At 69.3% G+C, this 57128-nt stretch carries 51 protein-coding genes and 1 pseudogene (1 of these 52 running past the window's edge); 29 read left to right on the top strand and 23 right to left on the bottom strand.

Translation table 11 applies throughout. The annotated features are described in order from the left end of the window. Positions 1-66: 66 nt before the first annotated feature. Complete coding sequence (locus EHO50_RS06105; protein ID WP_128428726.1) at positions 67-1098, bottom strand: glycoside hydrolase family 6 protein; 1032 nt, start codon at positions 1096-1098, stop codon at positions 67-69. 186 nt (positions 1099-1284) lie between these two features. Here EHO50_RS06105 and EHO50_RS06110 point away from each other — a divergent pair, with 186 nt between their 5' ends. Next, a complete protein-coding gene (locus EHO50_RS06110; RefSeq protein WP_128428727.1) occupies positions 1285-2034 on the top strand; it encodes a GAF and ANTAR domain-containing protein in 750 nt (249 codons plus the stop codon). 277 nt (positions 2035-2311) lie between these two features. Here the strand turns inward: EHO50_RS06110 and EHO50_RS06115 are convergent, their stop codons facing one another. From EHO50_RS06115 to EHO50_RS06140, 5 genes and pseudogenes are all read right to left on the bottom strand, one after another. After that, entirely contained in the window at positions 2312-2977 is a 666-nt protein-coding gene (locus EHO50_RS06115) for a class F sortase (RefSeq protein WP_128428728.1), read from the bottom strand. A 160-nt stretch (positions 2978-3137) separates the two neighbouring features. Next, a pseudogene (locus EHO50_RS44815) lies at positions 3138-3662 on the bottom strand (hypothetical protein); the annotation flags it as partial. 129 nt (positions 3663-3791) lie between these two features. Then, the gene (locus tag EHO50_RS06125; RefSeq protein ID WP_128428729.1) at positions 3792-4571 is read right to left on the bottom strand and encodes an HAD-IIA family hydrolase; all 780 of its coding nucleotides are present in this window, start codon (positions 4569-4571) and stop codon (positions 3792-3794) included. Positions 4572-5056: 485 nt separating this feature from the next. Continuing rightward, a complete protein-coding gene (locus tag EHO50_RS06135; protein ID WP_128428730.1) occupies positions 5057-5923 on the bottom strand; it encodes a hypothetical protein in 867 nt (288 codons plus the stop codon). Between the two features lie 200 nt (positions 5924-6123). Further along, complete coding sequence (locus EHO50_RS06140) at positions 6124-7365, bottom strand: ROK family transcriptional regulator (protein ID WP_425472134.1); 1242 nt, start codon at positions 7363-7365, stop codon at positions 6124-6126. Positions 7366-7413: 48 nt separating this feature from the next. Here EHO50_RS06140 and EHO50_RS06145 point away from each other — a divergent pair, with 48 nt between their 5' ends. Next, positions 7414-8487, top strand: coding sequence for a Gfo/Idh/MocA family protein (locus tag EHO50_RS06145; RefSeq protein WP_128428731.1), 1074 nt, complete (start codon positions 7414-7416; stop codon positions 8485-8487). Further along, positions 8484-9011 (top strand): heme-degrading domain-containing protein, encoded by a 528-nt coding sequence (locus EHO50_RS06150; RefSeq protein WP_128428732.1) that lies wholly within the window; start codon positions 8484-8486, stop codon positions 9009-9011. The genes EHO50_RS06145 and EHO50_RS06150 overlap by 4 nt, the downstream gene beginning before the upstream one ends. A 112-nt stretch (positions 9012-9123) precedes the next feature. On the opposite strand, the gene EHO50_RS06155 is transcribed toward EHO50_RS06150, so the two are convergent. The 4 genes from EHO50_RS06155 to EHO50_RS06170 all read right to left on the bottom strand — a co-directional run bounded on the left by EHO50_RS06155 (position 9124) and on the right by EHO50_RS06170 (position 12171). After that, complete coding sequence (locus EHO50_RS06155; RefSeq protein ID WP_128428733.1) at positions 9124-9981, bottom strand: fumarylacetoacetate hydrolase family protein; 858 nt, start codon at positions 9979-9981, stop codon at positions 9124-9126. 168 nt (positions 9982-10149) lie between these two features. After that, complete coding sequence (locus tag EHO50_RS06160) at positions 10150-10863, bottom strand: YidC/Oxa1 family membrane protein insertase (protein ID WP_128428734.1); 714 nt, start codon at positions 10861-10863, stop codon at positions 10150-10152. A gap of 134 nt (positions 10864-10997) precedes the next feature. Continuing rightward, the gene (locus EHO50_RS06165; protein ID WP_128428735.1) at positions 10998-11309 is read right to left on the bottom strand and encodes a DUF6412 domain-containing protein; all 312 of its coding nucleotides are present in this window, start codon (positions 11307-11309) and stop codon (positions 10998-11000) included. Positions 11310-11388: 79 nt separating this feature from the next. Further along, a complete protein-coding gene (locus tag EHO50_RS06170; protein WP_128428736.1) occupies positions 11389-12171 on the bottom strand; it encodes a class E sortase in 783 nt (260 codons plus the stop codon). A gap of 278 nt (positions 12172-12449) precedes the next feature. On the opposite strand from EHO50_RS06170, the gene EHO50_RS06175 reads away from it, so the two are divergent. The 3 genes from EHO50_RS06175 (at position 12450) to EHO50_RS06185 (ending at position 15515) form a co-directional block, all read left to right on the top strand. Continuing rightward, complete coding sequence (locus tag EHO50_RS06175; RefSeq protein WP_128428737.1) at positions 12450-13922, top strand: glycoside hydrolase; 1473 nt, start codon at positions 12450-12452, stop codon at positions 13920-13922. 50 nt (positions 13923-13972) lie between these two features. Beyond that, positions 13973-14386, top strand: a complete 414-nt coding sequence (locus EHO50_RS06180) for a hypothetical protein (protein ID WP_128428738.1) — start codon at positions 13973-13975, stop codon at positions 14384-14386. Between the two features lie 106 nt (positions 14387-14492). Next, complete coding sequence (locus EHO50_RS06185) at positions 14493-15515, top strand: SEC-C domain-containing protein (RefSeq protein WP_128428739.1); 1023 nt, start codon at positions 14493-14495, stop codon at positions 15513-15515. 88 nt (positions 15516-15603) lie between these two features. Here EHO50_RS06185 and EHO50_RS06190 read toward each other — a convergent pair whose 3' ends face one another. Next, a complete protein-coding gene (locus tag EHO50_RS06190; RefSeq protein ID WP_246101033.1) occupies positions 15604-17049 on the bottom strand; it encodes an HNH endonuclease signature motif containing protein in 1446 nt (481 codons plus the stop codon). A gap of 647 nt (positions 17050-17696) precedes the next feature. Between EHO50_RS06190 and EHO50_RS06195 the strand changes: the two genes are divergently transcribed. From EHO50_RS06195 to EHO50_RS06220, 6 genes are all read left to right on the top strand, one after another. Beyond that, positions 17697-18101 carry a very short patch repair endonuclease gene (locus tag EHO50_RS06195; protein ID WP_128428740.1) on the top strand — a complete coding sequence of 135 codons (405 nt, stop codon included), beginning with the start codon at positions 17697-17699 and terminating at the stop codon, positions 18099-18101. Between the two features lie 97 nt (positions 18102-18198). Then, entirely contained in the window at positions 18199-19731 is a 1533-nt protein-coding gene (locus tag EHO50_RS06200; RefSeq protein ID WP_128428741.1) for an ATP-binding protein, read from the top strand. Continuing rightward, positions 19724-20695: a PD-(D/E)XK motif protein gene (locus tag EHO50_RS06205; RefSeq protein WP_128428742.1), complete on the top strand. Its 972-nt coding sequence runs from the start codon at positions 19724-19726 to the stop codon at positions 20693-20695. The genes EHO50_RS06200 and EHO50_RS06205 overlap by 8 nt, the downstream gene beginning before the upstream one ends. Before the next feature lie 22 nt (positions 20696-20717). Next, a complete protein-coding gene (locus tag EHO50_RS06210) occupies positions 20718-23666 on the top strand; it encodes a Z1 domain-containing protein (protein WP_128428743.1) in 2949 nt (982 codons plus the stop codon). A gap of 111 nt (positions 23667-23777) precedes the next feature. Continuing rightward, positions 23778-24800, top strand: coding sequence for a DNA cytosine methyltransferase (locus EHO50_RS06215; protein ID WP_246101034.1), 1023 nt, complete (start codon positions 23778-23780; stop codon positions 24798-24800). 99 nt (positions 24801-24899) lie between these two features. Beyond that, complete coding sequence (locus EHO50_RS06220; RefSeq protein ID WP_128428745.1) at positions 24900-26141, top strand: DNA cytosine methyltransferase; 1242 nt, start codon at positions 24900-24902, stop codon at positions 26139-26141. Here EHO50_RS06220 and EHO50_RS06225 read toward each other — a convergent pair. The 5 genes from EHO50_RS06225 to EHO50_RS06245 all read right to left on the bottom strand — a co-directional run bounded on the left by EHO50_RS06225 (position 26130) and on the right by EHO50_RS06245 (position 32227). Further along, the gene (locus tag EHO50_RS06225) at positions 26130-27038 is read right to left on the bottom strand and encodes a DUF6339 family protein (RefSeq protein ID WP_246101035.1); all 909 of its coding nucleotides are present in this window, start codon (positions 27036-27038) and stop codon (positions 26130-26132) included. The two genes, EHO50_RS06220 and EHO50_RS06225, sit on opposite strands and share 12 nt — an antisense overlap. Before the next feature lie 17 nt (positions 27039-27055). Further along, positions 27056-28021 carry a hypothetical protein gene (locus EHO50_RS06230; protein WP_128428747.1) on the bottom strand — a complete coding sequence of 322 codons (966 nt, stop codon included), beginning with the start codon at positions 28019-28021 and terminating at the stop codon, positions 27056-27058. Then, on the bottom strand, positions 28018-30114 hold the full coding sequence (locus EHO50_RS06235; protein WP_281288156.1) for a helix-turn-helix transcriptional regulator: 2097 nt from the start codon (positions 30112-30114) through the stop codon (positions 28018-28020). The genes EHO50_RS06230 and EHO50_RS06235 overlap by 4 nt, the downstream gene beginning before the upstream one ends. A 281-nt stretch (positions 30115-30395) precedes the next feature. After that, on the bottom strand, positions 30396-30944 hold the full coding sequence (locus EHO50_RS06240) for an N-acetyltransferase (RefSeq protein WP_128428748.1): 549 nt from the start codon (positions 30942-30944) through the stop codon (positions 30396-30398). A 5-nt stretch (positions 30945-30949) separates the two neighbouring features. Further along, positions 30950-32227 carry an NsdA family TPR-like regulatory protein gene (locus EHO50_RS06245; RefSeq protein WP_484422063.1) on the bottom strand — a complete coding sequence of 426 codons (1278 nt, stop codon included), beginning with the start codon at positions 32225-32227 and terminating at the stop codon, positions 30950-30952. A gap of 843 nt (positions 32228-33070) precedes the next feature. Between EHO50_RS06245 and EHO50_RS06255 the strand changes: the two genes are divergently transcribed. After that, complete coding sequence (locus EHO50_RS06255) at positions 33071-33508, top strand: glycine-rich domain-containing protein (protein WP_128428750.1); 438 nt, start codon at positions 33071-33073, stop codon at positions 33506-33508. A gap of 98 nt (positions 33509-33606) precedes the next feature. Beyond that, complete coding sequence (locus tag EHO50_RS06260; RefSeq protein ID WP_128428751.1) at positions 33607-33978, top strand: hypothetical protein; 372 nt, start codon at positions 33607-33609, stop codon at positions 33976-33978. Between the two features lie 544 nt (positions 33979-34522). Here EHO50_RS06260 and EHO50_RS43910 read toward each other — a convergent pair. After that, positions 34523-34702, bottom strand: coding sequence for a hypothetical protein (locus tag EHO50_RS43910; RefSeq protein WP_164904718.1), 180 nt, complete (start codon positions 34700-34702; stop codon positions 34523-34525). Positions 34703-34743: 41 nt separating this feature from the next. Between EHO50_RS43910 and EHO50_RS06270 the strand changes: the two genes are divergently transcribed. From EHO50_RS06270 to EHO50_RS06285, 4 genes are all read left to right on the top strand, one after another. Next, positions 34744-34902 (top strand): hypothetical protein, encoded by a 159-nt coding sequence (locus EHO50_RS06270; protein ID WP_181449559.1) that lies wholly within the window; start codon positions 34744-34746, stop codon positions 34900-34902. Between the two features lie 88 nt (positions 34903-34990). After that, complete coding sequence (locus EHO50_RS06275) at positions 34991-35752, top strand: YqeB family protein (RefSeq protein WP_246101036.1); 762 nt, start codon at positions 34991-34993, stop codon at positions 35750-35752. 140 nt (positions 35753-35892) lie between these two features. Continuing rightward, positions 35893-37500, top strand: a complete 1608-nt coding sequence (locus tag EHO50_RS06280) for an ABC transporter substrate-binding protein (protein WP_128428753.1) — start codon at positions 35893-35895, stop codon at positions 37498-37500. Positions 37501-37510: 10 nt separating this feature from the next. Beyond that, positions 37511-39262, top strand: a complete 1752-nt coding sequence (locus EHO50_RS06285) for an ABC transporter permease subunit (protein WP_128428754.1) — start codon at positions 37511-37513, stop codon at positions 39260-39262. Between the two features lie 403 nt (positions 39263-39665). On the opposite strand, the gene EHO50_RS06295 is transcribed toward EHO50_RS06285, so the two are convergent. Beyond that, positions 39666-41147, bottom strand: coding sequence for a hypothetical protein (locus EHO50_RS06295; protein ID WP_128428756.1), 1482 nt, complete (start codon positions 41145-41147; stop codon positions 39666-39668). Positions 41148-41430: 283 nt separating this feature from the next. Further along, positions 41431-43200, bottom strand: a complete 1770-nt coding sequence (locus EHO50_RS06300) for a sigma-70 family RNA polymerase sigma factor (protein WP_128428757.1) — start codon at positions 43198-43200, stop codon at positions 41431-41433. A gap of 191 nt (positions 43201-43391) precedes the next feature. On the opposite strand from EHO50_RS06300, the gene EHO50_RS06305 reads away from it, so the two are divergent. After that, positions 43392-43805 carry an SsgA family sporulation/cell division regulator gene (locus EHO50_RS06305; RefSeq protein ID WP_128428758.1) on the top strand — a complete coding sequence of 138 codons (414 nt, stop codon included), beginning with the start codon at positions 43392-43394 and terminating at the stop codon, positions 43803-43805. 3 nt (positions 43806-43808) lie between these two features. Here EHO50_RS06305 and EHO50_RS06310 read toward each other — a convergent pair whose 3' ends face one another. Beyond that, the gene (locus EHO50_RS06310; RefSeq protein ID WP_128428759.1) at positions 43809-44270 is read right to left on the bottom strand and encodes an Lrp/AsnC family transcriptional regulator; all 462 of its coding nucleotides are present in this window, start codon (positions 44268-44270) and stop codon (positions 43809-43811) included. 108 nt (positions 44271-44378) lie between these two features. Between EHO50_RS06310 and EHO50_RS06315 the strand changes: the two genes are divergently transcribed. Further along, positions 44379-45260 (top strand): class I SAM-dependent methyltransferase, encoded by an 882-nt coding sequence (locus EHO50_RS06315; RefSeq protein WP_246101037.1) that lies wholly within the window; start codon positions 44379-44381, stop codon positions 45258-45260. Between the two features lie 92 nt (positions 45261-45352). Here EHO50_RS06315 and EHO50_RS06320 read toward each other — a convergent pair whose 3' ends face one another. After that, the gene (locus EHO50_RS06320; RefSeq protein WP_128428760.1) at positions 45353-46120 is read right to left on the bottom strand and encodes a PE-PPE domain-containing protein; all 768 of its coding nucleotides are present in this window, start codon (positions 46118-46120) and stop codon (positions 45353-45355) included. 131 nt (positions 46121-46251) lie between these two features. Beyond that, positions 46252-48657 (bottom strand): helix-turn-helix domain-containing protein, encoded by a 2406-nt coding sequence (locus EHO50_RS06325; protein WP_128428761.1) that lies wholly within the window; start codon positions 48655-48657, stop codon positions 46252-46254. A gap of 183 nt (positions 48658-48840) precedes the next feature. On the opposite strand from EHO50_RS06325, the gene EHO50_RS06330 reads away from it, so the two are divergent. The 9 genes from EHO50_RS06330 (at position 48841) to EHO50_RS06370 (ending at position 56532) form a co-directional block, all read left to right on the top strand. After that, positions 48841-50058, top strand: a complete 1218-nt coding sequence (locus tag EHO50_RS06330; RefSeq protein WP_128428762.1) for an AfsR/SARP family transcriptional regulator — start codon at positions 48841-48843, stop codon at positions 50056-50058. Then, positions 50055-50768 (top strand): DUF6585 family protein, encoded by a 714-nt coding sequence (locus tag EHO50_RS06335; RefSeq protein WP_128428763.1) that lies wholly within the window; start codon positions 50055-50057, stop codon positions 50766-50768. Before EHO50_RS06330 ends, EHO50_RS06335 begins: the two co-directional genes overlap by 4 nt. 185 nt (positions 50769-50953) lie before the next feature. After that, positions 50954-51181 (top strand): hypothetical protein, encoded by a 228-nt coding sequence (locus EHO50_RS06340; protein ID WP_128428764.1) that lies wholly within the window; start codon positions 50954-50956, stop codon positions 51179-51181. Between the two features lie 71 nt (positions 51182-51252). Further along, entirely contained in the window at positions 51253-52404 is a 1152-nt protein-coding gene (locus tag EHO50_RS06345; RefSeq protein WP_128428765.1) for a glycoside hydrolase family 183 protein, read from the top strand. 201 nt (positions 52405-52605) lie between these two features. Continuing rightward, a complete protein-coding gene (locus EHO50_RS06350; protein WP_128429010.1) occupies positions 52606-53451 on the top strand; it encodes an LLM class flavin-dependent oxidoreductase in 846 nt (281 codons plus the stop codon). 42 nt (positions 53452-53493) lie between these two features. Beyond that, complete coding sequence (locus EHO50_RS06355; protein WP_128428766.1) at positions 53494-53991, top strand: hypothetical protein; 498 nt, start codon at positions 53494-53496, stop codon at positions 53989-53991. Between the two features lie 80 nt (positions 53992-54071). Beyond that, positions 54072-54380 (top strand): hypothetical protein, encoded by a 309-nt coding sequence (locus EHO50_RS06360; RefSeq protein WP_128428767.1) that lies wholly within the window; start codon positions 54072-54074, stop codon positions 54378-54380. A gap of 123 nt (positions 54381-54503) precedes the next feature. Then, complete coding sequence (locus EHO50_RS06365) at positions 54504-54899, top strand: hypothetical protein (protein ID WP_128428768.1); 396 nt, start codon at positions 54504-54506, stop codon at positions 54897-54899. A 139-nt stretch (positions 54900-55038) separates the two neighbouring features. Further along, the gene (locus tag EHO50_RS06370; protein ID WP_128429011.1) at positions 55039-56532 is read left to right on the top strand and encodes an alginate lyase family protein; all 1494 of its coding nucleotides are present in this window, start codon (positions 55039-55041) and stop codon (positions 56530-56532) included. Between the two features lie 72 nt (positions 56533-56604). On the opposite strand, the gene EHO50_RS06375 is transcribed toward EHO50_RS06370, so the two are convergent. Beyond that, on the bottom strand, positions 56605-57128 hold the 3' end of the coding sequence (locus tag EHO50_RS06375) for a DUF445 domain-containing protein (RefSeq protein ID WP_128428769.1). Its footprint extends 844 nt past the window's final position; 524 of the gene's 1368 nt are visible here — the last part of the coding sequence; the start codon falls outside the window, past its right edge — the gene reads right to left on this strand; the stop codon is at positions 56605-56607.

The following is a 57128-nucleotide window of genomic DNA, read 5'->3' on the forward strand; positions in this document are numbered from 1 at the left end:
TCGGGGGGGGGGGGGGGGGGGGGGGGCCGGGGCCCCCCCCCCCCCCGGGGGGGGGGGGACCCGGCGCTACTTACTGGCCTTCGCCAAGCTCAGGGCATAGTTCGTCCACCACTCGCCCGCCTTCGGGCCGCCCTTGCACTCGCCGTCCGACTCGCCCGGGCGCTTGACCCACACATACGCGTCGACGAGCGGGTCCGCCGTCTTGGTCGTCGGGGTCTCGCCCAGCGCGCGGCCCGGCGGGTTGCACCAGCGCTCGTCGGGGTTGCCCTGGTTGTAGGGGCCGTTGCCGTTGCGGCTGGTGTCGATCACGAACGGCTTGTCGCCCACCTTGGTGGAGAGCTGCTTGCCGTACGCGGTCGAGTCCTTGGTCGTGTAGAAGTTGGAGACGTTGACCGCGAAGCCGTCGGCCTGGTCGATGCCGGCCCACTTCAGGGGCTCGAAGATCTGGTCGGGATGACCCCAGCCGGCGTTGCCCGCGTCCAGGTAGACCTTGGTGTTCTTCAGCGACTTCAGCTTGGTGATGGCGCCCTTGAGGAGGTCGTAGCGCTCCTCGTGGAACTCGTCCGGGGTGCAGCCGTCGACCAGGTGCAGCACCGCGTCCGGCTCCAGGATCACCGTCGTCGCCCGGTCCTCGATGCCCTTGGCCACGCCGTCGATCCAGTCCCGGTAGGCGTTGCCGTCGGCGGCGCCGCCCTGGGAGTACTGGCCGCAGTCGCGGTGCGGGATGTTGTAGAGGACCAGCAGGGCGGTACGGCCGGCCTTGTCGGCGGCCTCGGTGTAGCCGCGTGCCTCCTGCTCCGGGTTCTCCGGGCCGATCCACTCGCCCGTCGGCTGCTGCGCTATCTTGCGGATCTGCTCGGCGTCCTCCTTCTTGCCGGCCTTCTCCAAGGCCGCCACCTGCTCTGCCGCATTGCCGTCCGGGTTCACCCAGAACGGATCTGTTTCCTTGGGCTGTTGACTGATCGCGGCGCCGGCGTTGTCGTCCGGCTCCTCGCCGTCCCCGGAGGACGAACAGCCCGCGATCAGCAGTGCCGCCCCCAGCACCACCGCGGACGTCCGCGCGCGAGCGCCCCTCCAGGCCCCCCTCTTCAGGTACATCCAGCTCCCCCTCGGGTGCACTGTTCCAAGGCTCAATCCTGACATACGTGTCGTGGGGCATACGAGGTCGCCGAGCCTTGTCGGGGAGCTGTTACAGCCACTATGACGGCTCTGATGAGCGGGGTACGGGGAGCGCCCGCAGGGGGCGGCATCCACAGGGGAACAGGGGAAGGGGAGTGGGCGGTCATGCACCGGTCCACCCGGGAGATCCGGCTGGCACAGGCGTTGGTGGAGTCGGCGGACACCCTCACGGACGGCTTCGAGGCCGTGCACTACTTACAGGGCGTCGCCGACCACTGTGTGCGGTTACTGGCGGCGCGGGCCGCCGGGTTCATGCTGATCGACGAGGGCCAGGCGGTGTCGCTGGCGGCGAGCGGCACGCATCGGGACATCGCGACGGAACTGCTCCAGGCCCAGCGCGACGACGGGCCCTGCCTGGACAGCTACGGCTCCGGCCGGCCGGTGCCGCCGGTCTCCATCAGGGCGGCCCGGGAAGCCGCCCGCTGGCCGGAGTTCACCGAGCGGGCGCTCGTCCACGACATCGCCGCCACCTATGCGGTCCCCCTGCGTCGCGGGCAGCGGCTGCTCGGCGCCCTCAACGTATTCGCGCCCGGCCTGCCCGCCGAGGACGACGACGGTACGGCGCTGCGGCTGGCCCAGCTCATCGCCGACTGCGCGGCGCTCGGACTGCAGAACAACACCGCGTACGTCCAATGCCGCACCCTCGCCGATCAGTTGCAGCAGGCGCTGTCCAGCAGGGTGCGCATCGAGCAGGCCAAGGGCATGCTCGCCGAGCGCTGGAGCATCTCGGCCGACCATGCCTTCGTGGCGATGCGGCAGTACGCGCGCCGCCATCAGCTGCCCCTGGACCAGGTCGCGCGGGCGGTCGTCGACCGGGTCGCGGACGACGCCGCGCTGCGCCGGGAGGCGGAGTAGGCGGAGCGGACGGAGCAGGCGGACGACGAGGGACGCCCGTAGCGCCGCACGCGGCCCCCCGTCGACCTTCCCCTAGGCCGCGGCCCTCATCGGCTCTAAAGTCTTCAACGGACGACCCCAGCCCCCGGTCGGACCACCCCACTGTGGTCATGTGAAGGCCTCCCGCGCCGGTCGCCGGGTTACTCCCGCAGCCCGTGCGCGCGCGGTCGAGGACCGGCCCGGTCGGCGGCTTCGGGGGGAGCGGGCCGTCGACCGGGCCAGGTACGCCTCGGGCCCCTCACAGCCCCGTGCCCGTGAGGTACGCCGAGACGATCACGTTCGCCGTGTAGCTGCGGGTGGCCCGGTCGAAGGTGCCGCCGCAGGTGATCAGGCGCAGTTCGGCGCGCCCGGAGCGGTGGGCACCGTAGGCCTGCCGGGCGTCGAAGCGGTCGCGGGCGACGACCTGGACGTCGTCCACGGTGAACTCGGCGAGCTTGCCGTCGTCGCGGAGCACCCGCACCGTCGCGCCCGGCTTCAGCGCGCTGATCCGGTGGAAGACGGCGGGCCGGTTCTCGGTGTCGACATGCCCCACCATCAGCGCGGCCCCGGCGGCCCCCGGCTTCACCCCGGCCGCGTACCACCCGACGACACCGGCCTGGTCGTAGGGCGGCGGATCGATCGCACCCCGCGGATCGAGTCCCCGGGCGACCACCGGGGCCTGCACATCGAGGCCAGGGATGTCGAGGCGCTGCGGCAGTGCGTCCCCCAACGGCCGTACCGCGGGCGGCAGTTCCACCTCCGGCGGCCGTCCGACCGCCGCGACGTCGCCCGACACCGGCGCGGATATGCCCTGCTGGACGTCGCTGAGCTCCCGCCCCCACAGCCACAGCCCGAGCAGCAGCACGACCCAGGCCACGCCCATGAGGAGGCGGCCGCCGTAGGTGGGGCGTTCGTGCTCGGCCATGGTCAGCGGGGGTCGCGTCTGCGGCGGGCGCTGCGCCGCGCCACGGCGGTGGCGGCGACGCCCCCGCCGCCCCCCCCCCCCCCCCGGGGGGGGCGCCCGCTGTTGGGGGGGGGTGGGGGCGGGGGCGGGGGGGGGGGGGGGCGGGGGGGGGGGGGGGGCGGCGCCCCCCCACGGCGGTGGCGGCGACGCCCGCGAGGACCAGCCCGGTCACGGTGTGCGCCGTGCCGGGACCGGCCTCGCGGGCGTCCACTACGGCGGCGTGTGCGGTGCCGCCACCGCCGGCGGGGACGGGGGCCACGGGAGAGGCGGGGGCCGAGGGCTGCGCCCCGTGCCGTACGGACGGCTGCGCCCCCTGCCCTACGACGGTGACGGCGCCCGTGCGGGGCGCCTCCCCGCAGGCGACCTTCACGTCGTACGTGCCCGCCGTGAGCGTGGAACGGATGCGGCTCTCGCCGACGAGGGTGCCGTCCGCTCCTGCCGTGAGGCGTGCGCCGGCGACGAACGCCGCGGAGACGGCCGTGGCGGTCTTCTGCGGGCAGCCGCTCATCCGCAGGGCGATGTCACCGCCGGGGCGGGGCGACGACGGACTGATCGAGACACCCCCGTCCGCCGCGTATGCCGCCGGGATGGCGGCGACCGCCCCCAGGGCGGCGATGGCACAGAGAGTGACCCGCAGTGATCCCATCGTGAACCTCCAGTTACCTGGAGACTCCCCCCGCGGCACGGGCCCCGCATCCTCAACGGGGCCCGCACTGCTCCGTACGGGTCGTGTTCCGGGGCGGCCGCCACGCGGCGGAGCCGCTATCGGCCGCAGTCAGACGCGGTCGACGAGGTCCGCGATCGAGTCCACGATCTTGGACGGCCGGTACGGGAAGTTCTCGACCTGCTCGGGCCGGGTCAGCCCGGTGAGCACCAGGAACGTCTGCATCCCGGCCTCCATGCCGGCCAGCACGTCGGTGTCCATACGGTCGCCGATCATGGCGCTGGTCTCGGAGTGGGCGCCGATGGCGTTCAGCCCGGTCCGCATCATCAGCGGGTTCGGCTTGCCCGCGAAGTACGGCCGCTTGCCGGTCGCCTTGGTGATCAGCGCGGCCACCGCACCGGTCGCCGGGAGCGGGCCCTCGGCGGAGGGGCCGGTCTCGTCGGGGTTGGTGCAGATGAAACGGGCGCCGTCGTTGATGAGCCGCACGGCCTTGGTCATGGCCTCGAAGGAGTAGGTACGGGTCTCGCCGAGGACGACGTAGTCCGGCTCGTGGTCGGTGAGGATGTAGCCGATGTCGTGCAGCGCGGTCGTCAGGCCCGCCTCGCCGATGACGTACGCCGAGCCGCCGGGCCGCTGGTCGTCCAGGAACTGGGCGGTGGCGAGGGCCGAGGTCCAGATGGACTCGACCGGCACCTCCAGGCCCATGCGCCGCAGCCGGGCGTGCAGGTCACGCGGGGTGTAGATCGAGTTGTTGGTGAGGACGAGGAAGGGCTTGCCGGACTCGCGCAGCTTCTTGATGAAGGCGTCGGCGCCGGGGATCGGTACGCCCTCGTGGATGAGCACACCGTCCATGTCGGTGAGCCATGACTCGATGGGCTTTCGGTCTGCCATGTTGCTGTGCTCCTGGCCTGCGTACGGGATGAGCGGGGGCGCCGGAACCACGGCGTACCGACGCCCCCAGGGTAGTCAGGAGTGGCTGATCCTGACCCCGTCGATCACCGTGAACTGGCGAAGCAACATGGGAAGGGCGGGCGGCGTCCCGATGAACGGCGCCTCTCGCGCGGGGTGCCCGGCACGGTCTCGAAGCCGGCGTCGGGACACGGCACCCGAGCCACGGCGACCCGAGCGCCCTCCAGGCCGACCCACGCGTCGTCGGCGACCAGGACGCGCTCCTTGTCCCACACGGGTCTGACGCGTTCGAGGCCGGTCTCGGCAGCGAGAGCGTGCCGGGCCTGGCCGATCGGCAGGGCGCGGTGGCTGATGGCGGCCCCTGCCCTCTCCGACAGCTCCCGTGGCGTCGGAGGGGCTGTTCGAGCTGGGGCCCGGCGACGGCCGTGCTCCGCCCCTGCCGCCGTAGCTTCCTCTGAAGGGCCGGCTCAGCGGCGTCTCCGGGCGACCAGCAGCGCGGCGCCGGCCAGCAGCATGGCCGCGGTGGCGGTGAGGGTGGCGATGAGGGTGGCGCCGTGGGGTGTGGTGAGGCCGGTGCGGGCGAGTTCGTCGGCGAGGGTGAGCTGGTTGCGGGCGGTGTCGGTGCCGGGGGTTGCCGAGGGGTTCGGGGAGGTGGAGGCGGCGGGGTGGGCGGAGCCGTCCTTGCCTGCCGGGTCGGTGGGGTCGGCGGCATCGGTCGGGTCGGCTTCGATGGTGAAGCGGTAGTCGTTGGACTGGCCGACCCAGTCGCCGTCGCGGTCGTGGCGTTGCACGACAGCCGCGTTGGCGGTGACCTCGTTCGGGGCGGCGTCCGACGTGATGGCGAGCCGGACCTTCACGGTGACGGTCTTGCCGGGGCCGACGGTGAAGCCGGGGAAGCCGCCGAAGGCACCGACGAGTTCGTCCTCGTCGGTGGTCTCGAAGCGGACTGGGTGGGGGCGGGCACCGTCCGGATCGCCGGTCGGGCCGCCGTCCTGGCTGTCGTCCTGGCTCCCCTTCGGGATGCCGTAGAACTCCAGGCGGGGCTGGGACGGTTTCAGGGCACGCTTGCCGTCGACGAGGACGACGACGGGGTGGATGCCGGTGCAGGTCCGGACGGTCGTGTTGGTGAGGTCCAGGTACCAGACGCCGTAACCGCCGCCGGCCTCGTAGGAGGCGGGGCCGCCGTGGAGGCGGGTGGTGAGGGGGAAGGCCCCGTCGTCGGTGGCGCAACTGGGGAGAGCGGCGGGAGGTTCGGCGCGCACCGGGGGCGCCGCGGCGAGAAGGGCGGCTGCTGCGAGGCAGAGGGAAGCGGGTGTACGCAGTCGCATAATCACATGACCATGCCGGGTGGGAACGAGGTCCGGCGGGTGCCATTCCGTACGGCCGCGCAAGTCCCCTCGATCAGCGCACGCCGGCCCAACGCACGCCGATCCGCACCCGCCAATCAGCACCCGCCAGTCAGCACCCGCCAGTCAGCACCCGCCAGTCAGCACCCGCCAGTCAGCGCATGCCCATCAGCACACGCGCACCCGCCTCAGCCCCCGGCCCGCCCGAACAACGGCGCCAGCAGCAGCTGAGCCGCCCCCTCGGCGACCCCCCGCCCCCCGCTGGAGGCGACCCGCACCGGCACCGCGTCCCCACCCGCGCGCCGGGCACGTTCGTCGAGGACGGCGGCGACCCCGCGTACAAAGGTGTCGGGCGCGGCGGCGACCGTGCGGCCGCCCAGCAGGACGAGGTCGACATCGAGCAGGGCGACCAGATTGCCGGCCGCGGTGCCGAGCACGCGGGCCGCCTCCGCCGTCTCGCCCCGCGCCACGGCGGCCAGGCACAGCGCCTCGACGCAGCCACGGTTACCGCACTCGCAGGGCGGCCCGTCCAGCTGGACGACCTGGTGCCCGAACTCCCCGGCTCCCGTACGGGTGCCCCGGTGCACCGCTCCCCCGATGACGAGCCCGCCGCCGAGCCCCGCGCCGAAGTGCAGATAGGCGAAGGACGCGGAGGCCCCGGCCTCTCCGCCGACCGCGAGCCCGAGGGCGGCGGCGTTGGTGTCCTTGTCGACGACGACCGGGAGGGAGAGGCGCCGCGCGAGCACGTCCCGCAGCGGGAAGCCGTTCCACTCCGGGAACCCGGTGACCCGGTGCAGCACACCGCGCCGATGGTCGAGCGGCCCGGGCAGGGCAACCCCGACACCGAGCACGGCACCCGGCCGACGGCCACCCCCGGCCACCCCGGCCGCCGCCTCCCCCACGTCGCGCGCCTCCGCCGCCTCCCCCATCTCCCCAATCTCCCCCATCTCGCGCACCTCGCGCACCGCCCGCTCGACGACCGTCTCCGCACCGGCCCCCAGGTCCAGCGGGGTCCTGCGCTGCGCGACCACCGCTCCCGTCAGGTCGCAGAGCACGGCCGTCAGCTCGTCCCGGTCCAGATGCACGCCCACCGCATGCCCGGCCTCCGGCACCAGCCGCAGCACCGTACGCGGCTTGCCCCCGGTCGACGCCCGGTGCCCCGCCTCCGCCGCGAGCCCGTCCTCCCGCAGCCGGGCGGTGATCTTGCTGACCGCCTGCGGGGTGAGGCCGGTGCGCTCGGCGAGTTCGAGTCGGCTGATGCCCTCGGGGCCGGCCGTGCGCAGCAGGTCGAGCACGAGCGCGGTGTTGTGACTGCGCAGGGCGCCCAGCTGCATCGAGTTGCGGCTCCGCCGCGCGGCGCCGCCGACGGTGCTGCCGTCCGTGCCGCCGACCGTGCCACCCATCCCCTTCGTCCTGTTCACGCCGCCCATTGTCCCTGGCGCTTGCACTTTGGCAACAGCGTTGCGAAAGTGGGCTTCATGAGTGCTACTCCCCTCCGCGTCGGCCTGGTCGGCTACGGCCTCGCCGGCTCCGTCTTCCACGCCCCGCTGATCGCCACCACCGAGGGGCTCGCCCTGGACACGGTGGTCACGTCGAACCCCGAGCGGCAGAAGCAGGCCCGCACCGAGCACCCGGACGTACGGGTCGCCGCCACCCCCGACGAGCTGCTCGCCCGCGCCGCCGATCTCGACCTGGTCGTCATCGCGTCCCCGAACAAGACGCACGTCCCGCTCGCGACCGCCGCCCTGAAGGCGGGCCTCCCGGTCGTCGTGGACAAGCCGATCGCCGGCACGGCGGCCGAGGCACGCGAGCTGGCGGCGCTGGCCGAGGAGCGCGGCCTGCTCCTCTCGGTCTTCCAGAACCGCCGCTGGGACAACGACTTCCTGACCCTGCGCCGACTCCTGGCCGACGGCGAGCTGGGCGACGTATGGCGCTTCGAGTCCCGCTTCGAGCGCTGGCGGCCGCAACCCAAGGGCGGCTGGCGGGAGTCCGGCGACCCGGCAGAGATCGGAGGTCTGCTGTACGACCTCGGCAGCCATGTCGTCGACCAGGCACTGGTCCTCTTCGGCCCCGTCACGCAGGTGTACGCCGAGTCGGTCGTCCGCCGCCCCGGCGCCGAGGCGGACGACGACACGTTCATCGCCCTCACGCACGCCGGCGGCGTCCGCTCCCACCTGTATGCCTCCGCGACGACCGCCCAACTCGGCCCCCGCTTCCGGGTGCTGGGCTCGAAGGCGGGCTATGTGAAGTACGGCCTGGACCCGCAGGAGGCGGCACTGCGGGAGGGGCAGCGCCCGGGCACGGCTGCCGAGTGGGGTACGGAACCCGATTCGATGTGGGGCCGAGTGGGCTCCGGGGACTCCCCCCTGACGGGCGGCGGCCGCGTCGAACCCACCCTTCCCGGCGACTACCCCGCCTACTATGCGGCCGTGGCAAAGGCTCTGCTGGACGGCGGCCCCAACCCGGTGACGGCGCTGGAGGCGGCATCCGCCCTCGACGTACTGGAGGCGGCGCGTCGTTCGGCACACGACGGAGTGGTGGTGACGCTGTGACGCACAACCAGTCGCATCAGACACACAACCAGGAACTCACCCCGAGGTTCCACCCGGAACTCACCCCGCCCCTGGAGGAGCTGGAGGCCCAGGAGCGGCGCCTGGTCTTCCGCCAGTTCACCCACGACGACGCCTGGGCCCTCGGCTCCCTCCTGGTCGAGCTGGCCCGCGAGCGCCAGGCCCCGGTGGCCATCGACATCCACCGGGCCGGCCAGCAGCTCTTCCACGCGGCCCTCCCCGGCTCCACCCCCGACAACGACGCGTGGATCGCGCGCAAACGCCGGGTGGTGGAGCGCTACGGCGCCTCGTCGTACGTCGTCGGCGCCCGCTTCCGAGCCAAGGGCACGACGTTCGAGGACTCGTCCCGCCTGGACCCGGACACCTACGCGGCCCACGGGGGCTCGTTCCCGATCAACGTGGAGGGGGTCGGGGTCATCGGCTCGGTGACGGTGAGCGGACTGCCCCAGCTGGAGGACCACAGGTTCGTGGTGGAGGCGCTGGAGGAGTTCCTGGACAAGCAGTAGGCGAAACGCCCTGTCTTTAGGCTTTTAGGGGCGCGGGGAACTGCGCGAGCAACCACGAACCAACCCGCAGCTGACGAACAACCGCAGTTCCCCGGCTCTCCCAGCGGAGCGCCTACGCATCCTTGAACTCCTGCCGCTGCCGACCGAGCCCCTCGATCTCCAGCTCGACCACGTCCCCGGCCCGCAGGAACGGCTTCGGCTCGGGCTGCCCCAGCGCCACCCCCGCCGGCGTCCCGGTGTTGATGACGTCACCGGGGTACAGCGTCATGAACTGGCTGACGTACCGCACGACCTCCGCCACCGGGAAGATCTGCTCGGCGGTGGTCCCGTCCTGCTTCAGCTCGCCGTTGACCCACAGCTTCAGGGAGAGGTTCTGCGGGTCCGGCACCTCGTCCGAGGTCACCAGCCACGGCCCCAGCGGGTTGAACGTCTCGCAGTTCTTCCCCTTGTCCCAGGTCCCGCCCCGCTCGATCTGGAACTCCCGCTCGGACACGTCGTGCGCCACCGCATACCCGGCGACATGCGCGAGCGCCTCCTCGTCCGACTCCAGATACCGGGCCGTACGCCCGATGACGACCGCGAGCTCGACCTCCCAGTCGGTCTTCGTCGACCGCCTCGGCACGAGCACCGTGTCATGGGGGCCTACGACGGTGTCCGCGGCCTTGAAGAAGATGACCGGCTCGGCGGGCGGCTCGGCGCCGGTCTCGCGGGCGTGGTCGTGGTAGTTCAGTCCGATGCACACGATCTTGCCGATCCGTGCCAGCGGCGGCCCGACCCGCAGCCCGGTCGCGTCCAGCGCGGGCAGCTCACCGGCGTCCGCGGCGGCGCGGATCCGGCCGAGCGCGGCGTCGTCGGCGAGCAGCGGTCCGTCGATGTCCGGCACGACGCCCGACAGGTCCCGCAGGGTCCCGTCGGCGTCGAGCAGCGCGGGACGCTCCGCTCCAGCCGTACCGACTCGCAGCAGCTTCATGATCACAATCTCCCTCGATCGCGGGCGCCCACCGATGGGTGCAGCCATCGGAGGACTGGTCGATCCTCCAAGGTCGACGGCCATCTCGCAATACCTGGTTCACGTACTGGACCGGATCAACGAACCTGATCCGTGATCCGGATCAGCGAACCGGATCAGCGAACCGGATCAGCGATAGAGCGCTGCCCGCTCCACCGCGCTCCACGTCGTGCTGGTCACCACGTACAGCGCTGCCGCCAGCGGCACCACCGCCACGGTGAAGAGCGTGAAGAAGGACATGAACGGCATGACCTTGCTCATGGCCCCCATCCCAGGCAGCGGCTCACCGTCGGCCACCGGCACCGCCGGATTCGCGGCCATCATCCGCTTCGTACGGCGGTAGTTGAACGCGGCGACACAGGCGACGACCACGAACAGCCCGATGTACACGAGCCCCGCATCCCCGAACGCCCCGCCGTCGCCGAGCGCGTCCTTCCAGTGGTCACCGAGGGGTGCGGCGAACAGCTGGTGGGTGAGCAGCTCGTTGGCCTGGCCGCCGATCGTCGTGTTCGAGAAGAGGTGGTAGAGCAGGAAGAACGCGGGCAGCTGAAACAGGCTCGGCAGGCACCCGGACAGCGGTGACACCTTTTCCTCGGCATGCAGTGCGAGTACGGCCTGCTGCAGCTTCTCCGGGTTCTTCGCGTGCTTCTTCCGCAGCTCGGCGATCTTCGGCTGCAGTTCGGTGCGGGCCTTCTGCCCTCGCGCCGCCGCACGGGAGAGGGGGTGGACGAGGAGTCGTACGAACGCGGTGAACAGGACGATCGCGGCGGCGGCCGCGGACGCGCCGAAGAGCGGGTGGAGCAGGTCGGCGAGTTGCTGAACAAGGTCGGCGAAAACGGACATGGGTGAGCCCTCCGGGGGTCTCGTCGTGCCGGAGCGATTGCCAGGGCAATCAGGGAAATGCCGGAAATCGGCATAGCGGCATGACGACCCGCGCGGGGTCACACGTCTCGGACGGAGACGAAGGTGTGCGTGCCCTACGCGACGGTCGCCGGGAGGGCGTGCCCGGGTGCCCTGGGCCGTGGCCGGCCCGAGGCGTCGGGGTCGCGTTGCGGCAGGAAGGCCGTACGGCGGGCCCGGTCACGGATGGCGGTGCGCACCCGGGTGGGCGGCACGGCGGGCGCGGCACGCGAGGCGAGGAGGGAGCAGACGGCGAACGCGGAACCGGCGGCAGCGGTCGCGGCGAGCGCGACGGTCGCGGAGAGGCTGCCGGTATCGAGCAGCGCGATCTCGAGGAAGAGAAGCACCAGCACGGCGGCAGGACGCAGATGCGCCAACTTCCGCATCATCGGCGCCCCTCCCCTCGTACGGCTCGCTTCGTCGACCCTGATGTTACCGGTGTCGCCGGTATCGCCGGTGTCGGCGGTGTCACCGGGGCCGCATGGAGATGAGCTTGCCCCACACCACCAGCCGGTACTTCGACGTGTACTCCGGCGTGCAGGTGGTGAGGGTGAGGTAGTAGCCGGGGTCGTCGTAGCCGTAGCCGGGCCGGACGGTGGAGCGCGGGATCGGCCGGATCACGCTCCCGTCATGGGCGGCTGTCCGCTGCAGCGTCTGGTCGACGGCGTACGTGTACGTCGCGCTCCTCGTCTCGACCCGCATGGTGTCCCTGGGCGCGAGCCGGTTGATGTACCGGAAGGGCTCGCCGTGGGTGTTGCGGTGCCCGGCGAGGGCGAAGTTGCCTGCTTGGCCCGGCTGTTGGGTGCCGGGGTAGTGGCCGACGTAGCCCCTGTCGAGGACGCCGCTCTTGCCGACGCCTTCGGCGACGGGGACGCGGAGGTGGAGGCGGGGGATGGTGAGGATGGCGTAGGCCTGGGACCAGTCGGGCTCCGGAGCGGGGGCGGCGGACCCGCGTCGGCTGCCGGCGGACCGCTCGGGCGAGCCGGTGGACGCGGGCGCGGGCGGGGTCGTAGCCGCCGGGTCGGCCGTACGGGAGTCGCCGCCTCCCCCGTCCCAGGCCCGCTCAAGTGCCCTGACCTCGCGCTCGGCGCCTGCCCTGGCCTCCCGGTTGGTCCACCACACCTGATGCACGACCAGCAGCGCGAGCACCGCCCCGACGGTGACGAGAACCTCCCCACCACCCCACAACACCCGCCGCCGCAGGGCACGCCGCCGAAGTCCGCCGTGCTGCACGACGCGAACCCGCACCATCCGAGCGCCTCCTTCGCCGGGGCCGCCCGCACGATAGACGCCGCCCCGCGAGGTCTCCAGACCCACGCGCAGACCCATGCGCGACCCATGCGCGACCCATGCGCGTCCGGCCCCCCGAACACTTCCTCCACAGGTTTGAGAAAGGGCTGTCGGAACCCTCGACAACCTCATACGCCACACCAGATGCTTCCTGTCGGCATCAACGGATGACCGGATGAGCTGGACAGTCCACGACGCCGGTTCGGCGACGACCGGCCGTTGAGCGAAGCGGAGAAGTCATGATCCGACGCAGAACTCTGCTGGCGGCAACAGGCGGCGCCGTCCTCGGCAGCGCCTTGGCGACCGGCACCGCACACGCGGACGCGACGATCGCCGTCAACCCCGGCACGTCGTACGGCACCTGGGAGGGCTGGGGCACGTCCCTGGCCTGGTGGGCCAACGTCTTCGGCAACCGGAACGACTTCGCCGACCTCTTCTTCACCACCAACTCCGTGACCTACAACGGCACGACCCTGCCCGGCCTCGGCCTCAACATCGCCCGCTACAACCTCGGCGCGTGCAGCTGGAACACCGTGAACGGCGAGTCGATGGCCGCGTCGCCCAACATCCCCGCCTTCAAGCAGATCGAAGGCTTCTGGCAGGACTGGAACAACGAGGACCCCACCTCCACGGCCTGGGACTGGACGGCGGACGCCAACCAGCGCGCGATGCTGCAGAAGGCGACGCAGCGCGGCGCGACCACGGAACTCTTCGCCAACTCCCCCATGTGGTGGATGTGTTCCAACCACAACCCGTCCGGCGCGGCGGGCGGCGGCAACAACCTCCAGACCTGGAACTACCGCCAGCACGCCTCCCACCTGGCGGCCACAGCCCTGTACGCCAAGAACAACTGGGGCGTGAACTTCGCGACGGTCGACCCCTTCAACGAGCCGGCCTCCACCTGGTGGACCGCCACCGGCACCCAGGAGGGCTGCCACATGGACCCGGCAGTCCAGGCGGCCGTACTCCCGTACATGCGCAGCGAGTTGGACAAACGAGGCCTGACGGGCGTCCGCATCGCGGCATCGGACGAGACGAACTACGACACGGCCCGCTCGACGTGGGGGTCTTTCGGCGCGTCGACGAAGGCCCTGGTGTCGCAGGTCAACGTGCACGGTTACCAGGGCTCGGGCGGCCGCCGCGACCTGCTCTACACGGACGTGGTCACCACGTCCGGCAAGAAGCTCTGGAACTCGGAAACGGGCGACAGCGACGGCACGGGCTACAACATGGCCTTCAACCTCCTCTACGACTTCCGCTGGCTGCACCCGACGGCCTGGGTCTACTGGCAGGTGATGGACCCGTCCACCGGCTGGGCGATGATCGCGTACGACGCGAATACCCTGCAGCCGACGACAGTCCAGACGAAGCACTATGTGATGGCCCAGTTCAGCCGCCACATCCGCCCGGGGATGAGGATCCTCGACACGGGCGTGAGCTACGCGGTGGCGGCCTACGACGCGACAGCGCGCCGCCTGGTGATCGTCGCGCTGAACACGTCGACGTCGGCCCAGACCCTCACCTTCGACCTGTCCAGATTCACGACGGTCTCGGGCGGCTCAGGCGGCCTGGTCCCGCGCTGGAACACGGTGACGACGGGCGGGGACCAGTACCGGGCGTACTCGAACACGACCCTGAGCGGGAAGTCGGTGGCAGTCCCGTTCGCGGCGAAGTCGGTGCAGACGTTGCAGATCGACGGGGTGGTGATCTGACGCGACGGGTGTGACGCAACCGGGGGCGGACCGGGTACGTCCTGTACCGCGTGGCGGAACCAGTCGTAGAAGCGGCGGAACCAGTCGTAGAAGCGGAAGAGGAAGCTGAGCGCGGGCGCCGGCAGGGTCTGCTGGCGCCCGCGCTGGCGAACCTGGCCCTCGGCGTGCCCGCGATCATCCCGCTCTACCTGACGTACTGGCTGCTGACCGAGTACGTGCCGTTGAGCTGCGACGCCTTCGCGACCAGGCCGGACATGTCGAACTGCGACTACCACACGCTCGATCACGCTCCCGTGATGATGTTCTTGCTGGCAGTGACCGGGACCCTGCTGCTGATCCTGCTGCTGACGGTGGACGTCCTGGGCCCACGCCGCCGCGGCGACGCCCGCCCGGGCAGATGGCTGGCCATGGCGACGCTGATCCCGGTCCCGTTCATGGTCCTGCTGTGCCTGGCCAAGGCCTGAAAGCCGGCGCAGCTTGCCCCACCGCCCGCCTCGACCAGGCAATATCCACCCCCTCTTCTCCCCTCTGTCCTCTCCTCCGTCAGCCATGGGCAGTACGGTGTCCCCCATGCGCCCCGACACGCCTGCCGAAAACGTCGACCACACCGCCGAAGCGGCACGCCTGGAGCGAACCGCCGGCCTCTACCCCGAGGACGCCGAGGCCCTGCTCCTCCAGGCCGCGGCCCACCTGGAACTCTCCGGCGACCGCCCCGCCGCGACCGCGCTCTACGACCGCCTGCTGTCCTCCTCAGCCGGCCTGGAGAACCCCTATCTGGTACGAGCCCTCAAGGCCTCGAACCTCTGGGAGTACGGCCACGAGGCCGAGGCGAGGGCGATCATCGAAGGCGTCCGCGCGGCCTCCCCCCGGGACCCGGCGCCGTGGGTGATCGTCGCGGAGGCCCTGGAGTCGCACGACGAACTCGAGCAGGCCCAGGAGACGTTCTCGGAGGGCGCCCGCCTCCTCCTGACGGACGTCCCGGAGCCCCCGTACTCAACACACCCCCTGCTGTTCGGCCGCCACCGCGTACGCCGCATGCTGGGCGTACCCCACGACGAGTGGGACACCCTGGCGGACACGCTCCACTCGATGCCGATCTCCCTGGACGAACTCCACGACCCGAAGCGCGTCTGGTCCCTCGGCTCCGAGAACCCAGCAGAACTGGAGGCAGAGATCTCCCGCCTCCGAGCCGAACTGGGCGCCTACCGGGAGGCCCTGTCCCGCCCGTTCCCGGTGGCGGTACTGCATTGGACGGCGGGTGAGCTGGCGGAGCTGACGACGGCCTATCCGTCACTGTCCGCCGAGTACACCTCCCACGAGGATCACCTGACGACGATAGAGGCGTCACTGCGGGAACTCTCCGCCTCCGGCACCCCGAACCTGGGGATCGTCACGGGGACGGTGCCGTCGTACGAGGCCTTCGCAGCATCGGAGGGAGCCTCACCGGAGGACGCGACCTTGCTGCCGCAGTATGCGACGACGCTGGCGGCGAGGGGGCGGGCTGTGGCTTGGCCGCCGCAGCGGGGGGCGGGGTGCTGGTGTGGGTCGGGGCGGCAGTACGGAGAGTGCCACGGGGCGGAGCCGCAGCTCTGAGGCAGCCCACTTACCCATGCCAGCCGGCCGAGGCGGCGGTTTGCCCCTCGGTACAGGCGCCGGGCAATCAGCAGCAGAACTCGCAACCTCACTCTCGGTAGACGGGTGGGGTGTTGGTGTACGCATGGCCTGTGGGCGAGGTCCAGGTAGTGGTGCCGGTGTGCGCATCCCGGGTGACCTTCCAGCCGGGATGGTGGGTCTTGAGCCGATGATGTCGGCGGCAGAGCGGCTGCAGGTTGTCCGGCACCGTCTGCCCACCCCGCTCCGGATGGCGGTGATTGAACGGCCGAACATGGTCAAGATCGCAACGGTGCGCAGGCATCCGACAGCTGGGGAAGGCGCAGTACTGATCCCTGGCGATCACATGGCGTTCCGTCTCGACGGTAGGCCGATAAGTAGTGGGATCGGTCTTGATGAGCAGCCCGGTCTCCGGCGCGGTGAGGAGCCGCCGCCAGATGGTCCCCGGCGCGAAGGCGAGCTCCCGCGCTTGTGAGGCGGTGATGGGCCCGTACCCCTTCAGCTCGGCCGGCCCGTCCTCATTCCCCACCAGGATGTCGAAGGGAACGGTCACCTGCACCACGACACCCGCTCGTCCTGCCCCACACGCACGGCCTGCGCCGGCCTCGGCGCCCGAACCGCCAACTGCACCAGGCTGGTTGACGACCAGGTCGAAGAGCGCATCGACCCTCTTCTGCTCCAGACTGCGCCCGTCCTCGGCGTAGTCCTGGGCCCGACTGTCCACAGCCTGCTCCATGAGGGCGGCTTGCTGCGCGGGCAACACGGCCCCGAACAGGGCCATCCCGTCCTCGTCCGGGTGGTGAAGCACCCGGCGGTCCCGCACCCGCTGCTGGTGCCGCCGCTCGGCCCCCTCAGGGTCGGCCCGCTGGACTTCCTGGCGTAGCGCGGCCCGCGTCTGCCCGGCCGCCTGTGTGGGCATCTTGGCCGCCATCACCTGCTCGACCTGAGCGGCCACGCTGTCATCGACGACGCGCAGCTGCTCGGCGAGCGTCTGCGCCTGGATATAGGAGATCTGGCCGGCGGCAAGGAGCCCAGTGGTGGTCTCATGCCGGGCAGCCAACAAGGTGGCCGCCTCCAGACGCCGAGCAGCAGTCTGATTGGCCAGCCTCAGCGCACAGGCGACTTCCTCCACAGCCGCGTCCCAGTCAGCGGCGAAGACATCGTCGAGCTTCCCGCCCGCGGCAAGGATCATCTCCTCGGGCGTATCGGTATGCGCCGCGACAGCCGCCAGCACTTCAACCTGCTTCGCCTGCAACCAGGACAGATGCTGCTCCAGCACGACGAGCGCATCAATCCGCCCCCGCGCCGACAACTGCGCCAGATCCATCCCACCCAGCAGCCCGGCCGCCTGAGCCGACGGCCCCGCCTCCCGCAGCCCCGCCACCCACTCATCCAACGGCCCGGACAGCACTACGCCCAAGCCTGCGGCGTCGCCCTCCCGGCCGTCCGACTCCAAAGCAGGTGACGCCCCGCCCCCGGCGCTCGCCGGATCGGTCCCGACATCGGCCACGGACACGACACTCACCCCCTCACAGCCCTCGACGGCACACCGAACTCGCGACGAGCCCCGAATGGGTCGACACCGCCATTATCGCTTACGCAGAGTAATGACACCAGGTCAATCCAGTACTCGAAAGAGTGAACTAACAACAAACAAAGACACGAGCAAGCCTCCTCCCGCCCCTCGACGGACCGCACCGCCCCACGGACGGACGCCCGCCAAGCCCACCCGGCGGGCCCCATAACGCGATCGCGCCCACCCACCGGCCACACGCCGCTTGACCCACCCGGCGTGCCGCCAAGACGCGGACGCGCCCCCAACCCCGCCCCACCACGCAGCCGACCCACCCACCAGCCAGCCTGGGCCACCCGCCTTCCCGGGCCGCCCGCTCGCTTCTCCCCCGTGCTGGAGCGGGCCGGGTCAAGGGTGGCCCGGAGGGCCATCGGCGCAGCCGACGCGGAACGCAGCGCAGCGGAGTGAAGCGCCCTTGACGCGGCCCGCGGAGGCACGACACTGACCAAGAAGCGGGCGGCCCGACGGTGCCGATCAACTGACGCGTTCGAGGCTGGTTGGTTGCATCCGTCCGAGACCGTCCGCGCGAGCGCCGGCAGAATTGCCCCGTGCCCCATCTCGTCCCGTCCTCCCCCTCCGTCTCCGCTCGGATGAGCAAGCAGACCTCCCGCGACACGGCGCCCGAGGTGGCGGTGCGACGCCTCTTGCACGCCGCGGGGCTTCGTTACCGGGTGAATGTGCCGGTGCCCGGCATGCCTCGCCGCACGATCGACATCGTCTTCACCAAGGCCAAGATCGCGGTGTTCCTGGACGGCTGCTTCTGGCACGGCTGCCCAGACCATGCAACGCAACCAAAGGCAAACGCAGAGTGGTGGCGGAACAAGCTCGACAAGAACATGGCTCGCGACAGCGAGACCACTCGGCATCTGGAAGCAGCGGGCTGGACGGTACTGCGCTTCTGGGAGCACGAACACCCCGCCGTAGTTGCCCAATCCGTAGCCGCGGCGAGGAAACTTGCCACCGAGCCCGAAGCCCGGCCGACCAAGCGCCGGTGACACTCACGTCGCCATGCCTGGAGCACAACCCATTGTCCGACCCTCGCAATAGGGTCACCATTGATCGTATTTATCGGCTGTACCTCGAGGCGAGGAAATGACGACCGACTGGCAGTTCGACGTTCCCACCGCCGGAAGCAAGCGCCTTCCACCCGACGCGCGCTACATGGAGGCCCTCAGCAGCCAGGGTTACGGCTTCGAGGTGGCCATCGCCGACCTCGTGGACAACTCCATCGACGCCGGCGCGAAGGACGTCGTGATCCACTTTCTCCGGGACGGCGATCAGCTCGTCAGTCTCCTCGTGGTTGACGACGGCAAGGGCATGACGGATGAAGAGCTGGACATCGCGATGACCGTTGGGGGCCGTCGCAACTACGCCGAGAATTCCCTCGGCATGTTCGGAACAGGTCTCAAATCCGCCTCTCTGAGTCACGCCTCTTCGGTGACGGTCGTCAGCACGACCAAACGCACCCGTACCGCCGGGCGCCGCTGGCTGATGGAGCGCGCCGTTTCCGGTTTCGAGTGCGACATCGTGGACCCGTCCTACGCCCAGACGCTCATCGACCGGTATGCCGAGCGGCCCATCGTCTGGCAGGGCACGGTGATCCGCTGGGACGGGGTCAAGGACTTCCCGAAGCATGGTGGGGGTGGCCAGACCGACCGCTACCTGCAGCGCACCATCAACAAGCTTGGGCTCCATCTGGGCCTGTATCTGCACCGGTTCCTCGCGCGAGACGACTTCAACATCACTGTCGCAGTCGAGGATGTGCGTACGGGCACCGTCTATCTGGACTTCGGCGTCGAACCTCTGGATCCCTTCGGCTACCCGGTCAGTGGCCACCCCGAGTACCCACGCCAGTTCCTCGCAACTGTGCCTTCCACAGGGAACGTACAGCTCACAGGCCACATATGGACGCCCAAGTCCAATCTCGACGAGTACAAGGCCGTCGGTTCCGTCACCGACCGTCAGGGCTTCTACTTCTACCGGCACAACCGACTGGTTCAGGCAGGCGGTTGGAACAACTTCCGGCAGCCGGAGCAGCACCTCTCGCTCGCCCGCGTGGCCATCGATCTGCCCAGCGCGGCCAACGACGTCTTCCGCCTCACGGTGAAGAAGGCAGGCGTGGAGGCATCACCGGAATTCACATCCGCCCTTGAGGATGCCGTCGACTCCGATGGCCGGACCTTCCTCGACTACTTGACCGAGGCGGACGGCGTCTACCGCGATGCACGCAAGCGAGCCGGCACCACGCGCAAGGCAGTCATCCTTCCGGGTAAGGGCTTCGATCCCGCCATACGCGAGACGATCGCCGACGAACTCCCCGCAATTCCGCACGCGGAGCCAATCTCCGTGCGTTGGCAGAAGCTCGACAACAGCCTCTTCTTCGACATCGATCGCGGTGACCGAATCATCACCCTCAACCAGCATTACCGAACGGCAATCCTGGGCGGTCGACGTGGCGGCCTCAACGACGCCCCGCTATTGAAGTCTCTGATGTACATCCTCCTGCACCAGGTCTTCGAGAAGGAGTACAGCGGCAGTCGCGAGAAGGACAACCTCCAGCTGTGGCAGTCGATCCTGGTGTCTGCTGCCCGGGCCGAACTCGACAAGGTGGCCGACGATGACTGAGCGCCCTCATGTCCCGTGGACGGAGGTCGAGTACTTTCTCGGCAAGGGTCAGGCCACCACGTTCCCTCTCTCCCCTCGTTCGGTCCATCCTCAGGTCTCGTACGTCGTCGGCCACGGTGGACGGGACATAGCCCTCCACGTCGAACTCGATCGTCGGCACCGTCCGCCTCGCTCCTCTCTGCCCACGATTCGTATAGATCAGATTGCGGATCGGGGCATGAGATTGGCGCGTATCAGTACCACTCAGGTGACGCTGATGCGCGACTTTCATGACCTGCTGACAGCGGTCGCCGACCGCATCGTGACGCACGGCCGCACTCTGGACCAGGCCTTCGAAGAGACAGTGAGGGCTTGGAGCGCATTGCTGAGCCGTCCTCGTGGCCTGAGTACGCAGAAACGTCTCGGCCTCATGGGAGAACTTGCGACGATGCACTGCATCGCGGGCAAGCAGGGATGGCAGACCGCTGTCGAGGCCTGGACCGGGCCGGAAGCCGAGGAGCACGATTTCGGACTGCCCGGCTATGACCTCGAGGTGAAGACCACCGCATCCGAACGCCGCCGGCACACGATCCATGGCATCGGCCAACTCGACCCCGCCCCGGAACGCCCGTTGTGGTTCGTTTCGGTACAGCTCACCCGGGGCGGTGCCAACGGACGAACCCTCTCCGAGTGCGTCCGAGCCGTACGTGCTGCAGTGGGGGAGCATGCTCCGGCATCCCTGAACCATCTGGAACGACAACTGGCGGCATCTGGTTGGGCGGAGGATTCCTCCGACGACGAGCGCTGGACGCCTCGATCCGATCCGATCCTTCTCGATTCGTCCGCGTTGCCGCGATTGGATGCGTCTGCGCTCTCTGACTTCGCTTGGGAACGAATCACCGATGTCCAGTACACGATCGACATCACTGGCCTGCAACCGACCCTCGAACCACCCTCTGTCCTGACCGACTTCCGCCTTCCGTAAGAAGACTTGAGGACTTCTCCCCATGAACAATGAAGCAACCGTGCGGATCACACTCCACAAGTCAGCTCTCGGGGGCATGCAGGCCAACCGCCCCAAGAATCTGCAGCGCGCTCTCGATTACCAGGCCGAGGACGAGGGACCCGAGGCCGAATCCCTTGCGAGCGAGGCAGACTTCCAACATGCGCTCCGCTCCTCGCACTCCACGGACCAGTTGGTGGAACTGTGGCGCAAACAACTGACGCAATGGGACTACGCAGAGGGGCCGGACTGGTCGGACACAGAACCGCGCACCGAAGAACGGCGGACCGCGATTTTCGCGCTGTTGGGCCTGCAGGAGGAGACGCGAGAACTGCTGAACTCCTTGGTCCCCGTGCCTCGCGCCACCGGCGCCGTAGTCATCAGTGACGACTTCACACCTTGGTACACGCCCCAGTCGCAGCAAGGGCGCAGTTGGTACTGGCCCGCCTATCGCCGTCTTCTGGAAGAGGACAAGAAGTGGCCGGAGACCGCGGTAGCCGCTCTGGACACCGCCTCGGACCGTGTTGTCGAGCGCCTCGCGAATCCAACCGACGAGGCGGTTTACCAGTCCAAGGGTCTGGTCGTCGGATACGTGCAATCCGGAAAGACCGCCAACTTCACAGGTGTCATCGCCAAAGCCGTGGACGCCGGTTATCGCCTGGTCATCGTCCTCGGCGGGACGCTCAACCTGTTGCGCGCCCAGACCCAGCGTCGACTCGACATGGAACTCGTCGGCCGTGAGAACATCCTCCGCGGCGCTGCGGAGTACGAGTCCGACTACGCGGACGATCCCGCCTGGTCAAAGGGGAAGTTCCTTTCTCATAAAGGCCTTCCATCCACTCTCGGAGCCTTTGACATCGTTCGTATGACGACCAGGGACAACGACTACAAGAGTCTCCTTCAGGGAATCGTCGCTCTCGAATTTGAGAAGCGGGAGCCCGCGCTCCCGCTCTACCATCCGCAGAACCTGCACCGTTCTTCTGCACGCCTGATGGTCGTGAAGAAGAACAAGTCGGTACTCACCAAATTGGTGCAGGACCTGAACAAGATCAAGACTCCGCTCTCCGAGATCCCGGTCCTCATCGTCGACGACGAGTCGGACGAGGCTTCGGTGAACACGGCCAACCCGAACAAGCCCGACGCCGAGCGCACGGCCATCAATCGTAAGATCTCGGAGCTTCTGCGCATGCTGCCGCGAGCTCAGTACGTCGGCTACACCGCCACGCCCTTCGCGAACGTCTTCGTCGATCCGAGCGACACCGAGGACATCTTCCCGAAGGATTTCATCGTCTCTCTGCCGCGCCCTGACGGATACATGGGTGTTCAGGACTTCCACGACCTGGATTCCGTGATCCCGCACGAAGAGCGCACGTTCGCCAATTCGAACGAGAAGGCTCACGTGCGTGACGTCGTTCTCTCGGACGACGAGGACGACACCGCGCTGCAAAAGGCCATGGACATGTTCGTCCTGACCGCGGCGATGAAGCTCTATCGCGAGGAGAACGGCCTGGGCGACCGGTACTTCCAGCACCACACGATGCTCATCCACGAGTCCGTGCGCACTGAAGCACATCGAGAACTCCTGGGTCGCGTGACGAAGTTGTGGTGGGAATCCGGCTATACCGGTGCCGGCGGCCATCAGCGGCTGCGCAAGCTGTTCGAGACGGACCTTCTGCCGGTGTCCCAAGCGCACGCCGACGGGCACGCCGTCCCTTCGTCCTACGACGATCTCGCTCGACATATCGGCGCTGCTGCCATGCGCATCGGCGGCGACGACCAACCGATCATCGTCGTCAATGGCGACAAGGACATCGAGACGGGCGAGGCCGACTTCGACAAGCGCTCCATCTGGAAGATCCTCATCGGCGGCCAGAAGCTCGCTCGCGGCTTCACCGTTGAGGGACTCACCGTCACCTATTACCGGCGCCGCACGAACAATGCGTCGACCCTGATGCAGATGGGCCGATGGTTCGGCTTCCGCAAGGGTTATCGGGATCTGGTGCGCCTGTACCTCGGTCGAGAGGAAACCATGGGCACCAAGGAGATCGACCTGTACGAAGCCTTTGAGGCAATCTGCCGCGACGAGGAGACCTTCCGACGCGAACTCCAGCAGTACGCCGAACTCATCGACGGCAGGCCTCAGGTGACGCCTGCACAGGTGCCGCCACTCGTATCGCAGCACCTGTCATGGCTGAAGCCGACCAGCCCCAACAAGATGTTCAACGCGCAGCTCGTCAACAAGCGGTCGCCGGGGCAATGGGAAGAACCCACAGCCTATCCCGTCAGTGCTCCCGCACTGCGCCACAACACTGGTTTGTGGCTGCCTGTGCTCGACTCCCTGTCAGCGACCCCGACTTCATTCGAGTACACGTTCTCCGATTCGATCCATCGGTTCAACGCGCTGACTGGCAGGCTCTCCGCCGACTCCTTCCTCACACTGGTCCGCTCACTGAAGTGGGGAGCCGAATCACAATTCGCCCCACACCTTGCTTACTTGAAGGAAATCTGCGGATCATCGCAAACCGCGGTCGACGACTGGATTGTCCTTGCCCCTCAGCACTCGACCGGGAACAAGAAGGTCGCGGTCGGCACGTCGAGTCGCTCGTTCTCATGGTTCGCCCGACAGCGCCGGCGTGGTCCGGTGTTCGGTGCTATCCGTGACCCGAAGCACACAGCCACCGCATATCGCATCGCGGGCGCTCTTCCGTCGAGTGGCGATGCCGCCACCGAGCAGTACGTCGCGGAACGGCGGGGAGCCGTAGTCCTCTATCCGATCATCGAACCGCAGAACAGGGCCGAGGCCGAGAGCTCGGGTCGGATCGATCCGAGCAAGTTGGTCATGGCCTTCTCCTTCGTAGCCCCGGCTTCCGCTCGGGGCCACGACGGCAAGGCTGTGGTGTTCACCACCATCGACTCTTCCGACGACGCCATCATCACCAAGGAACAGACCTGATGCCCTCATGACCTGAAACATTCGTCCTGTGGGGAGCTCCTCCCCTGGCGGCGCCCCACAGGACTTCGCGCGTCGGTCCATCGCTCTACTCTGAAACCGCGCAGGCCGGTCGTGCACAGCGGGCAGGGGGAGCAGACACGTATGCAAGAACGCCGATTCACCGTGATCGAACTCTGTGCAGGGGTCGGAGGCCAAGCTCTTGGTCTCGAGCAGGCCGGGTTCGATGTGGCAGCAGCGATCGACATCGACGAAGACAGCTGCGACACGGTCTCTCACAATCGACCCCACTGGTACACGATTCACGGGGACCTGAAGCGCATCGACCCGTTGGACCACGCGCCCCTGGACCATGCTGACGTGCTGAGCTGCGGCCTGCCCCGTTCCCCGTACACCATCGCGGGGAAGCAACTCGCCACCGTCGACAAACGCGACATGTTGCAGGCGGTCCTCGACATGGCGTCCTTCGTGCGCCCCCGCGTTCTCCTCATCGAGAACATCCCGACGTTCCTCCAGGCCGGTAAATTCGAGGCCGAGCGACAGAAGGTCCGGGAGACAGTCGAGGATCTCGGCTACCAGATGACGTCGTCGGTTCTGACGGCGACGGACTTCGGTGTGCCCCAACAGCGGCCCCATGGATTCATAGTCGCCATGCACCCCGAGGACTTGGCCTGCTTCGAGTGGCCGGGCCCGATCCAGGGTCGATGCCCGACCCTCGGGGAGACCTTGTACGAGTCGATGGCGTCCCGAGGGTGGCCCGAGGCGGCGGACTGGGCCGCTCGCGCCTGCGAGCCGGCCCCGTTGATCATGGGGGGCGCCACAGGACGCGGGGGCGCCGACCTGGGCGCAAGCCGAGCAAAGGCCATCTGGGCTCGTTGGGGTGTCTACGGCGGAAGTATCGGCGACATCACACCCGGACCCGACTTCCAACTGAACCACGACGTCGAACCTCGCTTCGGCCTACCACGCCTCACCGTCGACCAAGTGGCACTGCTTCAGGGATTCACCTCCGACTGGAAGATCCTCGGCAAGAAAACCTCCGCCTACCGACAGATCAGTCAGACGACACCACCTCCGGTCGCGGCCGCTCTGGGACGCCAAATCGCCATGGCACTCCGTAGGTCACCTCGTACATGATCACGGAGCCTCGTCACAGCAAGCGACAGTCAAACCACTCAGTGCACATGCGCGGACTCCCGCACGATGCCTGCTTGATCACCATTAGACTCTCCTCCCATGGCCACCATCTCGCCCGACACCACAGCCGGTGCAATCCCGGCCGACTCATCGATCACAGTGGTCGATCTGTTCTCCGGTGCGGGCGGATTCTCGGCAGGATTTCGCGCCTACGAGCCCGACGGCCCCGGTTCCTCACCCTTCCAATCCGTTGCCGCGGTCGAGTTCGACGAGGCAGCGGCGGCCACGTACGCAGCCAACTTCGGCAGCTCGCATGTCGCCAACATGGACATCGCAAAGTGGGACGCAAGGCCGTACGCGGGCAAGGTCGACGTGATCATGGGGGGACCGCCATGCCAGGGCTTCTCCGCGCTCCACAGGAACAATCCCGAGAAGCCCAAGGCTGACGACCCGCGAAATCGTCTCTGGGTCGAGTACGTGCGAGTGGTCAAGGCCATCCAGCCCAAGATCTTCGTTCTGGAGAACGTGGACCGTTTCCTGGTGTCCCAGGAGTTCGAGAGTCTTAAGGAAGCCACCGCTAAAGACGGAGCGCTGGCCAACTACACGCTCCGGTGGAAGGTGCTCAACGCTGCGGACTACGGCGTTCCTCAGGCACGCAGGCGAGCCATCGTCATCGCGACCCGGAACGATCTCGGCGAACCGCTGGAGCACCCGCGCCCCACGCATGCCCGTGAGGCCGGCCCCGCACAACCCAGCCTCGACGATCCGGACAGTTCGTCGAACGAGCTTCTCGGCTGGGTCCCGGTCGGTCCGACGGTTTTTGCCCACACGCCCGTGGACGCCCCGGACTTGGACCTTCCCGATCGCACTGACAAGCCGCTGGGTGTCGTGCTGGCAGGCCCTTACAAGACGACCGAGCTCCACATCGGTCGCAACCCCACAGCCCTGTCGAGGGCTCGATACAAAGCCATCCCACCGGGCGGCAACCGTCACGACCTGAGAGACAAGTGGGAAGTGATCCAAGGCGTCAACACGTATCTGTCGACGACCAGCTGGGACAGGCACAACAGCGGCTCCGGAGACGTTATGGGGCGCATGCACTTCGACCGCCCGTCTGTGACAATCCGTACCGAGTTCTACAAGCCTGAGAAGGGGCGTTATCTCCACCCGGAGAGCAACCGGCCGATCACCCACTACGAGGCAGCACTGATCCAAGGCTTTCCCGCCGACTTCAACTGGTTCGGCAGCAAGATTCAGATCGCTCGGCAGATCGGCAACGCAGTGCCCGTCGGCCTGGGCCGTTCCCTGGCCCAGGCCATCCACGAGCGTCTAAAAGGGTGAGTAAGGCTTGTCGAGGCTGACACCCTGGTTCGGGATGGGCGTTGGTATCTCCCTCTCCTTCCCTCGGATCGGAGCTTCGGCGAAGAGTTCCGCGAAGCGACGGACCAGCACATCCACCGATTCAGAAGGGGCCCGGCCGTCGTCCGGCCCGAAGGGCAAGTTGTCCATGGGGACAGGGCCGGCGTTCTCGGCCTCGTCGATCCAATATCGGCGCGCTTCGGTATCCGGACCGACGTCGGGTGCGAGCACGTCGTATACGAGCGTGCTTGCCGCGGCATTGATCGCCGTGCCCAGACCGTTCACCTGTCGGCCTGTGCTCACCACGCCCTTCTCCAGCAGCCGCACAACGGCTCGTGCCGTTGGCCGGTGGTCGATGACCTCAAGACGCAGCATCGTGTTCAAGACATCCTGATTGCCACACGCGACTCGGGTCGGCTCGTAGTCGTCCCCATCCCTGAATATCTCGGCGGCCCACCACAAACGGGCAAATGTCTGCTTGTAGTGCACGCCGACGAAGCGATCTGCTGTCGCGCGTTCGCCTTCCTTGGTGTTCCCCCTGTGCCGCCACAGGACGTAGTCCGGCGCCACCACCAGGGCAAGAAAGTTCCAAAGCCCGGTGTCCGCCGCCTCGCGCCTCGTCATTCTGAGCGTCGCGTGCAGTCTCGGGGCGAGCCAAGCATCAGCCGTGGCGCGATCACCGCCGTGCCGCCGCATTGCGGCATCAATCAATTGCCGTACAGGTAGGACGTCCCAGCGCGATGCCGCCGGTTCGATCGGCCTACTCGCTCGCAGGAGAGCCACTCTGGGCGGGCGCTCGCTTCCTGAGAGAACGCTGTGCGTGAGGTACTTGGATGCAACGATGTCCGGCAGCAGGGCGATCTGCTCCGGGAGGTCCATGGTTGAACGGCTCATCGTCAGTCGCCCTCCGCAGCATGGCTCATCGCACGCAGTCCGTTGCCGATGTTTCTGGCGGCCTTGGCCCGCCGGGCAGCCGCGTACTGTATGCGCGGCTGGAGCTCCTGCCAGCCGCCTTCTGCTCGACGAAGGTGTATCTCCAACAGAGCATCGCTCGCTGACAGTTCCGGCAGGACATCAGGCAGCATGGACCGCAGCACTCCGTCTTTCCAACCAGTGGGCCACTGCGGTGTCCCCTCGTCGTCCCACTCCAGGTCGCCTGCGGCTGCATGAAACATGGCCGTCCATGCCTCAGTTGCGATCTGGGCTGCAAGCATGCCTCGTACGGCCTTCTCCGCAGGAGTGCCGCTTCCACTCAGGAACTCGGCGAGCCCTTCGAATCCCTTGTTGAGATGCACGGTTGGCATGTCGCCGCTGGTCTCCACCACCCATGGGGCATCCTGGAACTGCTGGAGCCATTCGAGAGGTCCGGATCGGAAATCCACCTCGTTGATGTTCAGTTCCTGTTTGCGCGCGGGCACTCGCTCGTTGAGTTCGACGGACCACGTTTCTTCCGCCGTGCCGATGGCCCTTCCGGCTTCACCGTCGACAGTGGCGACGACAACAACCGTGAGCGCTGCACGCATGTGGTGCGCGTCCCTGGCGAACACGACGCTGCCGCTCCAACTGCCTGCTCCGGCCGGAGCAAGTCGGGCGACTGTCCTTGCGTTGGTCGCGGACTCAGTCAGTACGGCAAGGCAGACGACATCACTCCAGGGGCCACCGGCAAGCTCCCTCTCGGGCAGGGTGGCCTTGACGTCCAAGCGGGCTTCGTCCCACTGAGAACGCTCCGCCTCATGCAGGGCCACGGCTCGCTGGTCCCGGGAAATCATGGTCAAGGGAAGAGCGCGGCCGTCGAGTTTCACGGACGTGACCTCGAAGCCAATCTCTCCCGCCAAAGTCCGGTAGGGGAACACGATGTTCACGTCGTGGCTCCCTTCGCCTTCTGCAGGTCGACGATCAACCGAGCCATCTGACCAGTCACGGGATGGCTGGCCACGTCCGTCACTCCCCCGAACGAGGCACTTCCGGCTCCAGGCTCGAAGTGCAGTGTCCCGTCTTCAACTCGGCAGTTCTCGCCGGCGATGAGCCTCTCCCAAGCGACGACGGGTTTGGCACCCGAGCGCACATCGAACTTGGCCACTGGAGTCAGTGCCCAAGGATCCGCGCGCCGCGGCAGTTTGACCTCGACCTTCACACTCCAAGCGCCTCGTGCGTCGACCTCGCCCTCGACGTGACGGACGACAGGATGCCTGTCCGGACGACGGGCGCCCATCGTGTGCGCGTCGATGCGCAGCAATTCCCTGAGCACAGCAGGCCCGCCCGTGTTCTTCACCTCGCGACGACCGACGAGTGAGCGGACCGTCGCCAGCATTTCCTTGCGGAAGTCCTCGATCCGCTGACGCGCGCCGCGGGCGTACGTGGTGAGGAGGTCTTCGGTCTTGGCCCAATCGTTGTGCTCCGGTGGTTCCGCAGCACGCAAGAATCGCTCGGCCAGTTCCGCGTCGTGGCTGTCCGATCCAGTTGCTCCGCCCGCCAGGAGAACCGCTTGGAAGGCATCAGTGCTGAGTGGAAGATCCGTCACGCGCCGTGTCATGACAGTCATGCGGTTACCACGCATGCACACCAGACGATTCGGCTCCCGGTCGTTCTCATCGGCTGCCGTGACGAGCAGAACGGCTCGGTGTTCCGTACTGGTGGTGCCGCGGCCTCCGCCCTTCTCCGGTGGCACAAGGAGCGGCACGTGCGCTATCGCGACCTGAGTGGTGTCTGTGCGCTGCTCGACTGTCTCACCATCGAGAAAGGCTCTGAGTGCACGCGTACGCGCGGGTTGGTGATCAGCGGGGTCGACCCGCTGTTCGGGGATCACGACCTGCCCATTGCGCAGCGTGGTGACGGATGCTTCCAGAACAGGCCGGCTTTCTCGTCCGGAGGTCATCGCGGCCCAGAAGTTGTCGGCAAGCGCTTTGACGAGCTTCTCGTGCATCTCCTGGAGGCTCTGCGCGTCACCCGCGGCATCATGCGCACCGACGATCAAAAAAGACGTGCCGGGATCAGGGCTCTCGCGTTCCAGGTGAAGGCATCTGGCCGTCTCCTCGGTGGCCCACCACGATCGCGCCGTGCCTTCGCGCCCCGGCTCCGTCTCTGTCTCGCCGAAGCCGGCCAAGCCCGCGTATGCCCGTCCGTTGCTCTCGTGCCAGGGCAATTCAAGGCGCCCATAGAGTCGACGCTCCGTGCGTCCCTGATGAGGACGGGACAATGTGCTGTTGACCAGAACCAGGCCCAGCCGGCTCGTCGCCCAGAGCGTGATCTTGCCCAGCCCGTACGAACCACCCGCTGTTCCGGTGCCCTTGTGGCTGTTGAGTTGATCCCTAAGGACCGCAGCAAACTTGCTGTTGTCCCCGTAGTCGGCGCCAATCAGCCCTGTGCAGTTGTAATCGTCGACGCGAAGCAGCAGCAGAGAGTCGGACTCGCGCATCTCGCGCAACCCCTCGGCAATAACTCGCCCTACCTTGTGCATGTGGGTGGCAGCCGCCTCGAAGTGCGGCTCGATCTCTTCCCACTGAAGTGCGTTCAGAAAGGCCCTGCAGTGCTCGCCCGACAGTTCGTTGAGCGTGTACCGGACGCGCACGGGCTGATTCGGATCATCCTGTTCGTCGAGGCTGTTCTGCGTCGCCTCGCGGGCAAGCACGGCGACGTCTGCGTCGAAGGCGAACGCGGCAGCATTCCCGAACTCCCTGCCACCGTCCGCATGGGCCGGTCGGTGATGCCACTTCAGGGACGGCGCAGTGACAACTTCCGCGGCACGAAGGTGCACAATCTCCTCATCAATACCAAGAGCCGCTGCCACCGCTCGCTTCCTGTCCTCACGGGGCTCGGCGCGGCCCGTGACCCAGGCAGATACCGCTGCTGGAGTCACTTCAAGGGCGTCAGCCAGGGCGGTCTGCGTCATCTGTCGTATTCGCAGCTGCCGCTCCAGCCAGACGCCGAAGTCCTCCCTGCGGTCGGCTACTTCCACCGCATCTCCTTGATCAATCAAGCTGGGGGATCGATCGTACCTAACGGAATTTGAAGATGCGCTCGATCAACAAAAATGGTTGCTGGGTAACTTCAACCCCGGTATCAACGTCAGGCGGCACACGTACAAACGAGTGCGGACGCCCTTCTACCCCGCCGTGCGGGCACAGTCGCCTTCGACCTCACCGTACGAAGTTCACGCCTCGCCAGAAATGCCCCGCCCGGTGGTCCCAGGTCTGTCTCCAGAGCTCAAGCGAACGGCTCAGAAGAGTGGCACATCCATCACGCCCAGGCTCGCCCGCTTCCGCGACGAAGGATCAATGCGTCGTACAACGGAGCGTCGGGGAACGGCACTACCTCGCCAAACCATTCGTAGTCCCAAGACTCGTACAGCGAACGGACCTTGGGATGGCCCCGTTCGACCAGGAGCGTGACGCGTTCCTCCGGCCGATCGCGCAGCAACTCGTCGTGGATCTGCCGGGCCGCGCCCATACCACGTACCTTCTCGACGACCATGAGCTCCGAAAGTGCGAAGGTACGTACGCCTGTCTCCGTCGTGGCCTCATCGCGCATTGGAGTTCGGAGACCGTTCCACCATCGTGTCGTCGGCTGAAGCGTGCAGCCGTACGCGTAGCCGACCGGAAGGTCGTCGACGTAGCCCACGACTGCGGCGAACCCTGGCACCTCGGTGTTCCAGCCGAGCCGTTCGTCAAACCGCTCGACACTGTGGAAATCTTCGTTCAACCGGTCCGCGTATATCTCTGCGTACACGTCGAGGAGTTGCTGTCGGATGTCGCCAAGGCCGACTGCATCCCTGCGTTCCAGCCGCAACCGTTTCACCTTTGCGCTCCCGTCTGTCGAGACTGCTCCAGGAAATCCGCGGCTGCCGGAACATGGGCGTATCGCTGAAGGTGCTGTCGCAGGTCGCCGAGCTTGTCCCGGATGCGCTCACTCTTGACTCGTCCCGCGATGGCGACGGCTTGGCGGGCTTGAGCAGCGGCGTACTCGATGTCCTCGCCGTCGATTAGTGCTTGAGCATGTTGGATCGTGTAGTAGACCCGGTTGCGCTCGAAGCGCGGTTCGAGCATCTGGAGTGCAGAGGCTGTGAGTTGCTCGGCTCGTCGGTGTTGCCCAAGCGAATGGTGCGCTGCGCCGGCCAACCCCGTCAGTTCTGCCGGAGTGAGGAACGACAGCCAGGCGGCGGGCCGGCCATGCGTTCGCTCGTAGGCCTTCTCGGCACGCACGAGGGAATTCTGGGCACGCGTGCGGTCTCCCGTCCGGGCGTGACCAACAGCCTGACGGCAGTGGAGCAGTGCCATCAGCCATGGGTCGCTCTTCGCTTGGCGTGTTTCGACGGCCGCACGGCCAATACTCAGGGCCTCTCTGTCCCGGTTGAGGAGGCGGGCCTGCATCGCAAGGTTGGACCAGACCCGAGCCTGCAGAATCCCGTCCCTGGAGAGCACGCCGGCCTGAAGGGCCTCGTTGTACAGCCCTGTCGCGTCTTGCTGTCGTCCCGCGTCGTACGCAAACCATCCCGCGGAGGCGGCCAAATCTCCCATTGCGGAATAGAGGAGACGCTCAACGCGGTCCCCGTAGGTGCAGTGGTTGAGGGCACTCTGCACGCGGCGCAGCGCTTCGGTGGCCGCGTGATGTAGGGCGCCGCCGCCCAAGGCGTGGTCGTACTTGTACAGCGTGGGAACAATGGCCCGAATGCGCTCGACATCGCTGATGCCGAGACGGCCGATCGAAGGGATCTGGTCCAGGCCGAGGGTCGCGATGACACCGACCGCTATGAACTCTCTCCGTGGCATGCCGTGTTGCTCTCTCATGGGCGCCGGCCTACGAGGGGGAGCGGGAACGCGTGATGACCGGCGCGGGGTAAATCCCATGTCTTCCGGGCTCCGGCCGAAGATGTGTTGGAGGGGCAGCAGGTACCGCTGCCAGGGCCACCGCACATCACCCGCGATCCATCGGCGCACGTGCCGATCCGTGCAGTTGGCAGGCCTGCCCAACAGGCACTCGGCCGCCCTGTTCACCTCATCCGCGAGCTGTTCATGGGTGTAGCCGAACTCGGTTAACAGGGCTTCGAGCCTGGTGTTCCTGGTGCTGCCCACTTCCGCCCCCCCCTCGCGCGCGTGGTTCCTCGACGGTAGTCCTACCGGTGTCCCTCGCTGGGTAAAACTGTCCGGCCGGCGGCGAGTAACTCTCCGAAATCTGTCCTGATGGCCGGCAGGTCGCGTCCGGTTTCCTCATAAGCCTGGAAACAGCGCACTCGACCGAGGGAGCTACGGTGCCGGCACCGACCGACATGGACAGACTGATTTCTGAGTGGCTGGCTCGGGCACATCCGGTACCGCAACAAGCTCGTGCAGAGTGGTCGGCCCAGGGCGTTGCGTTACTCCCGCTCGGCGAGCTGTTCGCTGCGGTGCGCCTGCATGGTGACCTCGTGTACGCCGCTCTCGGCTGCGAGGCTCCTGAGCCGGTGGCTCACCGCAGGGCTGGTCCAACGTATTACGCCCTCATCCAGTGGCATGCCGGCCTGATCTGGGATCACGGAGATGCCGCGCCGTGTCTTGGCCGAGACACGTATCTGGGAGTGCCGCGTATCGATCGTCGGGAACCGCCAGGCACCTACTGGATGGTGCCACCGCGCTACGAGGGCGATCTGTGCAGGCCCCAGGCAGTGCGGAAGCTGATCGACGCCGGATGCCGACAGTTCGCCTTGGGCGCGTCGGCTTGATCTCGCTGGCACCGGCTCCCGCTGGCCACGAGCCGTCGCTCGTCGCGCAGCGGGCTGCAAAAACCCTCTCCCGAAGCACACGACAGGCATTCGGCACTCCGGGAGAGGGCTACCCGAAGGTCCTCCAGCTGTGAGGTGAATCCGTGCTCAGCACAACCGACAGGCTGCCGGTGGCAGTCTCGCCCAGCGGCAACACAAGCGAGAAGGAGGGCGTGTGATGACAACTGCCGTCGCCGCCAACCCCCGCACTGGCCGCTCCTTAGTCTCCAACGCCGAGTTCGACACGCTCGCCGCCTTCTGCGCCGACGAATACGGCCTGGAACGCAGCGTCGCCGAGCGCGTCATCGACCAAGCCCTCGCCCTGGTCTACGTCATGGGCGCCACCGGCGAGGGCGCCACCATGGCGCCGTCTCAGCTGGTCGACCCCGGCTGGCACACGCTCATCCTGCACACCGGTTGGTACGCCGACTGGTGCCAGCGGCACTTCGGTTACTTCCTGCACCACCAGCCCAACTCCAAGGTCCGCACCCGCGGCCTGATGACGGACGTCGTCGCCAAGATCCGGGCCGCCGGCTTCGAGGTCGACGAGCGGCTGTGGGGCACGGCAGCCGACTGCAACCCTCCCGCCTGCTGCGGCGACGGTCCCTGCTGCTGATCCGGTCTCCCCAATACCGGTTCCTACAGGGCGGGTCGGCCTTCGCCCGGCGGATCCGCCCTGCCACTCCCCCAATGCGCCAGAACGGACCCGTCCCCGTGCCCCCAACCGAGCTGACCGCGACCAGCCGCGTGACCGTCTTTCCCCTCGAAGCTCTCACCGTCGCCTACACCACGCAGTCCACCGACCAGCGCGACCTGGGTGACATCGGCCTCGTCACCGTCGTCGACGAACACAGCGACGGGGACGAGCTGTGGCGGCTGGCCCGCGAGCTCGGTGGCCGTACCGCCGACCAGGACCGGGCCCGCTGGATCCTCACTCAGGCGAGCCGCGCCCGGATGATCAACGCGTACGCGAACCTGCCCGACGCGACCTGGAAGGCGTACGTCCGTCGACGCTTCGAACTCGATGCGCTGTTCGCGAACCACGATGTCCTCGTGACCGGCCGGATTGCGCTGCTGGCGCCCTGAGCAAATGCCTTGCTGGCCTTGGCGTTTGGCTGCGCCCAGAACTACCAAGGTCGTTCACAGGCGACGCCGGAGTCATGCCGGGATGAAGCTCGGCCACCAAGGCGGGACGTTGCCCGGGCACGACGGGGCGGGGTAGGAGTCCGGCATGCCGAGCCATGTGACAAGGAACCAGGTGAACCACAGGGTGAAGATGAGTCCTGCAGTCAGGGCTGTCCTGCGATGACGTCTTCCGAGGGTGCCGTCCAGGATCATCCACGGGACCGCAGCGGCGATCCATATGAGAGGCGCGAAGAACAGCAACGTCATGCCGTTGGCCGCTGCGCTGCTGCCGATGTCACAAGCAGCCCATGCCCTCCCAATCGCCGCAATGGACACCACCGCGGTCAGCCCACCGAAGAGGACACCAAAGCCAGTTCCTCTAAACCGGCGGTTCGGTGGACTCGACGGCTCTGCTCCCATGATCATCTCCCCCGCCTCGCCGTAGACGCGGAGAGTACCAACGCTCTGAGGCAGCGCACTGGGCCCTTGCCTGCCCTGACGCCGGTCAGCCGTTCTTGGTCTTCCGAAGCCGTCGCCAGCAGATGAGGCTGCAGGCCAAGGTGACGAAGGCATCGTGGAGATCGGTGCGGCGTTCCCGGCGGACGGCGAGGCGTTTGAGGTGGTGGAGCAGGGCGAAAGTCTGCTCGACAACGTAGCGGAGCTTGCCAATGCCCTCACGGTGCATGGGGTGGCACAGGGTACACCGAGCTGCTGTTCGTCCTCGACGTGGGCAGGCAGGGCGGGTTCATCGACGCCGCGTGGGTCGACTATCACGTGGGCGGGAAGCCGTACACGCTACGGCTGGACTGGAAGATGGTCGCCTGCGGGTCGAAGGTCCCACACACGGTCGACGGGACCGTCGTGTGTGATGGGGAGCAGACCTGACCGCGGGCGACCAAGGCCAACCAAAGTCGCAGCCCCGTAGACCATCGGCCGACGACAGCGTGTCCGCCTGCCCTCCAGACTCGGCGATGTGGAGTCGGAGACCGGACGCGTAGGGCTGGGTACGGGGGACATGAGCAATACGGGGGATCTTTCGAAGCAGGGCGAGTCGTCGGCCGGTGGCGGCACCGTGATCGCCGAGTCGGCCTGGGTGCTGGTGCTGTTCTGTGTGGGGTGCGGGGCCGGGATCGGGTGGTTGGTCACGGTGCTTGCGCATTGGCTGGTGACGTTGCGCTGGGCGCCGTTCAAGGGGCCGGCCAAGTTGCTGACCTCTGTTCCGGAGCCGTGGCTGGGTGTTGGGGCCGCTGCGGTGGGGGCGGTTCTGGGGCTGGTCGTCGGGTTTGTTGCAGTGCATGAGTCGCTGGCTGTCAGGGTCTCCCGGGGGCGCGTCGTTCTCAGGGTCAGGGATGCCTCGCAGGAGTTCGAGGGCGATGAGATCGGGCTGGTGGTGCGGGACGGCAAGCAGCTCGTGTTGCTCGGGGCGGATGGGATGGAGATCGCGCGGGAGGATTGCGGGCTGTCCTGGGAGCGGCTTGCCGGGGCCTTCGCCGAGCATGGTTATCGCTGGGCGGACGAGGATCCGTACCGGGAGGAGTTCAGGCGGTGGGTTCCTGGGACGCCGGGGCTGCCCGAGGGGGCGGACGCGCTGTTGAGGGCCCGTGCCGCGGCGCGGAAGAAGGGGGAGCAGGATGCCGACGACGCCCGGGAGCTGCGTGGGGAGCTGTTGAGGCTCGGCGTTGTCGTGCGGGACGAGGAGAAGAGGCAGTACTGGCGTATGCCTCAACAGCCCTGACCGTGCCCGACGCTCTGAACGAGTACGGCGGCATGAGGTGGATCTCAGTGGTTGAGAATTCATCAACCCGGCGAAGGACTGGTAAGGCTTGCCTTATATGCTGACGCGGCCTCCGCCGACGCACGACAGGACCGCCATCCATGAGCACCACCAGGACCAGCAGCGCCACCAGCGCCACCGCCGCCGCAAGCCCTGACCGCACCGCACGCTCCAGCCGCACCGCCCGCCCCACTCCGCGAAGGCTCCTCGCAGCCCTCGCCCTCACCCCGCTGCTGACCGCCTGCTTCGCACCGTCGAGCGAAGGCGGCTCGGACGCGGAAGGCGGCGCAGGGTCGGGCGGACGGCTGCGAGTTGCGCTCGCTGTGCCGCCGGTGCAGGCGCTGTCGCCGTACAGCAACGACGCCACCGTGCTGAGCAAGCTTTCCGTGGCGGAAGGCCTCACCGCGCTGGACGAGGACGGCGTCGCCGCGCCCGCGCTGGCGAAGTCCTGGGCGCAGAAGAACGCCACCACCTGGACCTTCGAGCTGCGCAAGGCCACCTTCCAGGACGGTACGGACGTCACCGCCGAGTCCGTGGTCAACGCGCTGGACAAGGCGGGCGCCGCCGAGACCAAGCCCCGTGTGCTGAGTGACGTGACGCTGACCGCCAAGGCCGACGACGCCGACACCGTCACCCTCACGACCAAGACCGCCGATCCCGTACTCCCGCTCCGGCTCGCCAGCCCTGCCCTGGGCATCCTCTCCCCGAAGGCGTACGCGAAGGACGGCACCGTCAGTCCGGTCGGCACCGGTACCGGTCCGTTCGAGATCAGGAAGCTCACCGGGAAGAGCAAGGCCACGCTCGACCGCTTCGACGGGTACTGGGGCGGCAAGGCCAAGGCGTCCGGCATCGACGTGACATGGATCGCCGACGGCACCGCCCGCGCCAACGCCCTGCGCGGCGGCGATGTCGACATCGCCGAGTGGATCCCCACCGCCCAGGCGGAGTTGCTGGACCAGGACACCCGGCGTGAAGTGCCCTCCGTGCGGACCGACAGTCTCGTGCTCAACACCCGCAGCGGCATCTTCGCCGACGCGTCCCTGCGCTCGGCCGCCCGCGAGGCCGTGGACGGCTCGGCGCTCGTCGACTCGGTGTTCGGCGGGTACGCCGACCCCGCGGAGGGGCTCTTCGGGCCCGCGGTCCCCTGGGCGGCCGACAGCCGGGTGCAGGTGAGCGGGCGTGCCTCGGCCGCGGCCACCGCCGACGTCAAGGCGAAGACCAAGGGGAAGACGCTGCGGCTGGCCACCTACACCAACCGCGCGGAACTGCCCGAAGCCGCCACCGTGCTGCAACAGCAGCTGGAGAAGGCCGGCTTCACGGTGAAGCAGGACGTGCGCGAGTACACGCAGATGGAGGCCGACCTCCTCGCGGGCAAGTACGACGCGCTCGTCTTCTCCCGGGTGACGCTCCTCGACACCGGCGACGCGGTCGCCTACCTCGCCAGCGACTACATGAGCGACGGTGTCTACAACATCGCGGGCCTGAAGGACTCGGCCGTCGACAAGGCCGTCGAGGCGGCGGGCGAGGAAGGCGACACCGAGCAGCGCCGGACGAAGATCATGCGGGCCGAGGCGGAGATCCTGCGCACGGACGCCGTCGTACCGCTGGTCCACGAGAAGGTCGTACAGGGCATCGGCACCGATGTCGAGGGTGTGCTTCTCGACCCGCGCGAGCGGTCCCTCGTCGATGCCGACACGCACCTGAAGTAGGTGGGCAGGCGTGACATCGGCCGGTGCTGACACCCGCTCCCGCCCTTCTCCGTGGCGTACGGTGAGCGGCCGTCTCGTCGCAGGGGCCGCGCTGCTCACAGCCGTCGCCCTGCTGCCCTGGCTGTCCGGGAACGACCCCGCGCTGACGGTGTTGCGGGCCCGCTCCGCCGACCAGGATCCGACTCCGGCGCAACTGGCCACCGTACGGGAGCAACTGGGGCTGGACGAGGGGCCGTTCACGCATCTCGCGCACTGGCTGGGCGGGCTGCCGCGCGGTGACGCGGGCAGCTCCTGGGTGTCGGGCGAACCGGTGCTGCCCCAGGTGACGACCGCCTTCGCGGTCTCCGTGACGCTGATGCTCGGCGCGCTCGTGGTCACGGTCGCGGTGGCGGCGCTGGTCACCGGCCGCACCGTGTGGCTCGGCTCCCGGCGGCGGCTGCGCCGGGCGCGGGCGGGCGTCGGGGCGGCCGTTCTCGCCGCGCTGCCCAAGTTCCTGCTCGCTTCGCTGCTCGCCACGGTGTGCGGGGTGTGGCTGGGCTGGTTCCCGTCCAGTGGGTGGGAGGGGCCGTCCTCGATGGTGCTGCCGGCGCTCGCCCTGGGTGTGCCGTCGGGAGCGATGATCGGCGGTCTGCTCGACCAGTCGCTGCCCGGTGCCTTCCGGGAGCCATGGGCGCGCACCTGGTACGCCTTCGGATTCTCGCCCGGCGCCGTCGCCCGCAACGCGCTGCGGCGCGCCCTGGCCGGGGTGCTCCCGCAGCTGCTGCCGACCGTGGTGGCGCTGGTCGGTGGCGCGGTCGCGGTGGAGAAGATCTTCAACATTCCGGGGCTCGGCCGACTCGCCCTGGACGCCGCCATCGCCCAGGACCTTCCGCCACTGCAGACGGCGACACTGGCCCTCGTCCTGCTCGGCGTCGTCGCCGGCCTGATCGTCCAGGCCCTGCGGCGCGCCCTTCTCGGCCCAGCCCTGCGGGACGGCGCCCTGACCGCCCCACCCCCGCCGGACTCCGCGCGGCGACGATCCACGCGCCGGATCGCCGGGTTCTGTGCGGTCGTACTCCTCGCCCTGGTCGTGGCGGGGCTGCTGCGTGATCCCCTGCGGGTGGAGACGGCCGCCCGGCTCCTCCCGCCTTCCGCCGCGCACCCGTTGGGCACCGACTCCCTCGGCCGGGATCTGCTGGCCCGGCTGGGCCATGGGGCGCTGCGCACGGCGGGTGTCGCCCTCGCGGTGACGGTGGTCAGCGTCCTCGTCGGGCTGCTGCTCGGCAGCGCGGCACGGGTCAGCGCGGGCCTGACCGAGGTGGCCTCGACGCTTCCGGCCGTCCTCGCCGGGCTGCTGACCACGGCGGTCACCGGGCCGTCGGTGTGGGGTGCCGCGCTCGCGGTGTGCCTGGTCGGCTGGACGCCGTACGCCGCCCAGGCCGCGGCGTTGATCGAGGAGGAACGGGCGAGTGGTCACATGCTCGCGTCGGTCTCGTTCGGCGCCGGGCCGCGTTATCTGATGCGCCACCACTACTTGCCCGCGGTCCTGCCCTCCGTGCTGCGCAACGCCCTGCTGCGGCTGCCGACCGCGGTCCTGGTGCTGGCTTCCCTGGGCTTCCTCGGGCTGGGCGAGCAGCCGCCCACCCCGGAGTGGGGGCGGCTGTTGTCGGAGAACCAGCCGTATGCCGAGCTGGCGCCGTGGACCGTGTTCGGGCCGGCGTGCGCGCTCGTTCTGCTCGCCGTTCTCGCGGTGTCCGGTACGGCGTCGGGGCGCAGGGCCTGAAGGAGTCGTGCGGCTTCGGTGCCAGGTGGGGGCTGGGGTTCGAGGGGCTGTTGTGCGGGCTGAGAGGATTGCGCGGACCGTGCAGGAAGAAGGGGGATGAGTATGTTCGAGATTGTCGTTCTGTCCGGTGTCCTCGCGCTCGTCGTCGGAATGTGTGGCTGCGTCGTGTGGGCGGAGCGGGGCGGCCCGCGCTGGGTGCGCGGGGTGGCCGCTGTGACCCTGGGACTGAGCCGGTTGGTGAGATGGCTGGCGCGTTCGAGTCGGACATCGGGGTCGGGGGCGGGGTCGCGCTCGGACGGGGACGACTGACCATACGAGCGACGACCGGCAGCAGGACCGACGACCGACGTTGTCCGGCCCGCACGCGCCGGCCGTGGCGCCCGCGCGTGGGCCGCGTCTCGGGTTACCCGGCCGGCTTCGCCGGGCTCGCCGTCACTGTCGCCGCTCCCCCGCCCTCACTCAGCAGCCACTCGTGGTGCAGGGCCCCCAACGGGATCTTCCTCTGGAAAACGGGCGTGCCGAATATGGTCAGTTGGAGCTGGAGGGAGCCGGTCAGGTCCACTCCGCCGTAGAAGGCGTAGGAGCCTGCCGCCGCGCCGGTGCCCGTGCCCGTGCCGTCAATGGAGCCCTCGGCCGATGCGTCGGCGTGGGCGCGGACGTACGGGGCCAGGTCGGCCGTGACGCCCACCGTGCCGTAGAGGCCCACGGTGGCCTCGGCGCCCAACGCGGCCTTGACGTCACCGGCGGCCGAGACGGTGGCCTTCAGGGGCTCGCCCCTCATGTCGGACTCGCTGACCGGGGTCCAGCCCTTGGCCCAGGAGAAGCTGCCGCCGACGCGGAAGTCGCCCTTCAGGTCCTGTTCGACGTCCACCGTCACCCGGCCGTCCGCGTTCACCTGGATGTAGCAGGTCAGATCCAGGTTTACGACGACGGGGATCGGGCCGACCTGGATCACCGGGTCGGAGTGGAGCTCGGCGAAGGAGATGCGGATCGGCTGTCCGTTCGTCGAGCCGGCCGCGCGGCCCTTCAGGGACCACTGGGAGGCCCAGTCGCCCGAGAGGCCCAGGAACGCGCCGCCGGGCGAGGCACCCGTGCCGTTGCCGGAGCCGTCGCCGGAGCCGTCGTACGAGAACGCGACCTCGGGGGCGAGCTGCACGAAGCCCTCCACGGACGCGGCCGCCGACGCCGGGGCGCCCTCGGCCGTGGCGACCGCGGCGCCCACGTCGATACGCAGGCTGCCCAGCGGGAGTTTCGCGCCCTCGGGGCCGAAGTGGAGGTCACCGGTCTTCGCCCAGGAGACCTTCACACCCTTCAGGAGCGGCTCGACCTCTACGGCCGACGGGTCCACGGGGACCGTGCCGTCGGCCTTGCCGTCGCCGAGCACGGAGTTGAGCTTCGCCGGTTCCGTCCCGACCGTCGTATCGCCGTCCTCCGTGCTGCCCACGACTTCCGTGACCTCGGCCAGCACGCCGTCGGGGGCGCCGGGGGCGGGGGCACTGGCGATGATGTCGCCGACGGTGACCGGAGGTTGGGGTGCGGGAGCGGTCGAGGGACTCCGCGAGGGGTTGGCGGTCGGTTTCGTGACGGAGGGCGCGGAGATGACGGCCCGTCCGCTCTTCCTGTCGTACGAGGCGACCTTGAGGGAGGACTTCTTCGCCGGGCCCGCCTCACCCGCGTCGGCCACGGCGGTGGGGGTGGCCGCACCGGACGGGGCCGACACTACGGCGAGTTGCTCCCGGACCGCGGCGGGCTCGGGGCTCTCGGCCGCCGTCGGGGGCGCCGTTTCGGTGGCGGTCGGTGAGGTGGTGGAGCAGCCGGTGGTCAGTACGGCCGCGAGGGCGATCGCCGACAGTAAGGCATGTCTCTTGAGCTTGGGTCTGTGCACGCGTGTTCCTCGGGAGCGGTGTATGGGGGTGCGCTGCAGGAGGTGACGAGTGGGGAGCGGGCGTGCGGCGCCGCGGGAGGGCGTATCGAGGCATGCCGATACGGCCCTTCCGGCACTGTGCGCAGACGGTGGTTACTCCCCAGTAGTCATGCATGAGCATGCCAGCACGGAAGGAACAGCAGCCGCTTTCTTTTTGCGCGACTGCGGTGACGTGGGACACATCGACGTCGGTCGGTGCCGAGTTGGGGCGATGCCGAGTCGGGTCGATGCCGAGTCAGGTCGGTCAGTTCCCGCAGGGGTTTCCCGGGTCCTCGGGGGTTGGCTGCGGGGTGGGAGCGGGGGCGGTCGTCTCCGGCGGAGTGGGGGTTTCCGGGGCCTCCGGCGTCTCCTCAACCGGCCCCGGCTCTGCGGGAGTTGGGTTCGACGGCTCCGGCGTGGGCGAGGGTGACGGCGTTGCGGGGACCTCGGCCTCCGGGGGCTCGGGGGACGCCGGGGGCTCGGGAGTCGCCGGGGGCTCCGGGACCTCCGGGGCCTCCGGGGCCTCCGGTTGCGGGTTCTGCGGCCCTGGCTCGGGAACGTCCGGGTACGGCGGCGTCTCCTGCCCCGGCTTCTCCGGGTTCTCTTCCCCTGGGGCAGCCGGTTCCGGGGCGGCCGGCTCCGGCGCGCCCGGCTCCGGGGCAGCCGGGTCTTCGGTTCCCGGCGTCGGTTCGTGCGGCGGGGGCGTGTCGTTCTGCGGGGGCGTGTCGTCCGCCGGGGGCTCGATCACCGGCTCGGCACCGGGCGGTGCGGGTTCATCGGCGACCGGCGCATCGGCCGCCGGCTCAGCCGGAACCGCGGGCCTGGCCGCAATCCCCGGCACAGCCGCCGACACCGGCCCAGCCTCGGCCACCACGCCCCTCACCGCCGTATCCGAACCAGTCACCGGCACCCCCGCCGATCCACCCGATCCGCCCGATCCGCCCGGCCCACCCGGTTCCTCCGCCTCCCGCGGCGCCTGCGCCACAGCAACCGGCCCCTCCGGCGGCCGGGCGACCACCGGTGCCTCCGCCAGTGGTGCCCGGTCCGGAAGCGGCGTCGGGGACGAGTTGCTCGTGCCCAGGGCGAGCATCATCGCGAGGGCCGCGCCCGCGACCGTCGCCCCCGCCGCGATCGCCGTCGGCACCTTCGCGCCGCCCGTGCCGCCGGTCACCGCCTGGCGGGCCGCGTGCAGGGTGCCGCCGAGCTGGCCGCTCAGGGCGGCCGTGGCGCCGGCGGACCCGGCGACGAAGGGGAGCAGGAACTTGCCGGCGCCGCCGACGGCGAAGACCAGCAGGGCCGGGCCGACCAGTGCGGGCAGCCGGTCGTTGGCGCGCATGAGTACCGCGAGCCGGCCGCGGCAGTCGTCGCAGGCGTCCACGTGGGCGAGCAGGCGTTCCGACTGGCGTGGCGTCGCGTTGCCGCGGACGTACGCCGGCATGCGCACCCAGTGGACCTCGCAGGCAGGATCGTCGGGGGCGCCGGTCTGGTTGCGCAGGAAGGCCTGGCGCATGCCCTCGCGGGCGCGGTGCAGCAGTACGGCGGTCGCGCCCTGCTTGGCACCGATGCGCTGCCCGACCGTCTCCAGCGGCTGGCCCTCGGCCTCCGCCAGCCATAGGGCCTGCACCCAGCGCTCGGGGAGTTGGCCCAGCACCCGCACCAACAGGTCGACGGACGAGACCTGTTCGGCCGGGTCCGCCGCGTCCTCCGCGTGGACGGAGAGCTCCGTGCGCTCGGCGGTGCGCGGGTCGTGCGGGGTCTCGCGCGTCTCGCCGCCGGCCGTCGCCGCCAGGTGCCGCACCGTCGTCATCAGGTACGCCGGTACGTTCTCGATCTCATGGCCCGCCGACAGCCGCCGCCAGACGCGGAAGTGTGCCTCGGCGACCAGGTCCTCTGCGGCCCAGGAGTTGTTGCGGGTGAGCGAGCGCGCGTAGGCCACCAGGCGTGGCTGCTGTTCCTCGTAGATACGGGCGTACGAGGCGGTCGCGGACGCGGGCGGTGACGCCTGGGCGGGCACCTTGGGGGAACCGTCGGACATGGCTGGAACGCTCCGGTTGCCTGCTGGGCTGAAGGGCGCGGACGAGTTTGTCAGCGTAGATGACTAAAATCTCAACTAAATGGTTCGCGTGAGTTAGATCACAGGAGCCGGATTCCGGTTCGGCGTAATCAACGGGCCTCCGACGCGGTCGAGAAGGCGCACAGACACCTATTCACCGGAGAAGACCGACCATGCGCCTCGCCCTCGCACAGCCCGTCCGCGCCCGCCTCGTCACCCCCGACTACCCGGAGCTGCCGATACGCGCGACCCTGCGCTACTGCGCCGCCGAACCCTTCGCCGTGCACGTCGACTTCCCCGCCCACGTCTCGAACGACGGGCACGGGGTGACGTGGACGTTCGCCCGCTCGCTCCTGGAGGAGGGGCTCGACGGGGCGGCCGGGATCGGGGACGTGCGGATCGTGCCGTGCGGGCGGTCCCGTACGGTCCTGGAGTTCCACGCGCCGCACGGCATGGCCGCCATCAGATTCGGTACGGCTCCTCTCCGGCGGTTTCTGCAACGGTCGTACGCCGTCGTCGAGCCGGGAAGCGAGGATCTGGGCCCGGAACTGGACCACGGCCTCATGTCACTGCTCGACGGGGTCTGAGGTTCAGGAGGTCTCCATGGGCGTCAGTACGCGCGTGCCGGTCTGGCGGTAGATCACCGAGCTGCGGAAACTCACCACCTCGCGGCGGGCGCTGAAGCGGTCCATGAGGAAAGCGTGCAGATGCTCGATGTCCGGGACGGCCACATGGACGAGGAAGTCGTCGTCGCCGGAGACCACGAAGACCGAGACGACCTCGGGGAGTTGGGTCAGGTAGCCCTCGAAGTCGTAGATCACCTCGCGGCTCAGCGGACGCAGCCGGGCGAAGACCAGGGCCTGGAGCGAGCGGCCCAGCAGGCGGGGCTGTACGGCCGCGTGGTAGCCGGTGATCACGCCGCGGGCGCGCAGGGCGCGGACCCGTTCCAGGCAGGTGGAGGGTGCGATGCCGACCCGGCGGGCGAGTTCGCGGTTGGTGAGCCGTGCATCGCGCTGGAGATGGGTGAGGATCGCCGAATCAGTGTCGTCCATGGCCGTCATTCTTCCCGCGGTTTCCGAATTTGGTTCGGTCGAGCCGCCCAACTCCCGTACCACGGCCTAGATTTCCCTCGCCTGTCGGACCGAAGGGAGCCCTCGTCCATGACGACCGCTGCGATGACCGCCGCGACGACCGCCGCCGCTCAATCTTCTGCTCAGCCTGAGGGTCGACCCGTCGGTCAGGCCGTCGGTCAGGCCGTCGATCAGGCCGTCGACCACTACGACCGGTTTCTCGCCGAGCACTACACCTGGATGCTCGGCGGCGATCTCGACGCGCTCGCCGCGGCGCAGCGCGCCTCCCTCTCGGGGTGGGGGGTGACTCCGGATGCGGCGGCCTGTCCGGCGGCCGGGTCGCTCGCCGTGGATCTGGGGTGCGGGCCGGGGCATGCGAGCCTCGCGCTGGCAGGTCTGGGCTTCGACTCCGTCCTCGCGGTCGATCTGAGCCGGCCGCTGCTGAGCGAACTCGCCGCGCACGCCGCCCGGGTGCCGGCGGTGCGTGTGGTGCGGGCGGATGTGCGGAGCGCGTTGCGGGAGCTGGTGCGGCCGGGGTCGGTGGGGGCCGTCGTATGCCTGGGTGACACGCTGACCCATCTGCCGACCCGAGGGGATGTGGCCGCCCTCTTCGCTGACGTCGCCGCCGCGCTCGCGCCCGGTGGGACGGCCGTGTTCGCCTACCGCGACCTGACGGTGCCGCTCACGGGCACCGACCGTTTCCTCCCGGTCCGGGCCACCGAGGACCGGATCATGACCTGCTTCCTGGAGTACCCGGACGACTACGACGACTACACGGTCGTCGTGCACGACCTGATCCACACCCGCGTCGCCCCTGACGCCGACTGGACGCTCAGCGCCCGTAGTTACCGCAAGCTGCGCCTTGCCCACAGGTGGGTGGTGGAACAGCTCGGGACGGCCGGGCTGCGCGTCAGGCACGAGGAGAGCGGGCCGGGCGGCATGCGGACGGTCGTACTCGAGCGCGGGGCGTGAGAAAGCCCAGGTCAGAACGTAAAGGCCAGGCCGGGACATGAAAAGCCCAGGTCAGAACCTTCCTGACCTGGGCTTTTCATGTCCCGGCTGGATCAGGACCCGTACCAGAACACCCCGTCGAGTCCGTCCTTGGCGATGGTCTGGGTCATGACGTTGCCGTCCTGCGCGTAGCGCCTGTGCACATCGGTGAGGAAGAAGTCGAGCGCGGCCACCGGCGTCGTGGCATCGCAGGCCAGGTCGCCGCGGAGGCAGAAGCGGGCGACCGGGACGCCCGGGAACTCCTTGGGGCCCGGGCCGGTGGAGGTGAAGCCGAGGGCGCCCAGACCCTTGGGGACCTTGGCCCACATGCCGGTCTCGGGCTGCTTCGGGTCGGCGTACAGCATGCCGTTGACCTGGTCCCGCGGGATGTCGGTGGCGCCGTTCGCGATCGTCTCCAGGACCGCGTCGGCGGCCTGGGCGCCCTGCGAGTAGCCGACGATCGTGAGGTGTGCGGACGGGTCCTTGCGGTGGGTCTCCTTGACGGCGGCGAGGAGGTTCTCGTAGCCCTGGGCGACGCTGCTGTCGTAGCTCGGCGCGGTGATGTCCGGTGTGTTCTGACCGTTGAGCCAGGGGCCGGCGCTGGACGGGTAGCAGACGGGGACGACCTCGGCGCCTTCCTCCAGGTGCTGGTTGGCGTAGTAGAACGTGGTGGTGCAGGCGGGCGCGGGGATCGCGGTGCCGGTGCCGCCGAGCTCGATGTAGTAGTGGCGGGGGGCCTCGTCGGCCTGCGCGACGGTGGGTGTGAGGGCGGCGGCGGCCGTCATCGCCGCCGTGACGGCGACGGCCTTGGCGCGGCGCGTGAGTCGGTTGGTCTTCCGCATTGGGTGTTCCCCCGGTTCCGATGGCGTGTGGGTGGTTGGTGGGACGGCGCCAGACGTTAGGGAGGGGCGATGAAATCGTCGTGAAGCTCGATCCGGCGGAGGCCCGAGACACTGTGCGCCGGCTGTATCGATCAGAGGCGCTGTTGGTGGGCCTGGGCGAGGTGATGTTGCAGCCGGGCGTGGCGGAACTGGTAGACCGCGCCGGCCTGGCGCAGGATGCCGCGCTGATAGGCGTCCTCCAGGAACGTGAGCACGGCCCACGGCAGGCGTCCGGTCAACGGCAGCCAGATCCGGGTGAGGACGAGCCACTGCCCCCAGGCGGTCAGGGTGAGGGCGTAGCCGAGGGTGCCGGCGAGGCCGCTGATGGTGCCGAGCACGAGGCTGGCCGTGGGGCTCCAGAGGAGCTGGCCCAGGTGCCCCTGCAGGAGGTCGACCACGACTCCGGCTCCGAGGCCGACCACCACCCCGAACAGGGGCGCCCCGATCAGCAGTTGGGTGATGACGGTGCGGCGGTTCGTGTGCAGGAGGCTGCGCGGGTTGACGGCGGATTTGATGTCGAGCGGGGTTTCCAGGTGGTCGAGGAAGCAGAAGGTGATCGCGGCGGCGCCGCAGAAGATCAGGCCGTAGACGACGCCGTCGACCAGCGCGATGTTCAGCCCGGCCGAGTATCCGACCTTCCAGCGGTACGTGTTCACCATGCCGGCCACGAACCCGTAGCCGAAGCCGAAGGCCAACCCGCCCAGCCCCCCGATCAGATGTCGGCGCCCGGACTTCCACGGGGTGGGCGCGCGCCTGCCACGGATGCGCAGGCGCATGACGGACGGCATCACCGCCATGTCCTTGACCGCGAACATGAGCCAGTACCCGAACCCGAACATGAGTCCGGAAAGGAGCCCTACGGCCGTCCCGTCCACGATGGAGAACGGCAATGGGCTGCCGATCGCGAACGAGAGGGCACCGTCGACGAGCCCGATGACCAGCCCTGTCATCACCGCGCTGACCAGCGTGCGCGCGGCGGGGCGCAGCCCGCTGCCCAGTCGCCACCAGGCCAGGTCAGGGGTGTCGAGGCGGGCCAGGTGGTGAGCGAGGTAGCCGAGCCAGTGACGGGCGCGGTCGGGGTCGAAGGTGGGGCGTGCTCTGGCGCCGGGGGGTTGCGGGAGTTGGTGGCGGTAGACCGTGGGGAGGAAGTGGTCGAGGAGGTGGTCTTCCAACTCCTCGACGCTGCCGAAGCGTTCGGCGTCCAGCAGTGAGGCCGGGTCGTGGTCGGGGGTGTCGCTGTAGATGGTGCGGGCGAGCGCGACCATCAGCGGGGTGGCCAGGACCGTGGTGAGGAGGGACGCGGGCAGGGTCTGTGGCCGCGTGCGCAGCTCGGTCAGTACGGCGTCCCAGGCGTTCGCGGCGGGGTCCGGACGGCCGACCGTGAGAGTGGTCTCGCGGGTGGCCTTGAGCCCGATCTCAGGGGTGGCCTCGCGGGTGGTCTTGAGCGTGGCCTCGCGGGTGGTCTTGCGGGTGGTCTTGCGGGTGGTGAGGGGCAGGTAGTCGGCCAGGTCGTCGAGGGTGAGGTCGGTGAGTTCGATCGCGGCGGCGGCGGTCAGGACGTCGGTTTCGGCGACCGCGGCGGCGTATTCGTCGGGGCGGCTGGTGAGCAGCAGGGGGAGAGTGGTGGCGTTGAGGGCCTCCAGGGCGGGGCGGCGCAGGCCACCGGCCATCTCGTCGAAGCCGTCCAGTACGGGGAGGATGCGGCCGGACTCGACGAGTGCGGAGGCCAGGCTCTGCCCGTCGGGGCCCTGTGCGGCGTAACCGGGGTGATCGCGCGTCAGCTGAGCGGTCAGCCAGTCCCGCAGGGTGATCTTGGTGGGGTTCCAGCCACCGATGCTGAAGATCACCGGAACGGGGTCTGTGTGACTGCGCGCGGCCAGGTGGTCGAGGACGAAGCGCAGGGCCAGGATCGTTTTTCCCGAGCCCGAGCGGCCCAGCACCACCAGTCGTCCGGACGGGATGCGCCGGAACGTCTCGGTGATCTGGTCCAGTTGGCCGTCCAGGTCGAGGGGGCGGGCCGGGGCCGCGTCCCTGGTGCGACGCCGGAGGATGATGTCCCAGTGGTCGGTCAGGGCCTCGGGGGCCGTGCGCCAGCAGACCGGCAGGGGGCTGGGATCCTGGACCTGCCGCTGTTCCTCCTCGCGCTGCCAGCGGACGGCCACCAGTCTGGCGAGTTGCTCGGCGGGGTCGGTGGGCGAGGTGAGCGAGGCGGGCGGGGTCGGCCCCGGCTCGGGCGCCGCCGGATCCGGCTCGGGCGGCGTTGACCGTCCCGGGTCGAGCAGTCCGGCGGCGATCAGTAAGGTCTCGCGGTCCTCGGGGCCCAGTCGCATGGCGTCGGCCAGCCGCTCCACCGTGTTCAGCCGGGGATTGGAGCGCTTGCCGGTTTCCAGGCCCCGGACCGTGCTCACACTTGCCCCGGAGCGCTCCGCCAGCTCCTCCTGGGTCATCCCCTTCTCGCGCCGCAGCCGTCGCAACTCATCGCCGAACTCACTGGCCACAGTTCACGGCCCTTCCCCCTCAGAAGTCGATTTCCGCAGGTGGGGGACAGTAGCGCGGCCACCGGTCACATATGACCGGTTCAATGGCCTGTCCACGTTTCCTACACCTCCGCGACCTTCGATGGCATCGACGGGATCGACCGGGTCGAGTGCATCGACCGGTCCGGAGAACGGGGAACAACCATGCCTTCGCCGAGCGCACCCCAGAGCCGACCGAGCGGCCGACCGAACGACCGACCGAACGGCCGTTCGAGCGGCCCGAGCAGCCGCACGGGCCATGCGGGCCACACCGGTCACACGGGCGGCCATGCAAGCCGTACGAGCCCTGCGAGCCATGCAAGCCATACGGCCCTCACCGCTCAGGAGCGCGAGCTGCTCTACGCGCTCGGATGCGGCCTGGGGGACGCCGAGATCGCCGGCGCCCTCGCGCTGCCCGAGCATGCGGTGCCGGGGCAGCTGGGCCGCATCCTGGTGAAGTTGGGGCTGCCGGACCGGGCCGCCGCCATCGTGTACGCCTTCGACTGCGGTCTGGTCGTACCCGGACAGGGTCCGCGCCGGCCGACGGCGACGGCGACGGCGACGCCCGGGGTCGGTGTCCGGCAGCGGACGGGCCCCGCGCCCGGCCCCTGGCTTCGGGTCAGCGTGCTCGGCCCGTTGCGGGCGTGGCTCGCCGGGCAGCCTGTGGACGTCGGCCCGGTACGGCAGCAGGCCGTCCTGGCGGCGCTGGCGCTGAGCCCGGACCGGTCGGTCAGCCAGCGGGAACTGCTGGACGGCGTCTGGGGGATGGAGTCACCGGGCGCGAACGTCGTACCGGTCTATGTGTATCGGCTGCGCAAGAGCCTGCGTCTCGGGGAGAGCCCGGGCTCGGTGATCCGGCGCGACCGGTACGGCTACGGACTGGCGCGCGGCGTGGCCGAGGTGGACGTGACGTGCGTGGAGGAACTCGCCACCGAGGCCGGCGCGGCCGAACGAGCCGGCGACCTGGCGGAGGCCGTACGGCTCTGCGCGCGGGCGCTGGAACTGTTCCGGGGCGAGCCGCTGGCCGGACTGCCCGGTCCCTTGGCGGAGTTGGAGCGGCTGCGGCTCACCGAGCGCAAGGTCGCGCTGGCCCAGCGGAAGGCGCACTGGTTGCTGAGGCTCGGCCGGGATGCCGAGGCGATCGCCGAACTGTCCGCGCTGGCCCTTGAAGAGCCGCTGAACGAACCGGTCGCGGCGTTGTTGATGCGGGCGCTGCAGCGCGGGGGCCGGCGGGCCGAGGCGCTGGCCGTCTTCGACCGCACCGCCCGTCGACTCGCGGCGGACCTGGAGGTGGCCCCGGGGGAACTGCTGCTGCGGGCACGGTGGGCGGTCCTGCGCGGGGGCAGCGCGGGCTCCGGCCTCGGTCGGGCGGGGGCGGCATGAGTGAAGGGACCGCACGGGACCGGGCCGAGCAGTTGCTGCTGGCGCGGATCTCCGAAGCCGCCGGCCGGGCACGCCTCGGCAGACGACGTGCCGTCCATCGGGCGCCGCTCACCGCATCCGAGGGGCGGGCGGCGGCGGTCCGGCGGGGGGCGTACCGCTTGCTGAGGGCCGGTGGCAGGCAGGGGGCGACGGCGGGCGCGCGGCTGGACTTCTACGAACACGGGGTGACGGCCGCGGTCGAGGGGCGGATCCATGTCGTCCGCTTCGACACCACGGCGGTGCGTCGGCGCAGGGTGCTGTCCCCGCAGGGCATCGCACGCGTCCTCGTGCTCGTCGACGTCGACGGTGAGCGGGTCGTGCTGCGCTGCGGCGAGTTCGCTCACCCGGAGGTGTGGGGGCCCGAGCTCCGCCGGGCCGTCACCGCCGCCCAGGTGCCACGGGCGCTGGCCGCGCTGGCTCAGGGAACGCGGCTCACCTTCGGGTCCTTGTGGATCACCGAGGACGAGGTCGGCTCCCGCGGGACGTCCCTGCGCTGGCCGCAGGTCGAGCAGATCGAGATCTTGAACGGTGCCGTCGCGATCCGCGTCGCCGGGCGATGGCAGGTGCTGGGTTCCGTGGCGTCCCGGATCCCGAACCCCTTCGTCTTCCACGCCCTCGCCCAGCACCTGGCCGGCCTCCCTCCGCGAGGTGCCGAGCGGGCCGACGGCTGACGGGCCGACAACACACCGGCCGACGACAGACGGGCCGACGACAGACGGGCCGACGACAGACGTAAGGCCCCTTGCTTCACGGCTGTTTCATCGGCTGCTCCTAGCGTCCGGCAGGACGTGTCAGCAGCCCCACGCAACCCGCCCCGCCCAGCACCACGGCTGGACACGATCAGAAGGAGACCGGCATGGCCGACAGTTACCGCTTCCGGTGTGGCGAGTGCGGTTACCGCACTGCCTGGGGCAGCGAGTCCCAGGGCGAGGTGAGGATCGAGACCCACTACTCCCGAAGCCATCCACACACCCTCACCGGAGGGGTGGTCGAGGTCCGCAAAGGGTCCTCCGGGGGCTGCTCCGGCTGCCTGATCGCCCTGGGGGTCGTGTTCGTGCTCCTGCTGCTCGCTTCCCGGCACTGACGAAACAGCGCCCCCGACTCTCTCCCCCCGACTCATCCCTCAACTCACCACGAAAATACGGAGGTTCACCCATGTCCGTCCCCTCCTCCAATCCCTCCCGCCCGACCCGCCGCGCCCTCCTCAAGACCGGCCTGGGCCTCACCCTCGCCGGAGCCGGGCTGTCGGTCGCCGCGCCCGCCGTTCCCGCCATGGCCGCCGGGCAGAGCGGCACGCCGCTGTGCGACCAGCCCGGTGACTCCGCGAGTCAGCAGGGGCTGGGCTCCGGCGACCTCGCCATCCCGTACTACCGGGAACACGACGGCAGTTGGGGCTACGTCTTCGGCGACGCGTGGACGGGGACGCAGCAGAGCGGCCAGTACCTCGGCTCCCCGGTGATGCTGAACCAGGCGAGCTTCGACGCCTCCGGTGCGACACCGATCTCGTTCACCTGGGCGATGCCGACCGGAGGCCAGGCCGGCCAGCTCTTCGACTACGGGCACAACACGGACAACGGGTACGGCCACGAGGTCAGCCGCATTCCGAACGACTGCATCGAGTTCGGCGGCCGCACCTACATCCAGTACACGTCCGTGGCCACCTGGGAGCCGCCGGCCGGCTACGACGGCTCGCTGATGTCCGGTGTTGCCTACTCCGACGACCACGGGGTGACCTGGCACGACTACGACTACCACTGGGCCGGCGACGTGCAGGGGGCCAACCAGTCCCTGTACGGGATGTGGTCGTTCGCGGGCATCGACCCCGACGGCTGGCTCTACATCTTCTCCAAGCGCTGGAACGGCACGCACAGGAACACGGCCGACGGCGGGGCCATCCAGCTGTTCCGCATCCAGCCGAACGACTTCCGCGACGGCAACTTCGGCGCCCAGCAGAACTGGGCCTACCTGGACGGCTCCTGGCACTGGACCACCGCGGCGCCCCCGTCGGTCATCCTGACCGGGCACAACACCGGCGAGTTCTCCGTGAAGCGGATCGGCGGCACGTACTGCATGAGCTACTTCGACGTCGACATGGGCGCGATCTGCACCCGCACCGCGCCCCGCCCCGACGCCGGGTGGAGCATCCCGATCCCGCGGATCACGGCCCTGACCGTGCCCAATCTCTACGGCGGCTACATCCACCCCGGCAGCGCGAGCGCGAACTCGCTGACGCTGATGGTGTCGCAGTGGAACGGCACGGGGGGCTCGCCGTACCGGGTGCTGCAGTTCGACGGCATCAATGCGTAGGGGCCCTAAATGGTTTGTCCCGCGAAATCGGCTCGCCCTACAGTGAGTTGACTTCGACGAGACGTTCCCCTGGAAAGAAGCCGCAGAGCGGGAACGTCCCACCTCACGGAGGTGCCGGAGGGGCGGCAGCTGACTTTGTCGACCCCTCTTTTCGGAGGCCCCTTCATGAACGTCGGTATGAACATCGGCATGAACGTCGGTGTGAACGTAGGCATCGGCCTGCCCATCGGCGACCCCGCCACCCTGCTCACCTGGGCCCGTCGCGCCGACGCCGGGCCCTTCAGCACGCTCGGTCTGCTCGACCGGCTCGTCTACGACAACCCCGAGCCGCTGATCGCCCTGGCCGTCCTCGCGGGCGCCACCTCGCGCATCCGCGTCCAGACCGAGGTGCTGCTCGCCCCGCTGCGGGACACCGCCCTGCTGGCCAAGCAGGCCGCCACCCTGGACCGGATGACCGACGGCCGCCTGGTCCTCGGCCTCGGCATCGGCGGCCGGGACGACGACCACCGTGCCACCGGCACCGACCTGCGCACCCGGGGGCGGCGCCTGGACGAGCAGATGGCGACGCTGTGCCGCCTGTGGTGGGGCGAGCCGTACGGCGACGGCGTCGGCCCGATCGGTCCGGCGCCCGCCCGGCCCGGCGGCCCGCAGGTGCTGTTCGGCGGCTTCAAGCCCGCCGCGCTCGAACGCGTCGCCCGCTGGGGCGACGGCTTCCTCGCGGCCGCGGCGCCCTCCTGGGCGGGCGGCCTGTTCGACACGGTCCGCGAACTGTGGAAGGAGTACGGCCGCGACGGCGAACCCCGCCTCGTGGCCCAGGTGAACGTCGCGCTCGGCCCGCAGCACGTGCTCGACGACGCGCGTGCCCGCATGCACGCGTACTACGCCTTCACCGGCATGGCCGACCGCATGGTCGAGGGCCTGCTCACCACCCCGGCCGAGATCCGCGCCGCGATCAGCGCCTTCGCCGACCTGGGCGCCGACGAGGTCATGCTCTACTGCTACGGCCTCGACCCGGACCAGGTGGACCGCCTGGCCGACGTGCTGTGAGGCCGCTCCGGTAACTCCGCTGCTGCCCTGCCTGGAGGCCATGTGTTCCTGCTGATCCTGCTGTTCGTGGTGGTCGCGGTGATCGTCGCCGTGGCGCTCTGCGGATACGGCGGCCGCACCCTGGCCGACCACGGCTTACGACGCGCGAGCGCCCCCGCCGCACTGCGCGGCCTCGCCGCCCTCGCGGGTGCGGGCGCGTGCGCCCTGTACGCGTGGGGGCTGCTCGCCGTGTGCGGTGCGGTCATGACGGCGGAGGACGGCGGCACCGACTCCTCCCCGCCCCGGTCCTGCCGTACGGCGGGCTGGTCGGAGCGGCACCGGCAGGGCATCGAGATCGTCGACCACAAGGTCTCGTACGTCCCGCTCGGGTTCGTCTGCGAGACGAGCGACGGCGGGAGTTACGACAACGGTGACGTGCCCGGGTACGTCAACCCGGCCGTTCTGGCCCTCGCCCTGACCGCCGCCGGGTGCGCGATCGGGGCGGGGTACGCCTCGGAACTGCGCGCCCGGGCCGAGTTGCGAAGGGGCGAGGCCGGTTAGCCTCGGTTCTCCAGGGCTCGGCAGAAGTGGTCGGCAGAAGTGGTCGACGTAAGTGGTCGGCAGAAGTGATTGGAGTCAGCATGGCGAAGGTTCCCAGTGCGGTGGTCGCCGCGAGCGGACTCGTCGGGGGGTACGGTGTGGCCCGGTGGACCAGGAAGCGGCAGCTCGGCGGGGCCGTACTGGCCGTCGCGGGGGCCACGGCCGCGCAGCAGTGGCGGCAGCAGGCGGGCGGGAAGGCCGCGGGGGCGCTGACCGCCGCGTATGTCGCCGCCTTCGCCGGATCGCATCCGCTGGCCAAGAAGGTGGGCGCCTGGCCCGCGGTCTTCGGGGTGGCGGGGGCGGTCGCCCTGGCGTCCTGGGCGGTGGCGGACCGGCGCCCACGCCGCTAGGCGTACTGATCACGAGCATGGTCGACGGTGCCGGAACCTTCGCAGCGGGGCGGAGTGGCGTGCGTCCGTCCCCGAGCGGAGAATTTCCTCTTGGCCGGACTTCCCTGTCCCGCGGAGGTGCCGATGACGGATCCGCAAACGATCCTGTGGCAGGCGCGCCAGGGTCCCGTTGCGGCGGACTGGCGTGTGTTCACCAAGAGGCGGGGCAAGCTGTCCGGCTTCTTCCACGGGACATCGGACGATCCGGACCCGCTGCTTGTGATCACGCCGGACGGCGCCGTCGAGTACATCAGTGAACGCAAGCCGCTGACGATCGTCGCCTTCCAGGATCTGGCCGGCATGAAGCTACGAGTGGCCAGTTCCGATTCGTCGGCCGCCGTCTCCACCTGGATCGACCTGCGCTACCTCGACGGCAGCAAGACGAAGTGGCGGTCCGCCGCCTTCGGCAACAACCTGGAGGCGATCCAGGGCTTCATCGAGGCCTACGGCGCCCACAAAGCACTTCGCGGGTACGCGTAAGTCTCGGTGCACCCGGCCCATCCCCGATCGGCGTCCGGAGTTTCTGTTATCCCCCGCGGTCTCCCCCCGTCTCCTCACCGTCCCCAGCCGCAGGCACGCGAGGAATGACGACGTGACACGACAGATCAGCCGCCGGAGCATGCTCAAGGCCGCGGGCGCGGCAGCCGGAGCCGTCGGTATCGGTACGGCCGTGCTGCCGACCCCTGCCGTGGCGGCCGGCGCCTACGCCCACCCCGGCCTCCTGCACACCGGCGCCGACCTCGGCCGTATGGCCGCCAAGGTGAAGGCCGGCGCCGCTCCCTACACGGCCGGGTTCGCCAAGCTGACCGCCAACCGGCACGCGCAGAGCGGCTGGACGGCCAACCCGCAGGAGATCGTGTACCGGGGTGCGGGCTCGCCGCAGAACTACCGGACCCTCTACAACGACGTCCACGCCGCCTACCAGAACGCCCTGCGCCACCACGTCAGCGGTGACAGCGCGCACGCCGACACCGCCGTCGCGATCCTCAACGCCTGGTCGGCCAAGCTGACGAGCGTTCAGGGCAGCGCCGACCGGTTCCTGGCCGCCGGTCTGTACGGCTACCAGGTCGCCAACGCCGCCGAACTCGTCCGCGACCACCCCGACTTCGAGCTCGGCCGGTTCCAGGAGATGCTCAGCACGAGTTTCGCCTCGCTCAGCGACGACTTCCTGGTCCGGCACAACGGCGCCGTCGTCTCCAACTACTGGACCAACTGGGACCTCGCCGCCATGTGCTGCGTCCTGGCCACCGGCATCTTCTGCGACGACAAGGCCCAGGTCGCCCGCGCCGTCGAGTACTTCAAGCACGGAGACGGGCTCGGCTCGGTCAGGAACGCCATGCCCGTCGTGCGCGACGACGGACTCGCCGAGTGGCTGGAGGCCGGCCGCGACCAGGGGCACGCCCTGCTCGGCGTCGGCCTGATGGGCACCTTCTGCGAGATGGCCTGGAACCAGGGCATCGACCTGTACGGCTACGACGACAGCCGCTTCCTCAAGGGCGCCCAGTACGTCGCCAGGTGGGCCATGGGCGGACAGGTGTCGTTCACCGCGAACACCCGCAGGAAGGGCGCGATCAACGGCTGGTCGGGCTCGGAGACCGTGACCCAGGCCGCTCCCGTGGACCCGGCGATGACCCGCCCGATCTGGGCGATGATCGCCAACCACTACACCAAGCGCCGGGGCCTGTCGGCCACGTACCTCACGCAGATCGCCGCGAAGTCCGCCCCGGAGGGCGGCGGCGGGGACTACGGCCCGAACAGCGGCGGCTACGACCAACTGGGCTTCGGCACCCTGGCGTTCACGCGGGACAAGGCCACGGGGACGGGGACGGGGACGGCCGGTTCGCCCGACCCGGCGGCTTCGGCCTCGTCGTCCGCCGCTGCCGGTTCGGGATCGGGGTCGGGGTCGGGGTCGGGGTCGGACCCCCGGCCGCAGACGGGCGGCTCCGCGGCATCGCCCTCCGCGTCCGCCTCCTCCGCCGCCGGCGGTGACCTCGCCGCCACCGGCTCGAACGACGTCATCGGCTGGACCGCCGCCACGGGCATCACCGCCCTGGCCGGCGGCCTGCTCCTGCTGCGCCGCCGCGACCGCATGCGCCGAGACGCCACCGAGTAACCCGACTCCCCTCGGCCAGGGGACGTGCCGGGGGTGTCCGCCGCAGGCACCCCCGGCCGAACCGCCGGAGGCCTACGCCCCCAGTGCCCGCGACACCGTGTAGATCAGCAACCCGGCCAGCGAACCCACCACCGTGCCGTTGATCCGGATGAACTGCAGGTCGCGGCCGATGTGCGCCTCGATCTTCTTCGTCGTGTGCTCGGCGTCCCAGCTCGCCACGGTGTCCGTGATCAGGGACGTGATCTCCTTGCGGTAGGTGGTGACGACGTAGACCGCCGCGCCCTCGACCCAGCTGTCCACCTTGGCCTGGAGCCGCGGCTCGACCGCCATCCGGGCGCCCAGCGACAGCAGCGAGGCCCGCACGCGCAGGCGCAGTTCACTGCGCTCGTCCTCGGCGGCGGAGACGATCATCGACCGTACGGCGGTCCACGCGGACGCGATCAGGTCCTGGACCTCGCCGCGCCCCAGCACCTCACCCTTGAGCCGCTCCACGCGCGCGCGTGTGTCCGTGTCGGACTGCAGGTCGGAGGCGAAGTCGGTGAGGAAGCGGTCGAGGGCGCCGCGGGCCGGGTGGGAGGGCATGTCGCGCATCTCGG

This window comes from Streptomyces cyaneus, assembly GCF_004028635.1.
GTDB classification, from domain to species: Bacteria; Actinomycetota; Actinomycetes; order Streptomycetales; family Streptomycetaceae; genus Streptomyces; species Streptomyces cyaneus.

Excerpts from the sequence above, each read along its gene's own strand:
- EHO50_RS06345 (WP_128428765.1), top strand. The coding sequence starts at position 51,253 with ATGTCCGTCCCCTCCTCCAATCCCTCCCGCCCGACCCGCCGCGCCCTC.
- EHO50_RS06200 (WP_128428741.1), top strand. The coding sequence starts at position 18,199 with ATGACGACCGACTGGCAGTTCGACGTTCCCACCGCCGGAAGCAAGCGC.
- EHO50_RS06335 (WP_128428763.1), top strand. The coding sequence starts at position 50,055 with ATGAGTGAAGGGACCGCACGGGACCGGGCCGAGCAGTTGCTGCTGGCG.
- EHO50_RS06360 (WP_128428767.1), top strand. The coding sequence starts at position 54,072 with ATGGCGAAGGTTCCCAGTGCGGTGGTCGCCGCGAGCGGACTCGTCGGG.
- EHO50_RS06340 (WP_128428764.1), top strand. The coding sequence starts at position 50,954 with ATGGCCGACAGTTACCGCTTCCGGTGTGGCGAGTGCGGTTACCGCACT.
- EHO50_RS06225 (WP_246101035.1), bottom strand. The coding sequence starts at position 27,038 with ATGGACCTCCCGGAGCAGATCGCCCTGCTGCCGGACATCGTTGCATCC.
- EHO50_RS06185 (WP_128428739.1), top strand. The coding sequence starts at position 14,493 with ATGCGCCCCGACACGCCTGCCGAAAACGTCGACCACACCGCCGAAGCG.
- EHO50_RS06145 (WP_128428731.1), top strand. The coding sequence starts at position 7,414 with ATGAGTGCTACTCCCCTCCGCGTCGGCCTGGTCGGCTACGGCCTCGCC.
- EHO50_RS43910 (WP_164904718.1), bottom strand. The coding sequence starts at position 34,702 with ATGCACCGTGAGGGCATTGGCAAGCTCCGCTACGTTGTCGAGCAGACT.
- EHO50_RS06320 (WP_128428760.1), bottom strand. The coding sequence starts at position 46,120 with ATGCGGAAGACCAACCGACTCACGCGCCGCGCCAAGGCCGTCGCCGTC.
- EHO50_RS06300 (WP_128428757.1), bottom strand. The coding sequence starts at position 43,200 with ATGTCCGACGGTTCCCCCAAGGTGCCCGCCCAGGCGTCACCGCCCGCG.
- EHO50_RS06175 (WP_128428737.1), top strand. The coding sequence starts at position 12,450 with ATGATCCGACGCAGAACTCTGCTGGCGGCAACAGGCGGCGCCGTCCTC.
- EHO50_RS06365 (WP_128428768.1), top strand. The coding sequence starts at position 54,504 with ATGACGGATCCGCAAACGATCCTGTGGCAGGCGCGCCAGGGTCCCGTT.
- EHO50_RS06195 (WP_128428740.1), top strand. The coding sequence starts at position 17,697 with ATGAGCAAGCAGACCTCCCGCGACACGGCGCCCGAGGTGGCGGTGCGA.
- EHO50_RS06170 (WP_128428736.1), bottom strand. The coding sequence starts at position 12,171 with ATGGTGCGGGTTCGCGTCGTGCAGCACGGCGGACTTCGGCGGCGTGCC.
- EHO50_RS06330 (WP_128428762.1), top strand. The coding sequence starts at position 48,841 with ATGCCTTCGCCGAGCGCACCCCAGAGCCGACCGAGCGGCCGACCGAAC.
- EHO50_RS06155 (WP_128428733.1), bottom strand. The coding sequence starts at position 9,981 with ATGAAGCTGCTGCGAGTCGGTACGGCTGGAGCGGAGCGTCCCGCGCTG.
- EHO50_RS06315 (WP_246101037.1), top strand. The coding sequence starts at position 44,379 with ATGACGACCGCTGCGATGACCGCCGCGACGACCGCCGCCGCTCAATCT.
- EHO50_RS06220 (WP_128428745.1), top strand. The coding sequence starts at position 24,900 with ATGGCCACCATCTCGCCCGACACCACAGCCGGTGCAATCCCGGCCGAC.
- EHO50_RS06110 (WP_128428727.1), top strand. The coding sequence starts at position 1,285 with ATGCACCGGTCCACCCGGGAGATCCGGCTGGCACAGGCGTTGGTGGAG.
- EHO50_RS06255 (WP_128428750.1), top strand. The coding sequence starts at position 33,071 with ATGACAACTGCCGTCGCCGCCAACCCCCGCACTGGCCGCTCCTTAGTC.
- EHO50_RS06310 (WP_128428759.1), bottom strand. The coding sequence starts at position 44,270 with ATGGACGACACTGATTCGGCGATCCTCACCCATCTCCAGCGCGATGCA.
- EHO50_RS06125 (WP_128428729.1), bottom strand. The coding sequence starts at position 4,571 with ATGGCAGACCGAAAGCCCATCGAGTCATGGCTCACCGACATGGACGGT.
- EHO50_RS06210 (WP_128428743.1), top strand. The coding sequence starts at position 20,718 with ATGAACAATGAAGCAACCGTGCGGATCACACTCCACAAGTCAGCTCTC.
- EHO50_RS06305 (WP_128428758.1), top strand. The coding sequence starts at position 43,392 with ATGCGCCTCGCCCTCGCACAGCCCGTCCGCGCCCGCCTCGTCACCCCC.
- EHO50_RS06140 (WP_425472134.1), bottom strand. The coding sequence starts at position 7,365 with ATGGGCGGCGTGAACAGGACGAAGGGGATGGGTGGCACGGTCGGCGGC.
- EHO50_RS06165 (WP_128428735.1), bottom strand. The coding sequence starts at position 11,309 with ATGATGCGGAAGTTGGCGCATCTGCGTCCTGCCGCCGTGCTGGTGCTT.
- EHO50_RS06205 (WP_128428742.1), top strand. The coding sequence starts at position 19,724 with ATGACTGAGCGCCCTCATGTCCCGTGGACGGAGGTCGAGTACTTTCTC.
- EHO50_RS06115 (WP_128428728.1), bottom strand. The coding sequence starts at position 2,977 with ATGGCCGAGCACGAACGCCCCACCTACGGCGGCCGCCTCCTCATGGGC.
- EHO50_RS06160 (WP_128428734.1), bottom strand. The coding sequence starts at position 10,863 with ATGTCCGTTTTCGCCGACCTTGTTCAGCAACTCGCCGACCTGCTCCAC.
- EHO50_RS06280 (WP_128428753.1), top strand. The coding sequence starts at position 35,893 with ATGAGCACCACCAGGACCAGCAGCGCCACCAGCGCCACCGCCGCCGCA.
- EHO50_RS06105 (WP_128428726.1), bottom strand. The coding sequence starts at position 1,098 with ATGTACCTGAAGAGGGGGGCCTGGAGGGGCGCTCGCGCGCGGACGTCC.
- EHO50_RS06370 (WP_128429011.1), top strand. The coding sequence starts at position 55,039 with ATGCTCAAGGCCGCGGGCGCGGCAGCCGGAGCCGTCGGTATCGGTACG.